At 38.1% G+C, this 50,199-nt stretch carries 50 protein-coding genes; 38 read left to right on the forward strand and 12 right to left on the reverse strand.

Annotation, left to right across the window (positions count from 1 at the left end; genetic code table 11):
- The 3 genes from WYK_RS14225 to WYK_RS14235 all read left to right on the forward strand — a co-directional run.
- On the forward strand, nucleotides 1–1,013 hold a 1,013-nt coding region (locus tag WYK_RS14225; protein ID WP_040375140.1), incomplete at its 5' end, for a YhgE/Pip domain-containing protein.
- A 53-nt stretch (nucleotides 1,014–1,066) separates the two neighbouring features.
- The gene (locus tag WYK_RS14230; RefSeq protein ID WP_040375141.1) at nucleotides 1,067–1,600 is read left to right on the forward strand and encodes a PadR family transcriptional regulator; all 534 of its coding nucleotides are present in this window, start codon (nucleotides 1,067–1,069) and stop codon (nucleotides 1,598–1,600) included.
- Nucleotides 1,601–2,176: 576 nt separating this feature from the next.
- Nucleotides 2,177–3,562 carry an L-cystine transporter gene (locus WYK_RS14235; RefSeq protein ID WP_040375142.1) on the forward strand — a complete coding sequence of 462 codons (1,386 nt, stop codon included), beginning with the start codon at nucleotides 2,177–2,179 and terminating at the stop codon, nucleotides 3,560–3,562.
- A 77-nt stretch (nucleotides 3,563–3,639) separates the two neighbouring features.
- Here WYK_RS14235 and WYK_RS14240 read toward each other — a convergent pair whose 3' ends face one another.
- A complete protein-coding gene (locus tag WYK_RS14240; protein ID WP_040375143.1) occupies nucleotides 3,640–3,855 on the reverse strand; it encodes a hypothetical protein in 216 nt (71 codons plus the stop codon).
- Between the two features lie 169 nt (nucleotides 3,856–4,024).
- On the opposite strand from WYK_RS14240, the gene WYK_RS14245 reads away from it, so the two are divergent.
- The 10 genes from WYK_RS14245 (at nucleotide 4,025) to WYK_RS14295 (ending at nucleotide 15,757) form a co-directional block, all read left to right on the forward strand.
- Complete coding sequence (locus WYK_RS14245) at nucleotides 4,025–4,882, forward strand: N-acetylmuramoyl-L-alanine amidase (RefSeq protein ID WP_040375144.1); 858 nt, start codon at nucleotides 4,025–4,027, stop codon at nucleotides 4,880–4,882.
- Nucleotides 4,883–5,188: 306 nt separating this feature from the next.
- On the forward strand, nucleotides 5,189–6,547 hold the full coding sequence (locus tag WYK_RS14250) for an acyclic terpene utilization AtuA family protein (protein ID WP_040375145.1): 1,359 nt from the start codon (nucleotides 5,189–5,191) through the stop codon (nucleotides 6,545–6,547).
- Complete coding sequence (locus WYK_RS14255) at nucleotides 6,544–6,852, forward strand: DUF4387 domain-containing protein (protein WP_040375146.1); 309 nt, start codon at nucleotides 6,544–6,546, stop codon at nucleotides 6,850–6,852. Before WYK_RS14250 ends, WYK_RS14255 begins: the two co-directional genes overlap by 4 nt.
- A gap of 47 nt (nucleotides 6,853–6,899) precedes the next feature.
- Complete coding sequence (locus tag WYK_RS14260) at nucleotides 6,900–7,802, forward strand: ABC transporter permease (protein WP_040375147.1); 903 nt, start codon at nucleotides 6,900–6,902, stop codon at nucleotides 7,800–7,802.
- A gap of 11 nt (nucleotides 7,803–7,813) precedes the next feature.
- The gene (locus tag WYK_RS14265) at nucleotides 7,814–8,692 is read left to right on the forward strand and encodes a carbohydrate ABC transporter permease (RefSeq protein WP_040375181.1); all 879 of its coding nucleotides are present in this window, start codon (nucleotides 7,814–7,816) and stop codon (nucleotides 8,690–8,692) included.
- Nucleotides 8,693–8,736: 44 nt separating this feature from the next.
- A complete protein-coding gene (locus WYK_RS14270) occupies nucleotides 8,737–10,194 on the forward strand; it encodes an extracellular solute-binding protein (protein ID WP_040375148.1) in 1,458 nt (485 codons plus the stop codon).
- 13 nt (nucleotides 10,195–10,207) lie between these two features.
- A complete protein-coding gene (locus tag WYK_RS14275; RefSeq protein WP_040375149.1) occupies nucleotides 10,208–11,350 on the forward strand; it encodes an ADP-ribosylglycohydrolase family protein in 1,143 nt (380 codons plus the stop codon).
- Nucleotides 11,351–11,381: 31 nt separating this feature from the next.
- On the forward strand, nucleotides 11,382–13,478 hold the full coding sequence (locus WYK_RS14280; RefSeq protein WP_040375150.1) for an ADP-ribosylglycohydrolase family protein: 2,097 nt from the start codon (nucleotides 11,382–11,384) through the stop codon (nucleotides 13,476–13,478).
- A 70-nt stretch (nucleotides 13,479–13,548) separates the two neighbouring features.
- Entirely contained in the window at nucleotides 13,549–15,462 is a 1,914-nt protein-coding gene (locus WYK_RS23340) for an alpha/beta hydrolase (protein ID WP_051387531.1), read from the forward strand.
- A 64-nt stretch (nucleotides 15,463–15,526) separates the two neighbouring features.
- On the forward strand, nucleotides 15,527–15,757 hold the full coding sequence (locus WYK_RS14295) for a hypothetical protein (protein WP_040375151.1): 231 nt from the start codon (nucleotides 15,527–15,529) through the stop codon (nucleotides 15,755–15,757).
- A 436-nt stretch (nucleotides 15,758–16,193) separates the two neighbouring features.
- Here the strand turns inward: WYK_RS14295 and WYK_RS14300 are convergent, their stop codons facing one another.
- The 5 genes from WYK_RS14300 to lexA all read right to left on the reverse strand — a co-directional run bounded on the left by WYK_RS14300 (nucleotide 16,194) and on the right by lexA (nucleotide 20,410).
- Nucleotides 16,194–16,388, reverse strand: coding sequence for a YqaE/Pmp3 family membrane protein (locus WYK_RS14300; protein ID WP_051387532.1), 195 nt, complete (start codon nucleotides 16,386–16,388; stop codon nucleotides 16,194–16,196).
- A 725-nt stretch (nucleotides 16,389–17,113) separates the two neighbouring features.
- Nucleotides 17,114–17,854: an amino acid ABC transporter ATP-binding protein gene (locus WYK_RS14305; protein ID WP_040375185.1), complete on the reverse strand. Its 741-nt coding sequence runs from the start codon at nucleotides 17,852–17,854 to the stop codon at nucleotides 17,114–17,116.
- Nucleotides 17,855–17,883: 29 nt separating this feature from the next.
- Nucleotides 17,884–18,588 carry an amino acid ABC transporter permease gene (locus tag WYK_RS14310; protein WP_040375152.1) on the reverse strand — a complete coding sequence of 235 codons (705 nt, stop codon included), beginning with the start codon at nucleotides 18,586–18,588 and terminating at the stop codon, nucleotides 17,884–17,886.
- Nucleotides 18,572–19,396, reverse strand: coding sequence for an amino acid ABC transporter substrate-binding protein (locus tag WYK_RS14315; protein WP_040375153.1), 825 nt, complete (start codon nucleotides 19,394–19,396; stop codon nucleotides 18,572–18,574). Before WYK_RS14315 ends, WYK_RS14310 begins: the two co-directional genes overlap by 17 nt.
- A 390-nt stretch (nucleotides 19,397–19,786) precedes the next feature.
- A complete protein-coding gene (gene lexA, locus WYK_RS14320; RefSeq protein WP_040375154.1) occupies nucleotides 19,787–20,410 on the reverse strand; it encodes a transcriptional repressor LexA in 624 nt (207 codons plus the stop codon).
- Nucleotides 20,411–20,567: 157 nt separating this feature from the next.
- Here lexA and yneA point away from each other — a divergent pair, with 157 nt between their 5' ends.
- The 14 genes from yneA (at nucleotide 20,568) to WYK_RS14390 (ending at nucleotide 33,148) form a co-directional block, all read left to right on the forward strand.
- Nucleotides 20,568–20,879, forward strand: a complete 312-nt coding sequence (gene yneA, locus WYK_RS14325) for a cell division suppressor protein YneA (protein ID WP_040375155.1) — start codon at nucleotides 20,568–20,570, stop codon at nucleotides 20,877–20,879.
- Between the two features lie 36 nt (nucleotides 20,880–20,915).
- Entirely contained in the window at nucleotides 20,916–21,575 is a 660-nt protein-coding gene (locus tag WYK_RS14330) for a YneB family resolvase-like protein (RefSeq protein WP_040375156.1), read from the forward strand.
- A 66-nt stretch (nucleotides 21,576–21,641) separates the two neighbouring features.
- Nucleotides 21,642–21,878, forward strand: coding sequence for a DUF896 domain-containing protein (locus WYK_RS14335; RefSeq protein ID WP_040375157.1), 237 nt, complete (start codon nucleotides 21,642–21,644; stop codon nucleotides 21,876–21,878).
- Nucleotides 21,879–22,126: 248 nt separating this feature from the next.
- Entirely contained in the window at nucleotides 22,127–24,133 is a 2,007-nt protein-coding gene (gene tkt, locus WYK_RS14340) for a transketolase (protein WP_040375158.1), read from the forward strand.
- 150 nt (nucleotides 24,134–24,283) lie between these two features.
- Complete coding sequence (gene sirA / locus WYK_RS14345) at nucleotides 24,284–24,724, forward strand: sporulation inhibitor of replication protein SirA (protein WP_040375159.1); 441 nt, start codon at nucleotides 24,284–24,286, stop codon at nucleotides 24,722–24,724.
- 86 nt (nucleotides 24,725–24,810) lie between these two features.
- Nucleotides 24,811–25,026, forward strand: coding sequence for a YneF family protein (locus WYK_RS14350; RefSeq protein ID WP_040375160.1), 216 nt, complete (start codon nucleotides 24,811–24,813; stop codon nucleotides 25,024–25,026).
- Nucleotides 25,027–25,469: 443 nt separating this feature from the next.
- Nucleotides 25,470–25,838, forward strand: coding sequence for a hypothetical protein (locus WYK_RS14355; protein ID WP_040375161.1), 369 nt, complete (start codon nucleotides 25,470–25,472; stop codon nucleotides 25,836–25,838).
- Nucleotides 25,839–26,105: 267 nt separating this feature from the next.
- On the forward strand, nucleotides 26,106–27,584 hold the full coding sequence (locus WYK_RS14360; protein ID WP_040375162.1) for an alpha-N-arabinofuranosidase: 1,479 nt from the start codon (nucleotides 26,106–26,108) through the stop codon (nucleotides 27,582–27,584).
- Between the two features lie 151 nt (nucleotides 27,585–27,735).
- Nucleotides 27,736–28,626, forward strand: a complete 891-nt coding sequence (locus WYK_RS14365; RefSeq protein WP_161629138.1) for an MBL fold metallo-hydrolase — start codon at nucleotides 27,736–27,738, stop codon at nucleotides 28,624–28,626.
- 15 nt (nucleotides 28,627–28,641) lie between these two features.
- On the forward strand, nucleotides 28,642–29,811 hold the full coding sequence (locus WYK_RS14370; protein WP_040375163.1) for an acyl-CoA dehydrogenase family protein: 1,170 nt from the start codon (nucleotides 28,642–28,644) through the stop codon (nucleotides 29,809–29,811).
- A gap of 34 nt (nucleotides 29,812–29,845) precedes the next feature.
- Nucleotides 29,846–31,381: a class I adenylate-forming enzyme family protein gene (locus WYK_RS14375; RefSeq protein ID WP_040375164.1), complete on the forward strand. Its 1,536-nt coding sequence runs from the start codon at nucleotides 29,846–29,848 to the stop codon at nucleotides 31,379–31,381.
- Between the two features lie 91 nt (nucleotides 31,382–31,472).
- Nucleotides 31,473–32,234 (forward strand): SDR family NAD(P)-dependent oxidoreductase, encoded by a 762-nt coding sequence (locus WYK_RS14380; protein ID WP_040375165.1) that lies wholly within the window; start codon nucleotides 31,473–31,475, stop codon nucleotides 32,232–32,234.
- A 29-nt stretch (nucleotides 32,235–32,263) separates the two neighbouring features.
- Entirely contained in the window at nucleotides 32,264–32,713 is a 450-nt protein-coding gene (locus WYK_RS14385; RefSeq protein ID WP_040375166.1) for a MaoC family dehydratase N-terminal domain-containing protein, read from the forward strand.
- 15 nt (nucleotides 32,714–32,728) lie between these two features.
- Entirely contained in the window at nucleotides 32,729–33,148 is a 420-nt protein-coding gene (locus WYK_RS14390; protein WP_040375167.1) for a MaoC/PaaZ C-terminal domain-containing protein, read from the forward strand.
- A 130-nt stretch (nucleotides 33,149–33,278) separates the two neighbouring features.
- Here WYK_RS14390 and WYK_RS24000 read toward each other — a convergent pair whose 3' ends face one another.
- The gene (locus WYK_RS24000) at nucleotides 33,279–33,434 is read right to left on the reverse strand and encodes an aspartyl-phosphate phosphatase Spo0E family protein (protein WP_081704894.1); all 156 of its coding nucleotides are present in this window, start codon (nucleotides 33,432–33,434) and stop codon (nucleotides 33,279–33,281) included.
- Between the two features lie 253 nt (nucleotides 33,435–33,687).
- Between WYK_RS24000 and WYK_RS14395 the strand changes: the two genes are divergently transcribed.
- From WYK_RS14395 to WYK_RS14430, 8 genes are all read left to right on the forward strand, one after another.
- Entirely contained in the window at nucleotides 33,688–34,395 is a 708-nt protein-coding gene (locus WYK_RS14395; RefSeq protein ID WP_040375168.1) for a cytochrome c biogenesis CcdA family protein, read from the forward strand.
- Between the two features lie 200 nt (nucleotides 34,396–34,595).
- The gene (locus WYK_RS14400) at nucleotides 34,596–34,955 is read left to right on the forward strand and encodes a response regulator (protein ID WP_040375169.1); all 360 of its coding nucleotides are present in this window, start codon (nucleotides 34,596–34,598) and stop codon (nucleotides 34,953–34,955) included.
- A 118-nt stretch (nucleotides 34,956–35,073) separates the two neighbouring features.
- Nucleotides 35,074–35,556 (forward strand): CcdC family protein, encoded by a 483-nt coding sequence (locus WYK_RS14405; RefSeq protein ID WP_040375170.1) that lies wholly within the window; start codon nucleotides 35,074–35,076, stop codon nucleotides 35,554–35,556.
- Nucleotides 35,557–36,012: 456 nt separating this feature from the next.
- Nucleotides 36,013–36,525, forward strand: coding sequence for a GNAT family N-acetyltransferase (locus WYK_RS14410; RefSeq protein ID WP_040375171.1), 513 nt, complete (start codon nucleotides 36,013–36,015; stop codon nucleotides 36,523–36,525).
- Between the two features lie 536 nt (nucleotides 36,526–37,061).
- Nucleotides 37,062–37,490 carry a DUF2621 domain-containing protein gene (locus tag WYK_RS14415; protein WP_040375172.1) on the forward strand — a complete coding sequence of 143 codons (429 nt, stop codon included), beginning with the start codon at nucleotides 37,062–37,064 and terminating at the stop codon, nucleotides 37,488–37,490.
- 155 nt (nucleotides 37,491–37,645) lie between these two features.
- On the forward strand, nucleotides 37,646–38,791 hold the full coding sequence (locus WYK_RS14420; protein WP_040375173.1) for an exonuclease SbcCD subunit D: 1,146 nt from the start codon (nucleotides 37,646–37,648) through the stop codon (nucleotides 38,789–38,791).
- Nucleotides 38,788–41,919: an AAA family ATPase gene (locus tag WYK_RS14425; protein ID WP_040375174.1), complete on the forward strand. Its 3,132-nt coding sequence runs from the start codon at nucleotides 38,788–38,790 to the stop codon at nucleotides 41,917–41,919. Before WYK_RS14420 ends, WYK_RS14425 begins: the two co-directional genes overlap by 4 nt.
- Nucleotides 41,920–41,940: 21 nt before the next feature.
- Nucleotides 41,941–42,729, forward strand: coding sequence for an acetate and sugar kinases/Hsc70/actin family protein (locus WYK_RS14430; protein ID WP_040375175.1), 789 nt, complete (start codon nucleotides 41,941–41,943; stop codon nucleotides 42,727–42,729).
- A gap of 4 nt (nucleotides 42,730–42,733) precedes the next feature.
- Here the strand turns inward: WYK_RS14430 and WYK_RS23345 are convergent, their stop codons facing one another.
- Both WYK_RS23345 and WYK_RS24005 read right to left on the reverse strand, forming a co-directional pair.
- Entirely contained in the window at nucleotides 42,734–43,108 is a 375-nt protein-coding gene (locus tag WYK_RS23345) for a hypothetical protein (protein WP_051387535.1), read from the reverse strand.
- A 111-nt stretch (nucleotides 43,109–43,219) separates the two neighbouring features.
- A complete protein-coding gene (locus WYK_RS24005) occupies nucleotides 43,220–43,354 on the reverse strand; it encodes a small acid-soluble spore protein P (protein ID WP_081704895.1) in 135 nt (44 codons plus the stop codon).
- A gap of 136 nt (nucleotides 43,355–43,490) precedes the next feature.
- Between WYK_RS24005 and WYK_RS14440 the strand changes: the two genes are divergently transcribed.
- A complete protein-coding gene (locus WYK_RS14440; protein WP_040375176.1) occupies nucleotides 43,491–43,922 on the forward strand; it encodes an NUDIX hydrolase in 432 nt (143 codons plus the stop codon).
- Between the two features lie 87 nt (nucleotides 43,923–44,009).
- Here the strand turns inward: WYK_RS14440 and WYK_RS14445 are convergent, their stop codons facing one another.
- The 3 genes from WYK_RS14445 to WYK_RS14455 all read right to left on the reverse strand — a co-directional run bounded on the left by WYK_RS14445 (nucleotide 44,010) and on the right by WYK_RS14455 (nucleotide 46,745).
- On the reverse strand, nucleotides 44,010–44,342 hold the full coding sequence (locus WYK_RS14445; RefSeq protein ID WP_040375177.1) for a hypothetical protein: 333 nt from the start codon (nucleotides 44,340–44,342) through the stop codon (nucleotides 44,010–44,012).
- Nucleotides 44,343–44,397: 55 nt separating this feature from the next.
- Nucleotides 44,398–45,657, reverse strand: coding sequence for an MFS transporter (locus tag WYK_RS14450; RefSeq protein ID WP_040375178.1), 1,260 nt, complete (start codon nucleotides 45,655–45,657; stop codon nucleotides 44,398–44,400).
- A 329-nt stretch (nucleotides 45,658–45,986) separates the two neighbouring features.
- Nucleotides 45,987–46,745 carry a phosphorylase family protein gene (locus WYK_RS14455; RefSeq protein WP_040375179.1) on the reverse strand — a complete coding sequence of 253 codons (759 nt, stop codon included), beginning with the start codon at nucleotides 46,743–46,745 and terminating at the stop codon, nucleotides 45,987–45,989.
- Between the two features lie 157 nt (nucleotides 46,746–46,902).
- Here WYK_RS14455 and WYK_RS14460 point away from each other — a divergent pair, with 157 nt between their 5' ends.
- Nucleotides 46,903–47,418, forward strand: coding sequence for a GNAT family N-acetyltransferase (locus WYK_RS14460; RefSeq protein WP_051387536.1), 516 nt, complete (start codon nucleotides 46,903–46,905; stop codon nucleotides 47,416–47,418).
- Between the two features lie 482 nt (nucleotides 47,419–47,900).
- The coding region (acnA, locus tag WYK_RS14465; protein ID WP_040375180.1) for an aconitate hydratase AcnA at nucleotides 47,901–50,199 on the forward strand (2,299 nt) is incomplete at its 3' end.

The raw sequence follows: 50,199 nt of genomic DNA on the forward strand, positions 1-50,199 counted from the left end.
ATGATTCTGGAGAATACGGAGAGAAGATTGCCACCCAATTACAAGAAAACTTACCGTTTAAAGAAATACAGACGGATGTAACAAATAAACAAGCGTTAAAAGATTTAAATAAAAATGATTTAGCTTTAGTCGTACACATCCCGAAAACATTCTCTGCGGATATGCAAAACGGCGAAACGTCATCAAGTATCGACTTTACTATTAATGAAGCAGGGGCAACGGTTGTCTCTTCTTCAATGACCTCAATCGTTGCGGAAATTAACAATCAGTTGAGTGCCCAATTTTCTCAACAAACAGCTCAGGGCGTGTTGATGAATTTTAATTTACCAGAAGACAAAGCTGCTGACATGGCAAAACAAATCGAAACAGCTTATGCAGGAAATGTAGTGACTATCAATGAAGTACCAGATGGTATGCATAACAATATGCTGCCGATGTTCTTAACGATGGCAGGATATGTTGGGGCCATGATCGGCGCGATGCAATTAGTAGCCTCATTTAGACAAAGCCGTGGAAAAGCGAGCAAGGCACGTTTATTCATGTATGTGCAATTGACAGCGATATTGATTGCCGTCGTATCGTCATTCGTTGCGTTAGGCATAACTTATTTAGTGAATGATCCAAGCGGGGACCTATTCTTTAGTACGTTAGGTCAACAGATCCTCAATTATATGGTATGTTTCAATTTCACAGCTATTTTGATTTTCTTAGTTGGTGATGGCGGTATGGTTTTAAACATTCCCATTTTATTAACACAAACCATTGCAAATGGTGCCACGATTACACGTGATATGATGTATGCACCATATGAATGGATGAGCTACATCTCACCAATGTACTACTCAGTACAGGCATACTATGCAAATCTTTATAGCAGTATTAGCCCAAGCCCATATCTTTGGTCCATGGTTGCTGTCGGTCTAGGTGCGATGCTCATCAATATTCTCATCGTTGCATTTGTTCACAAAAAAGTGCCCTTAAAGATTCAAGCAACTGAAACGGAAGCTGCTTAAATGGTGGATATTTTGTTATAATAAGGGTAATTCTTCTTGAAGGAGCGTAAAGAATGTCCATACAAGTTTTTATATTGTGCAAACTGATAGAAGGTAACAATTATCCTTATAAAATAAAAAAACAGCTTTCAGAGCCGATTCCATTTGATAAATTGGGTGGATTAACAGAAAGTAAACTCTACTATCATTTTGATTCATTAGTGAAACAAGGGTTAATTGAGACAGTAGAAGTAATAAAAGAAGAACATCGACCAGATAAACAAGTGTTTGGGATTACGGCTAAAGGTCGTGAAGATTTACCTAAAAAGATCTACAAGTTGCTAGAAAATGCTGGTTCTATTAGTGATATGATTGTAGGCATAGCTTATATCAAGCATGTGGATCGTGATAAGGTCGTCGAAATACTAGAAAAAAATTTAAAAGAATTCATAACTCGCCGAGAACATATTATGGATTTTGAAATCCAGGTAGATAAAGATAAAGAAAAACTCATAAAATACTTGGATGGCTATTATTCAACTAGAGCAGAGCACACCATTTTTTGGCTTAAAGAGTTAATTAAACAGATTCAACAGAAGGAAATATAAAAATCCTATGTATTCAACCTTTTAATACAAGAAACCACCTCCTTTCAATTTAGACTGAAAGGAGGTGGTTTTTTGTCGTAGAGTTTTTAGGGTCGAATATTTTGCTTAAAAGGCCGAATGAATGGAAGAATGGGCAGAATAAAGGTTGGATAGGGCTGAAAGTTCTCTAGTTTGGTCCAAAAGATTGTTTAGTAAGCTCGTTTAAATGGTAGGTAGATGATTAATATGTTAATCTCCGCAGATTAAAGTAAACTAGATCAAAATATGCTTGTTTTACATCCGATTGAGGTTAATTATACTCAAATGTAATCATACTTAGGCTGATGATGGTTTTCTAAAGGAACGTTGGAATGAACAGGATGGCATAGTGGCAGAATAATGTGGAGTTATGGTGAAACTGAGGAGATTTATCGATTTATCAAGCATTATAAATTGCTGAAATCATATGAATTTTCAGGTGATTTTCGAATGCATCTGGGTCAGATTTTTTTGTGGTAAATAATTATCTTATGATGTATTATAGTTCTCAGGTATTTATTATTCCGATTTATTCAATCGGAATTAGGAGGATGAGAGATGGTTGGTTATGTGTTATTGAATATTGCTATTATGATTGTTCTTTTAGCGGTTTTGTTCTATATGAATACAAAACACGTTTCGTTTACGAAAAGAGTATTTACGGCATTAGGATTAGGGATTTTATTTGGTCTTCTCTTACAGTATTTTTATGAACCTAATTCAGATGCCATTGTTCAATCGGCTGATTGGTTTAACATAGTTGGATCAGGATACGTTAAGTTCCTGCAAATGATTGTTATGCCGCTTGTCTTTATTTCGATTTTGTCAGCATTTACTCGATTGAAATTAACGAGTAATATCGGTAAAATTAGCTTCCTGATTATCGGTATATTAATTGTTACAACTGGGATTGCAGCTGCTATAGGGATTACGGCTGCTACCGTATTTGACTTAGAAGCTGTTCAAATTGAACAGGGTGATGCAGAAGTAAGTCGTGGAGATGAAATTACGGAATCTTACGGCACGATCCAAGAAAAAACGATGCCGCAGCAAATTATAGAATTAATTCCTGCTAATCCATTCCTAGATTTAACAGGAGCGCGCCCGACCTCAACTATTTCTGTTGTTATTTTTGCAGCCTTCTTGGGAATCGCCTATTTAGGTGTTAAAAGAAAGCAACCAGAACAAGCTGAATTTTTCGCGAAGATTGTAGACACGTTACACAGTGTTATTATGCGAGTCGTTACATTAATTCTACGTTTGACACCATATGGAATCTTAGCCATTATGACGAAGACTGTTGCAACAAGTGATCTAGATGCCATTCTAAAATTAGGAAAATTTGTGGGTGCTTCTTATGTCGCCTTGCTGATTATGTTCGCCATTCATCTATTATTGCTGTTGGCAGCTGGATTAAATCCGTTGACATACGTCAGAAAAGCTTTTCCAGTCCTATCTTTCGCTTTCACCGCACGTACTAGTGCTGGAGCGTTGCCATTAAACATACAAACGCAGAAACAATTAGGGGTGTCTGAGGGGATTGCCAACTTTGCTGGTTCATTTGGACTTTCAATTGGTCAGAATGGCTGTGCAGGTATTTACCCAGCGATGCTTGCTGTGATGATTGCCCCAACGGTTGGAATCAATCCATTGACCCCATCTTTTATTGCAACATTAATTATCATTGTAGCGATCAGTTCATTTGGGGTTGCAGGAGTTGGCGGAGGAGCAACATTTGCAGCGATTTTAGTATTATCTGCAATGAACTTACCGGTCGCCTTAGCGGGTCTGCTAATCTCAGTTGAACCGTTGATTGATATGGGAAGAACAGCTTTAAATGTCAGCGGAAGTATGACTTCGGGAATCTTGACAAGTAAAGTAACAGGTGATTTAGATAAAGAGATGTACAGCGATGGTTCATTAAAAGCTGAAGCTGATATGTAAGAATCTAAATAAAACGCTGTCGAGAATATGTCTCGGCAGCGTTTTTTGTTTTAATTCCAACTTCATCCAGCGGAAACTTACTCCGTTTTCTTATCCTGTGCTGCCGCCTTATCTACACTTGCCTCAGCTAAAATATAAATGGCTACTGATGCGAAGTTGGTTATGATTGCCGTGATTTGAGCAATTTGATTATCCCCAAAGTTAAAGGCCATTAGAAGGGAACCAATAAAAGCGGCAATGAGTACCCAGAATTTTCGTGAAGTTAGTTTTTTTACGATTTGTTCTTTAGTCATTATTCATCACCTTCCATACTGATAATTTATGATGATGTTTCATAATGGCTTGTACATTTTAATTAGGAAACAAGATAAGTATATCGTCCACTTTCACTTAACATATTTTTTTCAGCAAGCGTACAAGCAATGGTATCTTGTCCTCATACTCTATATTGAGGTGATTATTTTGGTAAAAATATATATTGATTCAGGACACGGAGGCTCAGATCCAGGGGCAGTGGGAAATGGGTTGAAGGAAAAAAATCTGACTTTACAAATTTCAACGAGAATAAAAGAAATTCTCAGTAAAGAATATCAGGATGTTTCTATCAAAATGAGTAGAACGGGAGATACGTACCCATCTTTATCTGATAGAACCAACCAAGCCAATGCATGGGGTGCTGATTTTTTCCTTTCGATCCATATTAACTCAGGGGGCGGAACAGGTTTTGAAAGTTATATATATCCTAGTTCAGGAACGCCTGCGACTACGTATCAATCTGCAATCCACTCTGAAGTAATGAAGTTGGTTAACTTTACGGACCGTGGAAAGAAAACGGCCAATTTTCATGTGTTGAGAAAATCGACAATGCCGGCTCTTTTAACGGAAAATGGTTTCATCGATTCTAGCAGTGATGCATCTAAGTTAAAAACAACCTCATTCATTGAAGCCCTTGCCAGAGGACATGTTAATGGGTTAGTAAAGGCATTTGCTTTAAAAAAAGTACAAGAGCACGAGAACATTGAAGAAAAGACGTTTCATACGGTGGTTAAAGGAGATACTTTCTACTCCATTGCAAAAGATTACGATACAACTGTGGCTCGTCTAGAAGTATTGAATTCAACTATTGATCCAACAGCTCTTCCCATCGGTAAGAAACTAATCGTACATGTCATAGAAACAATTTATTATATAGTGAAAAAAGGAGATACGGTTTCCGCACTTGCTGAAGAGTATGGAAGCAGTATTAATCAGATAAAGGCTTGGAATAATCTTGACAGCAACTATACAATCCAAATTGGTAAAAGGTTACGAGTAAAATAAAGCGAAGAAATCTGAGAGAAAAAATATTATATTTTATATTTAATAAATAATCGACAAAAATCGACATCGAGGGTATAATGACTTGAAGGTAATTCTTGCAGGAGTTGCTTTCTTTTTACTCATGTGCAGTCAGACGCCCCTAAAACGTCTGGCTGTTTTTATACTCAACCATCGACACCGCTCATAAATGGAGCAGGTGTTTTTTTTTAGTTTATTTCTCCTGATTATTAACGGTTTTTATGATTTACATGAAAAAATAAGCATATATTCTTTGTACTACGAGAAACAAAGATATGGGGTGGAGAGATGGTTGAGGATATAAGGATATTATCTCCATGTGGAATGTTAGGCTATGGATTTCCAATTGAATCATTTATGAACGGGATAAAAGAAAATCCCCATGGGATTATTGTGGATGCAGGATCGACAGATGCAGGTCCTCATAAACTAGGAGCTGGAGTATCGATTGTAAGTAGACGGGCGGCTAAAAAGGATTTGGAAGTCATTATCACAAATGGGACAGTCAATAAAATCCCTATTATTATTGGATCTGCCGGCGGGGCAGGTGCGAAAAAGCATGTTGATTGGACGTTAGATATCATTGATCAAATATGTCAAGAACATACTATTTCGGCTAAAGTAGCGGTTATCTGGGGGGATATACCGAACGACAGGGTGATGATGGCTAATGATTTGGGAAAAGTTACTCCATTAAGTCCCAATATTAAGCCTTTGACAAATGAAACTATTAGGGAAACTAATGGTATCGTTGCTCAAATGGGGCATGAACCGATACTTGAAGCTTTAGAGAACGGTGCTGATCTCATTGTTTGTGGAAGAGCTTATGATCCTGCTCCTTTTGCTGCTTTAGGGATCTTTCACAAAAAGGATCCTGGTCTAGCCTATCATCTTGGGAAAATCTTAGAATGCGGCGCATTATGTGCGGAACCTGGCACTACCAAGGACTGTATTATGGGAACATTAAAGGATGATTGTTTTACTGTTAAGTCTCTAAATCCGAACAGAAAATGTACGTCAATTAGCGTTGCTGCTCATACGTTTTATGAGAAAGAGCATCCTTATATTCTTCATGGTCCTGGTTTTACCTTGAATTTAAAGAATTGTCGTTATAAAGAGTATGATGGAGTGGTTGAAGTGTCGAACAGTCAATACATTCCAACTAAACCCTATTTAATTAAGCTTGAGGGAGCAAGGCAAGCGGCATATCGGACGGTTGTTATTGCCGGGATAAGGGATCCTATTTTGATTAATCATATAGAAGGAATAGAAAAGGAAGTTAGAGCACAAGTTCAAAGATACTATGATGAAATCCCTATAGAAGACTACAGCATTCGATTTTATAATTATGGAATAAATGCAGTTCTTGGCGAAAAAGAAAAAGAAAGGTTTACGGGCCACGAAATTGGTGTTTTACTTGAAGTAACTGGTAATTCGCAAGAAACTGCAAACAGTATTTGTGCAACTGCGCGGTCAACTTTACTGCATTATGGATTGGAAAACAGAAAATCTACTGCAGGGAACCTTGCCTTTCCATTTGCTCCAAGTGATATTGAATTTGGACCTGTCTATGAATTTTCCGTTTATCATTTGATGGAAGTGGATGTAAGCCCTTTCAAGATTGAGTACAGACAGGTGAACAAATGAGAACTTTATATGAGCTTGCTAAAGTTTTAAGAAGCAAAAATTCAGGTCCGTTTGAACTCACTCTGGATATTTTATTTGACAGCATCGAGAATTATCAGTTGGTAAAGGATTCAGGAAAGATCTCAGTGAAAGCAATTTGTGATTTGTATAATCTATCAAAGGAGGAAGTCAGACATTTAGTTTTTTATGATCAGGCGTTAGGAGTGAAAATTACGATTTTACGAGATATCCCTTCCGGCTCCATTGGGGATCGAGATGTATACGGAGCACAGCAGCATGCACCATTGATGAATATTCGCTTTTGAAAAAAGTGAAAGATTAACGACCAGATAGATAAAGGGGAGCACTTCTTATGAGAGAAAAGCGGTTATGGTTTCAGATAAAAAGAGATTGGGTCTTATACGCTATGTTGCTGCCAGCGTTACTGTACTTTTCTATTTTCCATGTGATTCCTCTAATTGGTATGAAGCTGGCTTTTCAAGATTATCGGATAATCGGCGACAACGTATGGGTGGGACTGAAACATTTTAACGTGTTATTTAGTTCTCCAGCTTTTTTAGACGTTTTAAAAAATACGATTATTATTAGTTCCATGAAAGTGATTTTTTTCTTCCCAGTTCCAATTATTCTTTCACTTATTATTAACGAGGTGAGAAACGGTCCTTTTCGAAAATATGTTCAATCAGTCATCTATTTACCTCATTTTCTATCATGGGTGGTCATTACTGGTGTATGGATTAGTTTACTAAGCCCGGTGGATGGCGGAATTAATGTCATTCGGAATTTCTTTCAATTACCTTCTTTAGATTATATGACAAGTAAAGACCATATTCGATGGGTATTGGTAATCTCAGAAACTTGGCGTAGTGCCGGATGGGATTCCATCATCTATTTGGCGGCCATTATGAAAATAAGTCCTGGTTTATATGAAGCGGCTAAAATGGATGGGGCGACGAGTCTTCAGCAAATGCGATATATCACCATACCTGAACTATTAAGTACGGTGGTAACCGTGTTTATACTTAACCTAGGCTTTTTTATGAATGCAGGTTTTGACCAAGTTTTTAATATGATTAATGACTCAGTCATCAGTGTAATCGACATTCTTGATACGTACGTATACCGAATTGGAATCTTGAATGGTCAATATGCCTATGCAACAGCAGCTAGTTTGTTCAAAGGCGTTATTGGGGTTGTTTTAATTCTCAGTACTCATTTTATCTCGAAAAAAGTTAGCGGAAAAGGGGTGTGGTGATAATGAGAATGCTGAAAAAACTAACTTGGACGACAGCTATTATCTACGGAATTCTCTTTCTCATTTCACTATCTATCCTTATTCCAATCTTAAATCTACTAGCCATGTCATTTTCAGATCCTTTAAGAGTTCATGAGTTGAAGGGGCTGGATATATTTCCAAAAGGATTTTCATTAATCAATTACGAAGTGTTATTTTCAAATCCACTGATTGTCAGAAGTATTTTTAACAGTTTGTTCATCACTGCTGCTGGTACGGCGTTAAATCTATTTTTAACCGCGATGGCTGCCTATGTATTAGCAAGGACGAACTTTGTGGGGAAACGCTTAGTGATTATTTTTTTAATTGTCATCATGGTCTTTGAACCAGGCTTAATTCCCGAATATCTGCTAGTTAAGGATCTAGGATTATTGGATTCCTATTTATCACTTATTTTATACAAAGCAATCAATGTTTTTTACTTATTTATTTTAATGAGATTTTTTGAGGATGTCCCGGATAGTATTTTGGAAGCGGCAAGAATAGATGGTGCAGGTCATTTTAAAATTTTTACAAAAATTATGCTGCCACTGTCGAAGCCCGGTCTAGCTACCTTAGGATTATTTTATGCCATTTATCACTGGAACGAGTATTTTCGAGCAACCATTTATTTAACTGATCCTAATAAATGGCCGCTTCAAGTGGTCCTTAGGCAGTTTGTTGTCGAGCGGGATAATACATCATTACTTGGTGCACAAAATGTTCTCTCTTATGAACAAGTGGCAGCGTTAGACTTTGGTTCCCTTCAGGCTGGGACGATTATCATTTCAATGGTACCATTATTGATATTTTATCCAATCATTCTTAAATATTACGCTAAGGGTGCACTCGAGGGTGGAGTAAAGGATTAATTGTTATACATTACTTTTGCAAGATTAAAAGAGGGGGATTTATTTTGAAAAAATTAGCCTTATTCATGTTCACACTATTATTGATACTTTCGATGGCTGCATGTTCAGATAAAACAGCAAAAGAAAACGAACACGATTCAGGAGGAACTAAAACGATCAGGGTAGTGTACAAAGATGAAGGGCCCTCCAACCCAGTGGCTAAAACCTATTACGCTAACCTAGAAAAGGCTCTGAAAAAGGATGAAAAGTTAGATGTTAAATTTGAACTGGTAGAAATGCCGCAGGGAACCTATTCTGAAAAATTAAATTTGCTGCTTCTCAGCGGAGATATTCCTGATTTAATTTATTTTCAAGGCGGCGATCAGCAAATGGTTGAACAGCAATTATTAGAAGATCTAACACCATATATTGAGAAATCTACTTATATTAAAGAAATATTGGGGACACATAATCTGGAAAGAATGAAGAATTATCCTTATTTATTATGGATTAAGCCATTGGATTCTAAAACTCCCGTTATCCGGAAAGATTGGCTGGAGCAGACGGCAAGTTCAAAAGAATTAATGGAAAATCCAACAGTAGATAACTACTATACGTTCTTCAAGGAACTCGTGGCTCAATCGTCTGAAGGCAAGCCTAAATATGCCATTACCACTGCAGGGGATATTGGGGAGCTTGATTATCTATTTGAAATGGCCTTTGGGATTAACCAAACCTGGTTAAAAAATGGCACAGAATATGAATATTCCAAAGTATCAACAAAAGAAAAAGAGAAACTTGCTTTTTACAATAAGTTATATAAGGAAGGTCTGCTTGATCCGCAATATTTAACGAAGCAATGGGATACCAAAGAAAAAGCGTTTTATGATGGTGAAACAGCGGTGATCGTAGGAACGAATGGTAAAGTGGTTGATATTTATAATGGGAAAATGAAACAGGTAAATGGCGATAATGCTGAAGTTTCCGTTCTACCCCCAGCAAAAGGTGAATTTCAAGGATATGCCCCGACTGATATTACCAAAGAATCACGCGGGTTAGCTATTTCATCTCAGTCCAAAAACAAGGATACGGTGTTCAAAATTCTAGATTACCTTGCAAGTCCTAAAGGTCAAATGTTTGATCGAATTGGCTTCGAAGGGGAGCACTACCAAGTAACTGATTCAGGCATCGAACTAAACGAGAAATATTATAATGAGTGGTATGCACGATACTGGGAGCCGGAAGAGTTCACAACTGAAAAGCCGCTGAAAACCCCATTATTAAGTGAACCTGCTGAAAAATCTAGAGAACTTGCGAACGAATTTTACAGTGAGGATAATCTTTTTCTTATTCCAGAGGAACTCGTGTCTAAATGGGACGCGATGGAAAATCTCTACAAAGAATATGCCACGGATATTATTACAGGTAAACAGCCGATTGGGAATTTCGATAAGTTTGTCAGTGAGTGGAAGAAGGCAGGCGGCGATGAAGTAACTGAGTATGCGAATAAAAATATAAAATAAAGGAGTTCTATGGATGCCCTCATTTCAGGAAAAAGTCAGCGGGGTGATTTATTCAACCGCGCTTGGCGATGCATTAGGTGCTCCTATTGAAAAGTTAAGTTACCAGGAGATTAAAGACCGATATGGCCGTGTGGAATCACTTAAGACAGAGTGGTATAAAACAAATACCCAGGAGACAATGGGGAAGAAGCGCGGAAATGGAATTACAACAGATGATACCCTATTGACAATCGTTTTAATAAACCTTTTTATAAAGGAAAAAAGGCACCTAGATGCATATGATATGGGGAATGGTTTTGTTAAGAGGATAGCCTTTGAACCGACCTATATTCCTGAGTTCGATAAAAAAGCGATGATTATCGATCGGTTGTTTTATCCTGAAAAATATATCTTTATCCGTCATGTCCTGGCTAATTGTGAACCAAGAGAAGGCGGACTTGGCAATATGGTTAATTGCGGTGCCGCTATGTATATTGCCCCATTCGGTATTGTGAATGCAGGAAATCCGAAAGCCGCCTATGATGAAGCAATATTATTTGCGATGGGACATCAAAACAGCTATGGATTAGAAGCAGCCGGTGTGTTAGCGGCATGCGTAGCTAAGGCATTTGAGCCTGATGTGACAGTCGATGATATTATTGAAACCGCTCTTATGCTGGCGAAGGATGGTACCAGGAAGGCCGTTGAAGAGCTGACGGGTGCAGCAAGAGAACTCAAAGCTCGTGCAGCTGGCATGGATGAAGTAATGGAAGTGTTCAAAGGTATTCTTGCTGTCTATTCGCCTATGAAGGATGATGTTAAACGTACCAGTGAGAAGCTGGGTATCCCTGCGAACCACTATACACCCAGCAGATTATTTTCTATTGAAGAACTGCCAATTGCACTTGCCTTTATTGTATTAAATAACGGGGAGTACTACCAATCCATCTACGATGGGGTGAATTCAGGAAGAGATACTGATTCAATCGGTGTCATGATTGGGGTTATCCTTGGGGCAATGTACGGAGATTCAGTAATAAAGAAAACTGATAAACAGCTGCTTGAAACGATAAACAAAACGAATTACAAAGAGGTAGCTGAGCAATTTGCTTCTGTCGCTGAAAGCATAATTAAGAAAGACATTTTAATGAATGAAAAAAGAAGAAAACTGTTTTAAGGCTGCTGCAGATGTGCACAGGAGGGATTTTATGATTCCTGAGAGATATTTAGAAAAGTTATATGCGGGTGTACTGGGTATGAACAGCGGAATTAGACTAGGTGCCCCTCTTGAACCATTAGAGTGGACGGCAGAAAGAATCCAACAGGTGCACGGCGATATAAAAGGCTATGTAAAAGACTATAAGACGTTTTCAGCAGATGATGATGCAAATGGTCCGATTTTTTTTATCAGATCATTATATGACGAAGCGAAGGGTAGGGAGATCGAGGCGGAGGATGTAGGGAAGACCTGGATGAATTATTGCCGTGAAGGAATCGGAATGATTTGGTGGGGCGGAGAAGATATAAGTACAGAGCATCGAGCGTTCACAAACCTTCAGAAAGGGATTAAAGCTCCGCAGTCTGGTTCGGCCAAGGTGAATGGTGTGGTCATGGCTGAACAAATTGGCGGACAAATTTTTATTGACAGCTGGGGGTTAATCTTTCCTACTGCTATAGAAAAAGCGGCACATTATGCTGAAGTTGCCGCAAGTGTTTCACATGATTTGAATGGTCTATATGGAGCGAGATTTATGGCAGCCTGTATTTCCAACGCTTTCTCCGCCCAGTCTATAAAAGAAGTTCTTCAAACCGGATTAAGTATGATTCCAAGTGATTCGACTTATGCGAAAATGGTTAGAGCAGTGATCAGCTTTCACCACAAAAACCCGGCTAATTTCCGGCTATGCCGTCAATATTTAGAAGAGTTCTGGGGGTATGATAAATACCCTGGAATATGTCATATTATCCCGAATGCGGCGGTATGTGTGTTAGCGCTCCTATATGGAGAAGGAGATTTTTCAAAGACGATAGAAATAGCAGTAATGTGCGGGTGGGATACGGATTGTAATGCGGGAACGGTTGGAACGATAACAGGGGTCCTAACCGGTCTTGAAGGAATCCCGGAGCATTATCGAAAACCTATTAATGATTCTATTGTTGCTTCAAGTGTTTCTGGCTATTTAAATATTGTTGACCTGCCGACATTTACACAGGAATTGGCGTTGCTGGGTTACCAAATGGCAGGCATAGAACCACCAGAAGAAGTGAAAGAATCGATTAAGCAGGGTGATGTCTTTTTTAATTTTCACTTACCAGGTTCGACGCATGGGTTTAAAACAGATAATCCCTTTAAAGCGTTTCTTCGTCATAATAAACAAGTCGGCGAAGGATCCTTAGAAGTGATTTTCGATAGAATGGTTGAAGGTGATGTGAGTAAGGTATTTTATAAACCTTTTTATCGCAGACAGGACTTCAATGATGAAAAATATAAACCAACATTTGCACCTAAAGCCTATTCAGGTCAAACGGTTTCCGTAGACTTTTTCTTAGATCAATGGCAAGGTGCAGGACTTGTTGTTACCCCGTATGTACGGATCACGGATAATCAAGAATGTTTGTACCTAACCAAATGTGAACTGAATAATCAAACTTGGAATCATGTTGATTTTCGTATTCCAGATACAGACGGCTCGTTAATTGATGAAGTGGGGTATAGAATTGAAAGTTCTTCAACTCTTACCTGTCGAGCGATAGGGGCCCTATATGTGGATAACTTTCATATAACAGGTCAGGTAGATTATTCGATTGCTTTTTCGAAGCAATTCGAGGAATTTGGTTCCTTGACTCCATTTGCACATAACAAGGGGAAATGGAAATTGGATGGACAGACGATGAAGTACTCTGCTTCTGAAGACTGCTCCAGTTATACAGGTAACTACTATACGAAAGATGCAGTTATTGAAGCAGTAATTACGCCTATAGTGGGTATAAGTCATAAACTGATTTTTAGAGCTGAGGGCATCCAGCGTCAATATTTAATTGGATTTGATGGCAGTAACCAGGTTTCATTTATAAAAAAGGATTTTGGGTATGAACGGTTAATTACTGTCCCCTTTGAATGGAAGCATCATCAAGCCTATGTATATAAGGTTGAATACCATGAAAATAAAATCTGCTTTTATATCGATGAAGAGAAACTAATTGAACACAATGATTCAAGGTTTTCGAAAGGAATGTTCGGATTTGGCTGTCTCGAAAAAGGAGAAGCAGTGATTTCTTCATTCAAAATTAAAGAAGTGGGGTAAGGTTGGATATGGAAATGAGGCAGAGATAACTCTGTCTTATTTCTTAGAAACGATAAAGGAGTTGCCAAATTTGAGTAAAAAAATTGGGTTTGCTTTTTTGATTGTCATGATCATCATTTCTGCCATCTTTACTTCTGATTTTACCGTTTACGCAAAAGACCACGGAAAAAGCATGACTGTGGTAAATAAACTAACTTCGTCTCAACTTAGGCATGATTCTACTCAAAATAATGATCAGCTTACTTATAAAGTCTATCTTCCGAAAGGATACGACACGAACCGTAAAAAAGCCTACCCGGTTATCTATTTACTACATGGAAGCAATGGCAATGAAAACAGTTATGATGATTTTTGGAAAACGCTTGATAAGATGATTCAAAAAAAGACAATAGAACCAGTGATTGCAATCGTTCCTTCAACGGGTAACAGCTATTGGGTGGACTCAGAGAAATATGGTCACTATGAATCTGCTGTCATTAAAGACCTCATTCCAACTATAGATAAAAAATACCATACAATCGCAAACCGTTCAGGAAGATTTCTTACGGGATATTCTATGGGCGGGTATGGGGCGCTCAGGTATTCCTTGGTTTATCCAGAACTCTTTTCAGGTACCGTTTTATTAAGCCCTGCTATTCAACAACAAGAACCTCCAGAAACATCAGGAGCAGTACAAAGAGGGAGCTTTGGAGACCCATTTGACTTGAACCTATGGAATGCCAAAAATTATCCAACTGCGATTGATTCATATATTTTACAGTCATATAGGGTCTCTATCTATATTGCAACTGGTGATGATGATTGGAATCATCTGAGTGAAAAAGAAGAATTACCATCCGATGCAGCTAAATATAATTTAGAAGTTCAAGCCATCCAACTTTATCAGGAGCTACATCGGAAAAATCTCTTTCAAGTAGATTTTCCGAAATGGGGAGATGTCCCATCAAACCCAGCGGAACTTCGAATCATGAATGGCGGACATGGAAAAGAGGTATGGCTTCAAGGTTTTGAAGAAGGAGTAAAGTATTTATTCGACAAAAAAGAAAGAAAGTCTTATTCTCCAGCTTACGATCTAAAACAATATCAGTCTAAAAAGAAAGGGAAGGTTACGACAGAAACATTTACAGCATCAAGTCTTGTTAACGACTCTACTCCAGGGCTGGACCAATTAACGTATAACAGGTACCTGCCTCCAGGATATAATAAGAAAAATAAGTATCCAGTGGTTTACTTGCTGCACGGAAGCACTGGAAATGAAGAAAGCTGGAATTCATTTTGGCCAATCATTGATAAAATGATAGAACAGAAGAAGACGCGTCCATTTATTGCGATTGCGCCGATAACTGGGAATAGCTATTGGGTCAATTCACGTAAATATGGAGCAGTTGAGTCAGCCATTATCAACGACCTAATCCCTAAAATTGACAAGGAACATAGTACGATAGCATCTAGGGGAGGTAGAGGTTTAATCGGTTTTTCTATGGGCGGGTATGGAGCCTTACGTTATTCGCTCAATTACCCTGACTTGTTTGCTGGTACGACTTTACTTAGCCCTGCCATTCAAGATAAGGATGCCCCAGCTACTTCGGGTGCTGTAGAAAGAGGATCATTTGGAGAGCCCTTTGATTCGAAAATCTGGGACGAACTAAATTACCCAGCAGCACTAAAAAAATATAGTAAACAACCCAATCAGGTTCCCATGTATATCGTAACTGGAGATGATGATTGGAACCATTTAAGCGAGCAAGAAGATTTACCGAAGGATGCAAACAAATATAATATGGAAGTGCAGGCAGTCAATCTATATCAAGCTCTTCACCGCTCAAACCTTTACAATAAAGACTTTGAAAAGTGGGCAGATGTTCCGGGGAGTCCAGCAGAATTACGAATTTTAAATGGAGGACATGGGATGTCAGTTTGGGCAGAGGGGTTTGAGAAGGGGTTACAATATATGTTTACTAATGGCTTAGGAAAAACCAATTAAGAAAAATAACAGCCTTGACTTCCTCTCTTAAACCGTTTTTGATTAACTAAAGGGGGAAAGAGATGTGCATAGCCTAACCATCATAGACAGCATTAAAACAGAATACAATACTTTATTTGTGAAAATAAAGGGATATGATTCGAACGGCAACCGACCCTTCGAAGGAGAAGTGAAATTTATCGGAGGAAGACCATACGGGGATTTACTTCATCACAAGAGATCAAGCTTATCACCAGAGTGCCGGGAATATGTGATCGAAAAATTAATGAGTAAATATTTACGAGAAGAATTTTAAAAAGAGTAGGCATTAGAAAAGGTTAGAACTTCTTATGTCTACTCTTTTTAATTTATAGAGAAATACCTTTTTTAAAATTTTTTAGAACTACTCTCAAATGGGAGAATAAAGAAACCATTATTTACAGATTGTAATGATTATTTAGTAGCAAAAAATAAATAGAGTATATAAGGTATATATGGATAAATAGACCTGTTTTCTACTGATGGAAGGAATAATTAAAGATAGTAAAATAAGAAAAAATAACTAAATTATATTTTCAGAATAATTGTAGTCGACATTAACCGACAGGATATGTTATTATATGTTTGAAAGATCGTAATTCTATTGCTGGAATTGCTTTCTTTTTGTTCATGTGCAGCCTAACTCGCTCAAACGGGTTTGGCTGCATTTTTTTTGGAAAAAAATAAACCCTTTTTAAGGGTTTATTGAAAACTTAGTCTTGTCGTGACCTTGCATACATTTTTGCTGCCCTTTTATCTGCTTTTTTTTCATTAACTACGAGTATCGCGTGGATCACACCAGGTATCCAGAAAAAGATACACAGAATAAAATTGAGTACGGCTTGTACAGGCTTACCTGACAATAAAACAGCAACAGGCGGTAAAAGAATGGCAAGTAAATACATCATTAAATTTTTCCTCCTATCCAATGTAACTAGATCTATCGGGATTGTGTATGCGTCAATTGTATCATAAAGAACTTTGGAAATTAGAGTTTATAAAAATTACCGTAAATAGGAACGTAGCCTCATTTTTTATTTCTTTCATACGTCTAATAACTTAGGTATTTGGAAATAAATAATTGTAAACGCTTTAAAAATAATGAAGCAAGGGAAATGGTAGACATGAATAATAATAAAAGACAATCTAAAGTTGGTGAAGGAAGTAAAAACCATTCATGTGTTAATTGTAAAAAATCCACAATTACAGCACGATCATTGTATTGTATAGATCACTTTGAAGCATTTTTAGAAACGGACAAAGTAACGGCGGGAAACTAGTTATCCCCATAAAGAAAGCAGCCAGAATGGATGCTGGCTGCTTTTTCTAGATGAATGGAAAAGAAAACCTCAATTTCTTACTGAAATTGGGTTTTTTCTTGTGGGAATTTCTTGGTCATTGGATGCGAATCGCGTTAAAATCACTTATTCAGAAATGACATTTACAATTAATGTATATTTCCATTTCAATTGGCTTGCCATTTTTATCGGGCACGGTCCTTTCCATTTTTGCATTGATTCTTTTTCAGAATTATCATGCCCGGGCTAATCGAATCGAAGCTCCCCATAATTGTTGAAGCGCAAAAAATCCCCCATCTATAGAATGGGGGATTTTTTGCGAAAAATGCACAAGATCATCCTTGAATCAGATTGAGAAATTTACGTGTGCGCGCTTCTTTCGGACTGGTGAAAATTTGGTCGGGTGTTCCCCGTTCCATTATTTTTCCTTCATCCATGAAGATGACCTCGTCGGCGACCTCGCGAGCGAAACGCATTTCATGAGTAACAACGATCATTGTCATGCCTTCTTCTTTTGCCAAGTCTTTCATTACCTTCAGCACGTCTCCAACTAATTCAGGATCCAGGGCAGAGGTGGGTTCGTCGAACAGCATGACCTTCGGCTCCATGGCCAGGGCCCTTGCAATGCCGACACGCTGCTGCTGTCCGCCGGACAATTGAAAAGGGTAAAAATCGATTTTTTCACCTAATCCAACCTTTGTCAGCAGAGCTGTCGCCGTTTCTTTCGCTTGATGTTTCGCTATATTCTTCACAATGATAGGACCTTCCATTACATTTTCCAGGGCCGTTTTGTGAGGGAAGAGATTATAGCTTTGGAATACCATCCCTGTCAAACTGCGGAAAGAGGTAATCGATTTTTTCTTGACCGGCTTATTGAAGTCCATCACCGTTTGATCGATCTCGATCGTCCCGTCCGTAGGCACCTCAAGGAGATTCAAACACCGAAGAAAGGTTGTTTTACCTGAACCAGAAGGCCCGATCAGTACGATGACTTTCCCTTGCTCCACTTCCAAATCGATGCCCCTTAATACATCAAGGTCACCAAACGATTTATGAAGATTCTTAATGTTGATCATGTTAAAATCCCCTTTAACTGCTGTGGTTCTCATTTTGCTACATAGCGATTAAGCTTGTTCTCGATACTTCCTTGAATGAAAGATAAAATCGTACACAAAATCCAATATAGGGCAGCGGCTTCGATGTAGAGTAATAGAAATTCATAGTTTTTTGCAGCGATCTCTTGTGCTTTGCGGAATAATTCCGTTACAAGGATCAGTGATGCAAGCGATGTATCCTTTAAAAGGCTGATGAACGTATTTGAAAGCGGGGGAATGGATACACGAGCCGCTTGCGGCAAGATGATACGTTTCAAAGCTTGGGTATATGTCATTCCAATTGAATAGCCCGCCTCCCATTGCCCTTTTGGTATCGATAAAATAGATGCACGGATAATTTCCGAAGCGTATGCTCCAACGCTTAGTGAGAATCCGATGATAGCCGATATAAAAGGACTGATGGTGACGCCTAGGTTCGGCAGCCCATAAAAGATAATGAATAATTGCACAAGTAATGGTGTCCCACGGATGATTGACACATATACTCGTGCAATTATTTGAAATATTTTAATGGAAGATAATCGAGCCAACGCTGTAAGAACTGCGAGAATAAGACCAAGAACGAATGTAATCAAAGTTAGTGGAATTGTATTTTTAATAGCTCCCTCTATCATTGGATAGAGGGAGGTTTGCGCGATGGAAACAAGGTGGTTCATACGCTCAGGGTCGTTGAAAATATTACTTAGGAGAAACATCTTCACCGAACCATTTATCTGAAATCTTAGCGTACGTGCCGTCGTCTTTCATCGCTTTTAATGCTTTGTTTACTTCATCCACTAATTTGCCGCTGTCTTTTCTGAACATTAAACCACTTGCAGCTCCGTTTTCTTCCTCATCGGCCACTTTAATTGGCGCATCTGGATGCTGCTTTTTATAATCAAGGAACGACAATTTGTCATTGATCGTGGCATCCACCCGTTTGGAACCAATAAGCTGAACACTTTGGGAGAACCCTTCGATGCCGGTAACTTTAGCTCCATGGGATTCGGCCAGGTCATTGTAGTTGCTCGTTAAGGATTGTGCCGAAGTTTTACCTTTTAGGTCATGGAATGATTTAATATCATTATTATCCTTGTGTACAAGCAGTACGGCACCTGATTGAATATAGGCATCCGAGAAATCATATTTCTTTTGACGGTCTTCATTAATGCCCACTTGGTTTGCGATCATATCAAAACGTTTCGCATCCAACCCTGCAAACATGCCGTCCCATTGCGTTTCCTTGAATTCAGCTTTCACTCCAAGGCGTTTTGCCACTTCTTTAGCAATTTCAACGTCGAAGCCCGTTAATTTGTCCGAATCATCGTGAAATGTGAAAGGCGGATATGTACCTTCAGTTCCGACTGTTAATACGCCATCTTTTTTGACTTTATCGTATAGATTTTCTTGTGAAGAAGATTTATTGTCGGTATTGTTTGCCTCGTTTTTTGTATTTGAACCACAAGCGCTAAGTACAACCGTGAAAGCTAACAATAGGGATAAAAGTGCAACTATTTTTTTCATTTCGGTAGACCTCCTAGTAATCTGATAGGGATTGATACTTTGTGATCCTATACAAGAAAAGGAAAAAAGTCAATGAAAATAACTTATATCATTAGTGTGAATGAATCTTGATGAATTATACGGATTTTCACGCATTGAACCGAATACGATTGGGGAAGAAATGTTGCGTCGGCTACTAACATCATTTAATCATTTTATATTGCAGCTGCGATGCAGGTGCCTTTTTTTGTATTTCAGAAAGGTTGTCGACACATAGGGAAGTATTGGATGTGGGATATTATAAGAATCTAGTTTATGTAATTGGATGATTTACATAAACTAGATTCTTCCTGTATAGAAGTAGATGGAAATTCTGAAAAATCTCCATAAAAAAAGAGCGTATAAGCTCTTTTAATGAATGGTTCTATATAAGCCGATTACTTTACCGAGCAGAGTGACATTGCGAAGAATAATCGGTTCCATACTCGAGTTTTCCGGCTGTAAGCGAATATAGTCTTTTTCTTTGAAGAATCGTTTAACAGTTGCCTCATTTTCTTCGGTCATAGCAACGACAATATCTCCATTGTTTGCAGAACTTTGTTGTCTAACGATGACATAATCACCATCATGAATACCAGCTTCAATCATACTTTCCCCCATGATTTCTAGCATAAACACTTGATCATCATGCGCTACCATTGATTCTGGCAATGGAAAATATTCTTCAATGTTTTCAATGGCTGTAATAGGCATACCCGCAGTTACTTTACCAAGTAAAGGAACATTAATAACGTTGCTTTTAGGTATATTATTCATTTCTTCTTGACCGAGTATTTCTATGGCACGGGGCTTAGTTGGATCTCTTCGGATTAAGCCTTTACTTTCAAGACGGGAAAGATGACCATGAACCGTGGAGCTGGATGCTAAGCCGACAGCTTCTCCGATTTCTCTGACAGACGGCGGATATCCCTTGGAACGGACTTCATCTTTAATGAAATTTAAGATGTCTTGTTGGCGCTTTGATAGTTTAGTCATTTTGGCACCTCATTTGCTAATTTTTCTTACTATGATTATATCATGGCAAAATTAAAGATACAAACATAAGTTCTAATATTGCTTGACTAGAAACAAATGTTCGGTTTATAATCAAAGTAGATTAAACGAACAAACATTCGCTTTTGGAGGGATTCTCATGAAATCTTTATTTAAAAATTACACTTACACATTAATGCTGGCAGGAATGGTAGCAATTATTTCATTATTATTTTCCTTTAATATAAATCCGGAAAAATTGGATGGATATCTTTCTGTGACGTTAAAAGAAAACGATAACGTGACGACAATTGTTGATCAATACAATACTGGGGAATTGACAAAGCTGCAATTCATTGATTGGATAGAAGAGAATAATAGCGTTTATGCAAATACACTGGAACCGGGAGATACGATTGTGATTCCCGTATTGCAAAATCACAAGGTCATAAATGTGGCAAGCCGTGATTAAAATGAAATTTTTATATAAAAGAGGTTGGATGTCAGCATGAAAGCAGTTATTTATTGTCGGGTGAGCACAGAGAAAGAAAGCCAAGAAACCTCCCTGGCAAGGCAAGAAGAAGAGTTAGTCAAGATGGCTTCAAAATGGAATTTTGAAATAGCGGCCATTATTAAAGAACAGGCAAGCGGCTATGACTTAGATCGGGATGGGATTTTTGAAATGCTCGATCTATTTAAAGCTAAAGAAGCCGATACGCTGTTAATCCAGGATGAGACTCGGTTAGGCCGTGGAAATGCGAAAATAGCGCTGTTTCATGTTATAAATAAAGAATCAGTCAAAATTTTTTCGATGGCTCATGATGGGGAAATGGAATTGTCCGACTCGGATGCTATGGTCATTAAAATTGTAGGAATTGTTGAAGAATATCAAAGGAAGTTACATAATTTAAAAATTAAGCGCGGGATGCTGAGGGCGGTTGAAAAGGGGTATCGTCCACAGAAAAACCTTAGTAATAGAGGGAATATCGGCGGCCGAGAACGTAAAGAAGTACCAGTCGAAGAAATTGCCAAGCTTCGTGCAAATGGTCTGACTTTTGAAGAAATAGCGGCGACACTGCGTGGATTTGGACATAAGGTTTCTAAGGCAACGGTACATCGACGATTTTTAGAATTTGAAAAGCAGAAAGTAACCGAATCGGAATCGTAGAACTTGTATTTTTATGTTTCTTTATATAACATGGCAGTATCATTTATATAATAAAGGAGTACAATCATGTTATCAAAAGATAAAATGGCAAGGATTAATGAACTTTCAAGAAAGTCTAAAGATGCTGGTCTAACACAAGAAGAAGCAAAAGAGCAGACACAACTTAGAGGGGAATACCTTCAGACGTTTAGAAAGTCAATGGCAGATACCTTGGAGAATGTCACTGTTGTTGATCCTGAAGGTAATGACGTTACCCCAGAAAAATTAAAAATGATAAAAGAAAATAAAAATAAACTTCATTAATCTACTGATTTTACCTGTTACTAAATTTAAGGGATAGAATTAAATCAGCTGTAAAGGGATTACATTTTGAATGTAATTCTTTTTTTAGTTCATTCTATACTAGAATAAGTTTTTGAGAAGACGTACCGGAAGATATAATTCTTCATCAATTATTCACAATCCCCTTTTAGATCAAGGTAATATAGTTGTTTTTATTTAGTTTGCACTATAATATAAAGAGGAATATGAGAAAGAAAGGATGTTTACTTATGTCTAATTCTATAAATACACTTTCAATTAACACAATCCGTACACTTTCTATTGATGCTATTGAAAAAGCTAATTCTGGTCATCCAGGGATGCCGATGGGCGCCGCACCAATGGCATATACACTATGGACCCAATTTATGAACCATAATCCGAAAAACCCAAAGTGGTTTAACCGCGATCGCTTTGTATTGTCTGCTGGTCATGGTTCTATGCTTTTATACAGTCTATTACACCTAGCTGGATATGGTTTAACAATTGATGATTTAAAAAGTTTCCGCCAATGGGACAGCTTAACACCTGGACATCCTGAATTTGGTCACACAGCTGGTGTTGATGCAACAACAGGACCACTTGGTCAAGGGATTGCAATGGCAGTTGGTATGGCAATGGCAGAACGTCATTTGGCTGCTACTTATAATCGTGACTCATACAATGTTGTTGATCACTATACATATGGTATTTGTGGAGATGGCGATTTAATGGAAGGTGTTTCTGCTGAAGCAGCTTCACTCGCTGCTCACTTGAAATTAGGCCGTCTGGTAGTTCTATATGATTCAAATGATATTTCGTTAGATGGAGATCTGAATAAGTCTTTCAGTGAATCAGTTGAAGACCGGTTTAAAGCTTATGGCTGGCAATACCTGCGTGTTGAGGATGGCAATGATCTAACTGCGATTGCTGAAGCGCTAGAAGCCTCTAAAACAGATGAAACGCGTCCAACTCTTATTGAAGTGAAGACTGTAATTGGTTATGGTTCGCCAAACCGTTCTGGTAAATCAGCAGTTCATGGCGCACCGCTTGGTTCTGATGAATTGAAACTAACAAAAGATGCTTACAAATGGACATTTGAAAAAGATTTCCATGTACCAGAAGAAGTTTATGAACACTTCCAAAAGGCTTGTGTTGAAGCTGGAAGTAATAAAGAAACAGAGTGGAATACACTTTTCAGTGAATACAAAACGGCTTATCCAGAACTTGCTCAGCAATTAGAGGGAGCCATTAACAACGAACTTCCTGAAGGTTGGGATAAAGATATTCCAGTTTATGAAGAAGGAAAAAGTCTTGCATCTCGTGCTTCAAGCGGAGAAGTGTTAAATGGCATTTCAAAAAATCTTCCTAGTTTGTTCGGGGGGTCAGCTGACTTAGCTGGTTCAAATAATACGATGATCAAAGGTGCGGAAGACTTTACTCCTGCTGACTATTCTGGCCGTAATATCTGGTTTGGTGTTCGGGAATTTGCCATGGGTGCAGCTCTAAACGGAATGATGCTTCACGGAGGCGTGCATGCTTTTGGCGGAACGTTCTTCGTATTCTCAGACTACCTGCGTCCAGCTATTCGTCTTGCAGCCATTATGAAATTACCTGTAACGTATGTATTTACTCATGACAGTGTTGCAGTTGGTGAAGATGGTCCTACCCATGAGCCAGTTGAACAATTAGCAGCATTACGTGCTATGCCGGATTTAGGTGTTATTCGTCCAGCAGATGGTAATGAAGTAGCAGCAGCATGGAGAACAGCTATTGAGTCATCTGATCGTCCTACAGCGCTTATCCTTACTCGTCAAAACCTTCCAACACTTAAAAATACGGCTGAATTGGCGTATGAGGGTGTAAGAAAAGGTGGTTACATCGTATCTGCTTCTAAAAAAGAACAAGCTGATGTACTTTTAATCGCTACTGGTTCTGAAGTTAATCTTGCTGTTTCCGCACAAGCAAAATTAGCAGAAGAAAATATTGATGCAGCTGTTATCAGTATGCCGTCTTGGGATCGTTTTGAAGATCAGTCTAAAGAATACAAACAAAGTGTTATAAACCCAGCTGTTAAAAAACGTCTAGGTATTGAAATGGCTTCACCATTCGGATGGGATCGTTATACAGGAGATGAAGGTGAAATTCTTGCCATTAACCGTTTTGGTGCTTCTGCTCCAGGGAATAAAATTATGGAAGAATTTGGTTTCACTGTTGATAATGTAGTCTCACGCGTGAAAGCACTCGTTCAAGAATAAGTAAAAATATGGCTGACACCTTTATGGTGTCAGCTTTTATAATATAAAATGATTATTCGACAAAAATAGTAAGGGTTTCCTCCATGATTCAACATACCTTTTCATGACATGCTTATATAATAGTAAAAAGGAATGCAGGGAGGCAATTTTATGAGAAATTATCAGATCTATCTGATTGAAGATGAATTCGCCATGCATTATTACGGCAGAGAAAAATTGTTTTTCAATTTGTTTTTGGAATATATTAAATCAAATGGTTACCATAAAAGTATCTTGCAAAAACAAATCGAATACGTGACGAGAGACATACCATTTAGTAAATTGTCTAAGGCACTTTCTGAGAGAAGGAATCCGACGCATGATCATGTATCTGAAAATGAGGTGTATTATACCGAAACTAAAAATGGGACAAGTAAAGCAGCACTAGTAATCGGTAAAGATTATCTGCATTTAAAATCTGAAGGAACCTACGAAGCGGAAACTGAATTTTTTGAAAGTATTCGAAAATGTGAATCTGGGTTTTTAGCGTTAGATTTTGAAAACAAGCATTTTGGGTGGCTAAAACCCGTCAAAGAAAGAAAATTTGTCTAAAGATAGGGCATATTGGCTTGAAGTATTGTATAATAATCTTTGGTCTAGTACACTGTTTATAGACAACATGAAGGAGGAAAGATAGTATGTGGGTATACATTCTAGTTGGTGTCCTGGCATTACTTGCTGGGTTAGCACTCGGATTTTTCATAGCTCGTAAATACATGATGGACTATTTGAAAAAAAATCCGCCGATTAACGAACAAATGTTAAAAATGATGATGATGCAAATGGGAATGAAACCGTCCCAGAAGAAAATTAACCAAATGATGAGCGCTATGAGCAAACAGCAAACGAAATAAAACCTTACATAATAAGGTTTTGTTGAGATATGCCAGTTACTTTTAGTAAATATGAGATAATTAGAAACAGATAAAACCTTGAAGAGTGATTTTTTATCAAGTATTTATCCTATCTTAATCTTTCATCTTTTCAATCCGGAACCTCTTTCTCTGAAGTGGAAACTAAACCAGAGAAGGGGGTTCTTTTGTTGTTTGAAGATGTATTAGAGGCTTGGTGCCATTGCCGAGAAAAAGGTTTTACTTCTAAAAACATGATAAACAAGTGGAATAAATATAAGCAGTTAAAGATCAGGTAAAAACGGATACAGTATAGCCAAAATGAATCTTTTGGTGAAGCTATACTTATTTTGGTTCTCAAAACGTGGTCACTGCTAGACATTTCATACGAAAAAATAAACGCTATCCAAAACGGATAGCGTTTATTAGTTATTGGAGTCTTCTCTATGAAATGTAATTTTGTCACCGTCAACAAGCAAAACGAGTGTTTTACCATCTTCAGCGATATCGATAAACTTCATTCTAATAAATACCTTTATCTGCTTCTAATTATCTCATGTATGCTAAAAGCACTGGCACTATTTCTATTCCTAGATGCTATACAAAAGAATATAACAAAAAGAAGAGCACATGAAAAGATGGATGTGGTTGATGTTATCTTTCAGCCTTTTAGCGGATGTGGAGAAAAGGAAATACATGAACAAATTACATTACCAGAGGGCGTTGCAGGTGTAGAATGGCTACAAGATGATGGACGCGATTATAAATTTTATTTAGGCAAAGATGGTACGGTTTCTTATTATAGTCCATCTTGAGGACTAGCAAATAAGAATGGTAAATTATTTCGTATAAAACTTCTTTTGCTAAAACAAAGATTCCAGCTACTAAAATAGGCAGTCTCTTGTTCAGAAAGAAATTCAATTACATAGATAACTTGGCTAAATGATTTATTAGACAAGAAAAAAATGTAAAATAGATGAATGTGCGATTATCTTTAGATATAATAGTGTGTGTGTTGTAGTTTTTTGAGAGTATATATTGATTATTATTTTCTGAAATTTCCAACATTAGGAGGAAGGGAAATGTCGGAGCAGTTATTTACCATTCATTTAGACCAAGAACTTGGAACAATTAATCGGAACATTTATGGTCACTTTGCCGAACATTTAGGCAGAGGAATATATGAAGGTATTTGGGTAGGAGAAGATTCCTCTATTCCAAACAAACAGGGAATTCGATTAGATGTTGTTGAAGCTTTAAAGCAAATCAAGATTCCAGTACTTCGCTGGCCGGGTGGATGCTTTGCGGATGAGTATCATTGGAAGGATGGTATTGGACCTCGTAGTGAAAGAAAGAGAATGGTAAATACGCATTGGGGTGGTACAGTTGAAAATAACCATTTCGGTACACATGAATTTATGATGTTGTGCGAAATGCTTGATTGTGAACCTTATATTTGTGGAAATGTGGGAAGTGGAACTATTCAAGAAATGTCAGAATGGGTGGAATATATGACATTTGAAGGCGAATCCTCTATGGCTGATTGGAGAAGGGAAAATGGACGGGATTTACCATGGAACTTAACCTATTTTGGTGTTGGTAATGAGAGCTGGGGATGTGGAGGAAATATGACTCCAGAGTATTATGCTGATTTATACAGGCGTTATCAAACATACGTAAGGAATTATGGTGAAAATAAACTCTATAAGATCGCTGGCGGTGCAAATACATCTGATTATCACTGGACCGAAGTTTTAATGAAAAATGCAGGTGACTTACTTGATGGTCTTAGTCTTCATTATTACACGATCACGGGTGAATCTTGGCATGAGAAAGGTTCTGCAACTAATTTTACTGAAGATGAATGGCAAAATACAATGAAAAAAGCGTTTTTTATGAAAGAGTTAATCTCAAAACACGGGGAAATCATGGATAAATACGATCCTGAGAAGCGAGTAGGCTTAATTATTGATGAATGGGGAACTTGGTTTGATGTAGAAGAGGGGACTAATCCGGGGTTTTTATATCAGCAAAACACAATACGTGACGCCTTAATAACAGCATTACATTTTCATATTTTCCAAGAACAGTGTGAGCGTATACAAATGGCTAATATTGCTCAAACAGTTAATGTACTGCAAGCAATGATTCTTACAGAAGAAGAGAAATTAGTCTTAACACCTACCTACCATGTATTTGAAATGTTTAAAGGGCATCAGGATGGAAAATTGCTTTCCATTGAAAAGAAAGAGGAAGACACTAATGAGATTCCCCAAATCAGTATTTCTGCATCCAAAGGTGAAGCAGGTGAAATAACCATAAGTTTATGTAATTTAGATCTACATGAAGAAACGGTTTGTGGACTGAAGATACCATCATTTGATATACATACTAGTGACATTAAGACTAAAATTTTAAATGCTGATAAAATGAATGCTCATAATACATTTGAAGACCCTAACGTAGTAGTTCCTAGTGAATTAAAAAGCATAAAAATGATTGATAATGCCATAGAAGTCAAATTACCACCTATGTCAGTAGTTGTTCTAACTATCATATAATTTGTTTTTATATATATATCGAAGTTGCCGAATTTTCTTTAGTCCAAAAGGATCAGTAAGTGAGACCAACATCGGGATTACCGGAAGCAGAGGAGGGATTTTCATTCAGATTATACCATTAACCTTAGAATCTAGTTTTGCTGAAGGATCAGTGAATGCGTTCCTTGTGGTCGGAGAAACCGTCACATTGGTCGATACAGGCAATCTGGATGGTTCTTCGTTTGAGCAATTAAAACGTTTGATTGCCCTTGAAGGATATGGCCTCTCAGATTTAGATCACATTATATTAACGCATATGCATATCGACCATTCAGGAGGTGTAGCTCGTATTCAAAACGAGGTATCTATTCCTGTATATGTTCATGAAAAGGCGAGACATGTGATTGAAGGAGGGGAAGAAGAGTTTACTAGAGAGCAAGCTTTTTATCAGGAATTTCTCCATCGAAGCGGGGCTGCCATTACCGAACGCAAAACCCAATCCTATCGGGAATTAAATTGGCAGGAGATTCGGTATGTGAAAGAGAATGAGTATATAAAGATGGGCGGTTCTGATTTTATCGTAGAGTATTTACCAGGGCACAGTCAGACGGATCTTTTATTTTATAATCAGGAAGGGTTGGCACTTGCCGGAGATCTTTTACTTCCAGATATATCTGTAAACGCTTTCATTGAACCTCCAGATCCAGGAACGGCAGAGAAGCCCAAAACCTTGCTTCAATATCGTAAATCACTTAAAAAAATGCATAAGTTGCCGCTAAAAGCAGTCTATCCTGGTCATGGGCATGTAATTACTAATCACAAAGCTTTAGTTGAAAAAAGATTGGCTGAACACGATAAGCGGTGTTCGCGCATATTAGCTGTCCTTGAAGAGGGCGATGCAACAGTATATCAACTTTGTCAGAAAATCTACCCTAAATTAAAAGGCTCTGCGGTGTATTTGGGGTTATCACAAATACAAGGGCATTTAGAATTGCTTGAAGTAAGAGGGAAAACCATTTGTCAGCAAAGAAATGCCATAGATATTTATTCAATACGTACGTAAATTGGAGGGGAAACCATGGATTTTTCATTAACTGATGAACAGAAAATGATTCAGAAAACCGTAAGAAGTTTTGTTAAAAAAGAACTGTTCCCGCTAGAAGCAGAAGTACTGCGTAACGAAAGGGATGGAAAGCCGGGAATTTCTGAGGAGAAAATTGCTGAATTAAGAAGTAAGGCAAAGGATATGGGATTTTGGGGAATTAATACGCCGGAAGAATTTGGCGGAGCTGATTTGGGACCGACAATGACCGCATTAATTATGATGGAGCTGGGGAGAACATTTGTCCCATTTAGTTTTGGCGGTTCTGCCGACAATATTCTTTATTATTGTAATGAACAACAAAAGGAAAACTATCTGCTACCGGTCATAAATGGTGAGAAAAAGTCATGCTTTGCACTTACGGAACCAACAGCTGGTTCTGATGCTGCAAATATTACTATGCGAGCAGTTAAGGATGGAAACGACTGGGTTCTGAATGGTGAAAAGGTGTTTATCACCAATGGAAATGAAGCCGATTTTGCCATGGTGTTTGCGATTACAGATAGTGAAAAGGGCCCTCAAGGCGGGGTAACCTGCTTTTTAGTTGATCGAGAAATGGGCTGGCATTCGGAATATATTCATACGATGGGTGAGTGGGGCCCGGCGTCACTCGTTTTTGATAATGTACGTGTACCAGAAGAAAATATTCTGGGGGAACTAGGCAAAGGCTTTGCACTGGGGATGAAATGGATTGGGCAAGGGCGCTGGATTATTCCGGCAAGAGGATTGGGTGCTGCGGAAAGACTCCTGCAGATGGCCATCGACTATTCACACCAACGGTTCACATTTGGTAAGCCAATTTCAGAACGTCAGGCTATTCAGTGGATGATTGCAGATTCTGCTGTAGAGATTGAAGCCACTCGTTGGCTGGTTCTCCATGCTGCATGGCTTGCTGAAGAGGGGCGTGATAACCGTCATTATTCTTCTATCGCAAAACTATATGGAACAAATATGGCAAATCGTGTAGTCGATCGTGTGCTGCAAATCCACGGAGGTATGGGGTATACGAAAGAATTGCCAATTGAGCGCTGGTACAGAGAAATGCGTGTTTGGCGAATTTTTGAAGGAACAGATGAAATTCAACGTCATATCATTTCCCGGAATTTATTAAAAGGAAATGTCAAAGTAGGGGAATTGATGGCCTAGAGCGTTTCTACTATTCTTAAGGAGGAGATTTTTAATGAATCTAACACAACTTCTTGAAGAAAATATCAAAACCTATGGGGAATATCCGCTGCTTTATGACCGGGACAAACACTATACAAATATTGAGGTTAAAGAACAGGCTATGAAGATTGCAGCGGGGCTTAAAGCTCTAGGTTTAGCTGCAGGTGACCGAGTAATTGTCTGTATGCCTAATTGCCCTGAAGTGCTTTTTTGTTATCAAGGTATTACTCGGGCAGGTGCCATAATCGTTCCGGTTATGTTCACTCTTCACTCGCGGGAAATTCATTTTATTGCTGCTAATTGTGGAGCGAAGGCTGTAATTACTTCCTCCCTAGTTCGGAATAAAATTGAAGAAGGAATGATAGGGTTAAAGGAAAGTCCTATTCTCATTTCAATCGACGAAATGGAAAATGATAAAATCCTGAACTTATTCAAATTAATGAACAAGTCTCATCAGACAACCCTAATGGAATGTGAGCCAAATGAAGAAGAAACGGCCGTAATTCTTTATACGTCAGGAACGACTGGGCAGCCAAAAGGTGTACGCCAGACTCATAAGAATTTGTATTCAAATGCACTTAGTTCGTATAAACATAGTGAATCAGAGCGGGGGACAACCCTTGGAATATTGCCGCTTGCTCATGCATATGGCTTAACACTTTCTAATATAGCCTTTATTGCGGGAAGTTCAATCGTGATTTTCGCTAAATTTGATACTAAAGGGATTTTTGAAGCGATTGAAAAATACAAAGTGCGTTCATTTTCAGCTGTACCTGCAATGATTCATGCGCTTTTAGGTTCACCAGACTCAGAGAATTATAATCTATCTAGTTTTCAATACATTGGTTCCGGATCCGCACCGCTGCCAATCAGCGTAATCCATGCCTTTCAACAGAAATTCAAAGCAGACATTCATGAAGGTTACGGTTTATCGGAAGCCTCAGCTATTGTTACTGCACAGCGCAAGGGAATGGAATACAAACCTGGATCTGTTGGTATACCCATTCCTGGAGTAGAGCTCAAAATTATAGCTGCAAATGGGGCAGAACTTCCGGTTGGCCACGTAGGTGAAGTGGTGGTCCGCGGAGATAATGTTACACCTGGATATTACAACAACCGGGAGGAATCGGAAAAGGCCATTAAGGATGGCTGGCTCCATACAGGAGATCTCGGGAAAATAGATGAAGATGGCTATCTATTCATTGTTGACCGTCAAAAAGATTTAATAATTAGGGGAGGATTTAATATTTATCCCAGGGATCTGGAAGAAATATTAAATCATCATAAAGGGGTTTCCGAAGCAGCGATTATTGGCTTACCTGATGAAAAAATGGGAGAGCAGGTAGTAGCTTGTGTGGTGAAAAATTCAGAAAGTGAATTAACTGAACAAGAATTAATAGCATACTGTCAAGAACACCTTGCTAAAAATAAAACACCTACGAAAATTGTATTTCTAGATGCACTTCCTCGGAATGGCGTTGGTAAAATTTTAAAAAATCACCTGCGTTCATCCCTTAGCGGTAAACAGAGTGTTCCAAATGAAATGTAATCGATTACAAGGATTCAGCAGGATTAAGAATCCTTGTTATCGAATTAGGTAGGATGAATAAATAACATCCATGATGAAGGAGAGAGAAACTATGAATCGTTTTACAGGAAAGTCAGCCATCGTAACTGGAGGAGCTAGAGGGATCGGAGCAGCTATATCTCGGAAGTTTGCCCACGAAGGTGCAGCAGTAGCGGTTTTGGATGTAGATTATGATGGTGCAAGTATGCTGGCACAGGAAATCAAGGATGAGGGTGGAAAGGCGATTGCTTTGAAAGTAAATATTGCAAACGCTGAGGAAGTGGAGACAGCATTTAACAAAGTTGTGGAAGAGTTCGGTAAGCTCGATATACTCGTGAATAATGCTGGGGTTATTCGTGATAATATGCTGTTTAAAATGGAAGAGTCCGATTGGGACACCGTTATGGATGTCCATCTAAAGGGGAGTTTCTTATGCTCGCGTGAAGCTCAAAAACATATGGTAGCCCAAAAGTACGGAAAAATCGTTAATTTATCATCAACTTCTGCACTCGGCAATCGCGGTCAGGCAAACTATTCTGCCGCTAAAGCTGGGCTGCAAGGATTAACTCGGACGATGTCTTTGGAACTCGGGCCATTTGGTATTAATGTAAATGCTATTGCACCTGGTTTTATTAAAACAGAAATGACGAAGGCTACAGCTGAGAGAATGGGAATTACCTTGGAACAAATGATTCAAGGGTCATTGTCACAGTTGGCCATTAAGCGGGCTGGAGAACCGGAAGATATTGCAAATGCAGCGGCATTTTTATGTTCAGAAGAAGCATCATACGTGACCGGACAGACATTATACGTAGCAGGGAGACCGACCATATAAGCAATTGTTTGATGAAAGGAGAATGATAAATGGCGATTGATCAGAGCTTGATAGGCAAAAAAACTGAGATATATCAATATGAGGTTGAGAAAGGACATATCCGGCGGTTTGTGGAAGCAGTTGGAGATGATTCTCCTTTATACGTAGATGAAGATTTTGCTGTTGAAACAGCGTTTAATGGACTTATTGCCCCTCCGACGTTTGCAACTACGTTGACGATGGGAAAGGAAAGCCCGTTTGACGGCATAGAAGGCTTTGAGATGCGTCGAGTCCTTCATGGGGAACAGGAATATGAATTTCACCGCCCTATTAGACCAGGTGCACAGTATTGGGTTCAAAGTGAGATTACCAATGTTTTTGATCGGAAAGGGAATTCAGGGGCCATGACCTTTATTGTTGTTGAAACAAGAGCAAATGATATTGACAAGCAGCCAGTCGTTACCTGCAAATCAACAATTGTTTACCGCCAAAGTTTATAAGGGGGAGGGAATGGAATGGCACAACAGCTTTTATTTTCGCGTTTAAAAGAAGGGCAGGAGCTTCCTGAACTAGTAAATCCGCCTATCACAAGAGTGCAGCTTGTTAAATATGCAGGGGCATCGGGTGACTTTAATCCCCTGCATACTGTGGATAGCTTCGCTGAAAAGGCAGGTCTTGATGGGGTGATTGCTCATGGAATGTTAAGTATGGGCTTTATCGGGAAGTATGTTAGAGAGATTCTTGCAGAACATGGTGATATAAAAAAGATTTCAGTTCGCTTCAGCCGAATGGCTAAGCCTGGAGATACACTTACATGCAGTGGAAAAGTAAGTTCAGTATCGGATGATAGTCAGCAAACAGAATTCGAGGTAATTGTTCGTAACCAACATGGTGAGAAGGTTACGTCTGGAGTATGCCTCGTTCATTATTTTTAAGTAGTAGGATTGGTCAAACGATACGACTATAAAAAACCCACGAAAACTAATTTATTTAGTTCGTGGGTTTTTACATGTTGAGGCCGTGTGCCTTGCTATTATTTTTTATTTCCAGAGAGTTAAAGATTGTTTATCGTAAAAAAGAATGGTCATACTGATTAAGCAGCTGATCCAATTCTTGACTGTACAGGATGGTTATGTGAGAATCTAAACCGTTTTTTAACACAATATTTTGCAGTTCAGTTCGCTTATTTTCGATATGTTCAAGTAATTCATTTTTTGTCACAGCTGCTTATCCTTTCTGGAACTGTTCCTGCAGAATGTTAACCGCAGGGCAGTGAATACTTACCTTTAATGGGGCTAGTACAAGTATAATATCATTTGGAAATATATTCAATTTATTTAAACTACATCTTATTATTTTAACACGACATATAAATAATAAGAATGCTAGATTGAGATTGTTCACAAAACGTTAAATATCTTTTTTTCTTTGCTTTGTTAGAATGATGATAGATATTAAATAGGAGTTGACGATCTTGAATGATGTAAACGTATTTTTAGCATTTGGAGCGGGATTTTTAAGCTTTATTTCTCCTTGCTGCTTGCCGCTTTATCCAGCCTTTTTATCATACATAACCGGAATGAGTGTTGGTCAGCTTAAATCTGAGAATGCTATGCTTCAAAAACGCAGTTTGCTGCATACTTTATTTTTTCTAATTGGCTTTTCATTAGTATTCGTTGCTTTAGGAGCAACATCAACGATTTTTGGAGAGTTCTTCTCTAAATATCAAGATTTAATCCGTCAAATTGGTGCTATTTTGATTGTTTTCTTTGGTTTAGTGATTATAGGGGCATTAAATTTTGAATTTTTAATGAAAGAGCGCCGCGTTGATTTTAAAAATCGGCCGTCAGGTTATTTTGGATCGGTATTGATTGGTCTTGCGTTTGCAGCGGGATGGACACCTTGTATGGGTCCTATTTTGATGGCGGTAATTGGATTGGCAGCAAGCAACCCCGGTTCCTCAATGGTCTATATGCTAGCTTATATTCTCGGATTTGCCATTCCGTTTTTCGTTCTTTCCTTTTTTATTGGAAAGCTGAAATGGATTAAGAAATATAATCATTACATCATGCAAATCGGTGGTTACCTTATGATTGTAATGGGAATTATTTTATTCTTCGATTGGATGACTAAAATTACCTCTTTATTTGTTAACGTAATGGGTGGTTTTCAAGGGTTTTAATGAAGACAAATGACATTAAATTTTAACTTTTATGCATAAATGCATTGAAATTAGTTCTTTAGTCCGATATATTTAAAGGTAAGTAGTGCTTTATTATCTCTTAAATTACATATTTTACATAATTATCCTGCGGTAACTGTTTTTGTTTAGTCTACTCATGTCGTTTTAGTTTGTTATTAAAAGAAGGGGAGGATTCAATTATGTCTAGAATACTAATCGTTGATGATGCAAAGTTTATGAGAATGACCCTTTCTAATATACTGATAAAAGCCGGACATGAAGTAATTGGTGAAGGAGAAAATGGAGAGCAAGGCATTCGCTTGTTCCGTGAATTAAAGCCAGATATTGTCACAATGGATATTACCATGCCAGTATTGAGTGGACTCGAAGCGGTGAAACAAATAACGACCGAATTTTCTGATGCGCTTGTCATTATGTGCTCTGCAATGGGACAACAGAAAATGGTAGTAGAAGCGATCGAAGCAGGAGCAAAGGATTTTATTGTTAAACCTTTTGATGAAAACAGGGTAATTGAAGCCGTTAGCCGAGTCCTAGATTAACCGTTTAGACGAGTCTAAACGGTTTTTTTATTTTTTTTATGATTTTTTTTGCTAATTGCAAAGGGTAGTATATAATAATAAAAGAACATATCTTATTAAGATAAAAGGATGATTGCACGTGATATGGATTTCAACTGCCCTAGCCTTGATCATGGGAATATCGGTAATGTTTGTGAGAATGAAGGCAGCAAATCGGCCCACATCCATAAAAAAGATTATCTTACCACCCTTTTTCATGAGTACAGGGGCTCTAATGTTTTTCATTCCAATGTTCCGGCTGACCGGAAGTGAAATTATAGAAGCTGTTTTTGTAGGCATGCTCTTTTCCATCTTATTAATAAAAACGTCTAATTTTGAAGTGCGCGATGACCAAATATACCTTAAGAGATCAAAGGCATTTGCCCTAATTTTAATCACGCTTTTAGTCATTAGAACAGCAGCGAAATTTTTCCTTAGCGCAACAATAGATGTAGGCCCATTGGGCGGCATGTTTTTCTTGTTAGCTTTTTCCATGATTGTTCCATGGCGGCTGGCGATGGTTTACCAGTTCAAGAAAGTACAACGAGAATTTCTCACAAATTCACCTATAGGGAAAGCCTGAGTGAATCAAAAAGCTATTATCGAAACATGATAATAGCTTTTTTTCTATGTTAAAGAAAAATAATATCTATCTAAACTGTATGTCGTTGCAGTTACATAAAGAAAATTGATTAGAGATGAAAAATGCCGCTCTCCCATCAAAGGAGAGTGGCATTTTCATCAATTAAGACGAGGGTTTCTTTTGTTTCGTCAATAGCTTCTAATCACAATTTTCCCAATGCAATCCGTAACGGTTACTATTTTTTGGTCTAATATTGTTTTGGATTAGTGTCCTTTTTGTTGAAGAAGGTTTTTGGTCAGCGTTATAGAATAACATTAAAGAGCTTAAATTTATAGGTAGGACCAATATGACGACACCAATTGTTAATCTTAGTGTTTATAACCTTGATTGGGAAAAACAATTTGAATATGAACGCAAAAGAATTGTATTTAAAGAAAGCAATGAGGAGGCTGGCATATGGTTGAACTTAAAGTGTTTGAGAAAGCTGATTTCCAGCTGCTTATTGATTGGGTGGATTCACCTGAATTTCTCCTGCAATGGGGAGGTCCGGCCTTTGAATTCCCTTTAACGGAAAAACAGTTAGAAAAATATATCGAAAATGTTGATACCTTGGTTTTTAAAGTAGTTGAACGTGACACTGGAGTTGCTATTGGACATATTTCTTTAGGGAGAATCGATAGAAAAAACAAATCTGCTAGAATAGGAAAGGTCTTAGTCGGTGATATGAAGGTTAGAGGTAAGGGAATCGGTCAACAAATGTTAAATGAAATCCTTAAAATTGCATTTGACGAACTTCATTTACATCGAGTTAGTCTTGGTGTATTTGATTTTAATAGTAGTGCGATTGCTTGTTATGAAAAAGCAGGGTTTATCAAAGAGGGGTTACATAGAGATTCTAGTAAAATTGGTGATGAGTATTGGAGTTTATGGGAAATGAGTATCTTAGAAGATGAATATCGTACACATTAAAAAGCCCAATGAAGAAAAAGTATTTCTAATTTAACTAAAATAAGATTTATTATTGGTTAAATATGGTAAAATCAATGCATGGGAGTTCGATTAAAAGAACTGCTCTACGCAATATGAGGGATCTACAAACAATATAATGATTGGATAGAAGATTGCGACAGGTATGAATTATATCAGGATAATGCCTTCTTCAACTACGAGGTATTAGAGAAGGGACTAATATGTACTAAAAAGGAGCGGGTTGAGGATGGACGAGGATAAAAGCCTTTTAATGATGCAATAGATCATATGAATAAGATTGAAGGAAATGTTTCAAATCTTGGCAATACAGACTTGGAAGTACCAAGACCATTAAAATATATTGGTTACTTTATCGTTGGTTTCTTTTTAATCACTATTCTACTGTTACCCATTTTAAGTTTTATATTATGATTTTACGTTATTTAACAGAGGCTTTGTTGTATTTGATTGCTTGTAATGCCAAGGGAAGATGACTATAATGGAATTACTTACTAACTAAATCTGGGGTGAAAAGCGTGCTTGAGGGCTGGTTTTTATGGTTTATTTTATTCTGGGTTGTTATTCTCATAACTTCGATGTTTATCGGCGGATTTTTCATGTTTCGTAAATTTCTTAAAAGATTTCCCAAGGAAGACGGTAAATCTGATATGGATTGGGAAGAATATTATGTGAATCAAACAATTCATCTGTGGACAGCTGAACAAAAGGAATTACTTTCTGATTTGGTTTCACCTGTTCCTGAACTATTCAGGGATGTGGCTAAACAAAAGATTGCGGGTAAGATTGGGGAACTTGCTGTCAGGGAAAGGGCTTCGGCCATCACTGAGGATTTGGTGATTCGTGGATATATTATTGCGACTCCTAAACGTGATCATAAATTTTTACGAAAAAAATTACTCGAACGTCAAGTGAATATGAATCCATATGAACATCTTTTTGGTTAAATGGAACGGAAAATAAGACAGGTCCTCTGGGGGAACCTGTCTTTTTTGTTGTTGGATAGTATAGGAACTTCCAAAAGTTTGTTAGGAACGAATGTACGGAAAATCCTCTTATTTTTGCTATAATACTAACATAGCTAACGATCGGAGTGAAATAGATGAAATTTATACACACAGCAGATTGGCATCTAGGGAAGATTGTTCACGGGGTGCATATGACAGAAGACCAACGTCACGTGTTGTGGCAGCTGATAGATGTGATAGAGGAAGAGAAGCCGGATGCACTCGTCATTGCCGGTGATTTATATGATCGATCCGTTCCGCCTACAGAAGCGGTCGAGTTATTGGATGAAATTCTATTAACCATAAATGTCAAAATGAAAACACCGATTGTCGCTATTTCGGGAAATCATGATAGCGCAGAACGTTTATCATTTGGATCTTCCTGGTATCGTCATAGTCAGCTTTATATTGAAGGGAAACTATCAGAAGACTTAGCGCCAGTTAATGTAGGCGGCGTCAATTTTTATTGTGTGCCTTATGCAGAACCTGGTATCGTCCGTCAAGTGTTGGGAGACGACGGGATTCACTCTCATCAAGATGCTATGCGTGAGATTACAAGCCGAATTGAGCAAAATTTAAACCCAAATGAACCAAATGTTTTTGTTGGACATGCATTCGTACTTGGCGGGCAAACGTCCGATTCTGAACGAGTGCTGTCAGTTGGAGGCTCTGGCTGTGTTCAGGCAAACTTGTTTGATGCATTTGATTATACTGCTTTAGGTCACTTGCATAGTCCTGATGCGTTGAAACATCCTAAGGTTCATTATTCAGGTTCTTTGCTTAAATATTCTTTTTCCGAGGCCAAGCAAAACAAATCACTTTCAATTGTTGAAATGAATAGTGACGGTAGTTTCGACTTACGCTACCACCCACTTAAACCTCTGTATGACCTGCGTGAACTTGAAGGATATATGGACGAGCTTCTTGATCCTCATTTCTATCAAGCACAACAAGTGGAAGACTATTTAAAGGTGACGTTGTTAGATGATGGAGCAGTTTTAGATCCTATGAATCGACTCAGACAAATTTATCCTAATATCCTTCATTTAGAAAGGAAATGGGATTTATCTGATAATCGGCGGAAACAATCTTTTTCTTCAATTAGAGATGAAAAAAAGTCAGAACTTGATTTATTTGAAACCTTTTATGCGGAAATGACAGAACGTGATTTTGATGGTTCCAAACGAGCTGTAATGACATCTGTTATTGAAAAAGTTAAGAAAGAGGAGGAAGTGAAGTGAAACCTCTTGTACTGACAATGCAGGCTTTCGGGCCATATGCAGGCAGGGAAGTAATCGATTTTAAACAACTGGAAAATCGGACAATGTTTGTGATTTCTGGTAAAACAGGTGCAGGTAAAACAACGATTTTCGACGGAATCAGCTTTGCCATATACGGAAAAGCAAGCGGTGAAGACAGAAATGGCCAGGAATTACGAAGCCAGTTCGCTGAGGATGACCTTGGGACAGAGATATCACTTGAGTTTGAGCTTCGGGGAAAAACGTATTTTATCGTAAGAGCACCTCAACAGGAGCGTAAGAAAAAGTCAGGAGAAGGCCATACTGTGGTCGGAGCCAAAGCTGAATTATATAAGCTGACTGATAGCGGGAAAGTCCTGCTCGGTGCAAATATTCGGGAAGTAGATGAACAAATCAAACACATTATGGGGATTGATGCCAATCAATTTAGACAAATCATTATGATCCCACAAGGTGAGTTCCGAAAACTTTTGACATCGGATAGTAAGGACAAGGAATTAATTCTGCAGAAACTTTTTCATACGGAGTTATACAAGCGAATTGAAGAGAAATTAAAAGAAGATGCAGCCGAACTGCGAAAGCTGAGTGAGCGTAGCAGGCAGACGAGAATTCATCTTATTAAAGAAATTCAGTCTCTAGAAGATTCGATTCTGACTGAAGAGATTATGGCTGAGGAACCGAATGAACAAAGGATATTGCCGCTTCTTATCGAAGAAATTAACAAAGCCAATGAAAGCCTTGACGTTTATACGGCAAAAATTAAGAAGGAACAGATAGCTCGTGACAAAATTCAGGGCGAAATTTATCAGGCTCAAGAACTACTTAAAAGGTTTGAAGAGCTTGAGAAGCTCCGTTTAGAAAAGGACGAGCTGGTCAAACGTAAACCAGAAATGGAAACCAAAGCGGCTGTCATTAAAATGGCGCAAAGAGCAGGAGCTCTTGAAAAGCAAGAACAGTTTTATCTACGAATGGGCAGACAGGCAAAAGATCTTCAAACTCAGTTGGATCAGCAAAATGAAACAGCAAAGAAGCTGTTTGAAAACACAGTTCTTTTGCAAAAACGATATGATGCTGAGATGGACAGGACATCTGATCGAGAACAACTATCGGCGAAAGTGCATCATTTGCAGCAGCTTAAGCTAATGGTGGATACGTTTTCGGAACAAAAACAGACAGCTGATGATTTAAATGGTGTTTGGAAACAGACTCAGACTGAACAAGTGAGACTGGAAAAACAGCTGTCTCAAATGGAAATAGATGAGGAAAAGATTGCCCTATTAAAAACAGAGGCTGAGCAGGCGGTCGTCTTATTTGCAGAATTAGAGCGGCAGGCAGACAAAAATGATGACCTCTTGACCAAACTAGTAAAGCTTGAGGAATCCGACCAATTTGTTAAACAAGCACATGAGGAATTTTATGAAAAAAAAGAAGTGGCCAAACAGGCAGTGGAACGTGCCCATCAGCAAAAAACAGCCTTAGAACTACTTGAAAGTAAATGGAGAGAGAGTCAAGCAGGTATTTTAGCGGCTGCTCTTACGCATGGTGAAATGTGTCCAGTATGCGGATCCTACGAGCACCCTGCAAAAGCAGTTCAATCGGCTGAACAACCTGATGAAGATGAACTGAAACAACAAAAAGCAGAAGTAAATAAGGCTGAACAACAAAAAACAAGTGCAGAAACCGCATTTTATAAAGCAGAATCCCGTTATCAATCTCTTCATGAAACCTTTCAAGAACGATTTTCTGCTGTGAGGGCTTTAGTCGATGATTTCGAACTAACTCGATTGGAAGAATATAAAAACAACTGTCAACTGAAAAAACACGAAGATGAGAAGCAGTTACAGGTTCTTCTGAAGAAAAAACAAACGATTTCAAGTGTTTCTGAAAAAATTTCAAGCATAAAAACAGAGAAGCGAACGATAAAGAGTGAGATTGAAACCATGAAACTAAAAGAAGAAAAGGCAAGGACTCAACTTCTTGAGGCCAATGCTAAACTCGCAGCTACGGTGGCTTCCATTCCAGAAGAAATTCGGGAACCAAAAGCCTTTAATCAGGCTTTAAAACAAGCTGTTACAGAACAAAAGCGTCTTGAAGAAGCACTTGAAGCGGCAAGGACTTCCTTAATGAAGGGAAAAGAACAAGAAACCGCAATTAAAGCAAATATCACTTCCAGCGAGGACCAACTGAAAAAAGTAACCATCGAGTTAAACGAGGAACGAAGTAGATTTAAAGTAGAAATGACAGCACTAGGGTTTGAGTCTTACGGAAGCTATGTAGCTGCAAAAAAAACTGAAGCGGAATTAAAGACATTAGAAAGTGATTTACAACAATATGAACAGCGTTATCAGACTGTTACCAATGTTTTTCATGATTTAGAATTAAAATTGAAAGGTGCAGTAAAACCAGATATTGAAGCCTTGCAGCAACAATTTAGGAATGCGGACCATGTCTTAGAAGAGCTTCGACAGTTATTTGCTAAACTGACATCTGCCAAACAGAAAAATGAGCAGATTCATGAAAAACTCGATAGAATGATCTTGGAACAAAAGGAAATAGAAGATCGATACCGGGTAATTGGCCATCTCCATGAAGTGTCTAAAGGGCAGAATCCATTCCGTATTACCTTCGAACGCTTTGTTCTCGCTTCTTTTTTAGACGAAATTTTAAATGAAGCTAATATACGTTTAAATAAAATGACGAGTGGACGATTCCAACTCATGCGTAAAATTGATCCCACCCGCAGAAATATTCAAAGTGGATTGGAACTAACTGTTTACGATCAGTACACAGGACAGGAACGTCATGTTAAAACCCTTTCAGGCGGTGAAAGCTTTAAGGCTTCCCTTGCACTGGCACTTGGTCTTGCAGATGTTGTCCAGCAGCATGCAGGAGGGATATCGTTGGAAACGATGTTCGTAGATGAAGGATTTGGAACGCTTGACCCTGAGTCACTTGATCAGGCATTAGAAGCACTAATGGATATTCAGAACAGCGGTCGACTTGTGGGGATTATTTCGCATGTACCGGAACTGAAGGAAAGAATCGAAGCGCGTCTTGAAGTTATTGCTACTCAGCTAGGAAGCCGAACTGAATTTCAATTTATCAGCTAGTACGATCTGGAGGGGATTTATGTGGATAAGAAGGTTGGAATTGATGCAGGGAGTACACTGATTAAACTTGCCTACAGTGAAAACGGTACGTACCATTTTAAGAAGTACTCCTATCAACAGATGGATTCTCTTCTGCAATGGCTCCAAATATCAGCTCCTGATGCTCGTTGGAACGTAACGGGCGGGAAAGGACATCATTTCCTGTCAATTTCGGATAATAGCAGAGAGGTTGCTGAGTTTTCAGCTATTACGGATGGGGCCATGTATATGACAGCAGCGCAAAAGTTGAACGTAAAAAACTATATCTTAGTAAATATAGGAACAGGCACATCATTTTTTTCAATCAAAGATAATTCAGCGGAACATCTTTATGGGAGCGGGACTGGCGGAGGGATGTTAATGGGGTTATCAAGGATGCTAGTTGGGGAACGGCCATTTTCTGATCTTGCGGCTCTGGCTGAAAGTGGAAATCGCGCTAAACTAGATTTGCAGGTACGTGATATTTATGCAAGTGAACCGCCAATTTCAGGTGATTATACCGCAAGTAATTTTGGCAAAGCCACGACCGCTGATGTTAAAAAAGAGGATGTCACAGCTTCTTTATTCGGATTAATTGCTGAAACGACGATGCTTCTTGGTGTTCAATCAGCTAAGGCAGGGGGTGAAGTAGATATTGTTTACACCGGTGGAATGACAGCACATCCATACATGGAAAAAAGCCTCAAAGCAGCGACAGAGGCATTTGGCTGTAAGGCTCATTTTCTTGCAAACGGACAATTCTGCGGTGCCATGGGTGCCCTTATCTATTGAAGGCTTACGGAACGTCAAGTATACGTGTACTTGGGGTTCCTTTTTTAATGGTTCCTTTACTGATTTTAACTAGCAATGCATCAGTGGAAAGCTCAGTTGAAATAGTCCGATCTTCTAAAGAAAATGGAAAGGTAAAACTACGTTTTAGTAAACCATCAGGAATGCCTGCTGCAAAGATTGTCAGGTTGTTCTTATCAATAGAAACGGTAATGGTTTTTATGGGTTTACTTTCGAATAAAGCTTCTAGAAGATAATGAGTCGGATACTCAAAGGCATCTAGGCGAAATGTTTGAAAATCGAGAAAACTCGTATTCGGGTCGGCAAAAAAATTCCTTAACCATTGTTCAAATAGTATTTGGTCTTCTTTATCCATAATCATGTGATTACCCCTTACTTTGCCCATTTCATCTATCTTATGTTCTGGACTGTAAAGGGGAAAAGAAACAGCAATTTTTTCTCTAAATATAAAGAAAAAATTGCTGTTTTTTATTCACATATCATGATGGCTATTGTGCTTTTGACGGGAATGATTTTTATTTTTAACTTTATGAGAACCGCTTAAGGGAGCAGGCTGTCCCTCTTTAGGAGCATTTTTTCGACTATCTTTGTCATTGTTTTTCTCCATAATGCATCCCTCCTTATTAGTAAGATGGACTATTTGGCTTCATTTTATTCCTGCTGCAATACCGTTCTTGCTTATTATAATTTTAAAAATATTTACCAAAATCTGTTATAATGAACTAGAAATGGGGGAGTCTTTTTTGGAAAAACGTATACTAGACATCTTTACACCGCCTAAACATATCGTCTCAGCAGCGACCATTGTACTTAATAAAGAAAGAGAAATACTTTTAATTAAAGGACCGCGTAGAGGATGGGAAATGCCCGGTGGACAAGTTGAAGAAGGCGAGTCTTTAAAGGAGGCTGCGATTAGGGAAACAAAAGAAGAAACGGGAATCGATATTGAAGTACTGAAATTTTGTGGGGTTTTTCAAAACGTAAACCAATCCATTTGTAATACCTTGTTCTTAGCAAAACCAACAGGGGGCGAATTAACGACTTCATCGGAAAGCTTAGTGGTAGGGTTTTATCCAATTGAACAAGCTTTAGAAATGGTCACGTATACTAATTTCAGAGAAAGAATTGAATCTTGTTTGGATGGAAGTAAGCATCCATTTTATGTAGAATTTTAAACGATAAAAATAAAGGAACTCCAGTTATGAACCAACCCCCGAAAGTTATTGTCCAACTTTCGGGGGTCGGTTCATTCCTTTACATATTTACTCTTTTTTCTTTTCTTTCTTTTCACTCATAGTCCGGTAAAATTGAGTATTCATGCTGCCTTGTTTAATGTTTTCTAAGAAGAATTCACCAATTAGCTTTTTATAATCTTCATCATCAAACATTTTTTTGTTCTGCAGTTCCATTTCAGCAAGACCCTCGTATGTTGAAAAAAGTGCGAATACATGATCTGCTCCGGTAATGGGTGTTAAAATGTCTACTTTGTGACTATAGTTTTCAATTCGATACTTTTTAATTTCTTGCAAATTTTCAATGCATTCCTTAAATTTATCTTGTTTAATTTCAAATGTTTGATAAACAAATACAGACATTTATTTTTCCTCCAAGAAATTCAATTTTTCAATTAAATCAATAGTCTTATTTCTTTTAGTCGTTTTCAGGCTTAATGGCAAAGAACGTAATAATAACTGCCAGTAGACTTAATCCACTTAGTATATAAAATAGAGAGTTTTCAGCATATTTCATCATAATGGTCATGAGTGGTGGCCCGGCAGCAACTCCAATGAACCGCATGGAGCTATATATTGATGAAATACTGCCTCGTTCTTGTTTTTCGATACCAGAGGTAATGAATGCATCGAGACAGGGCAGTGCTACACCAATTCCAATTCCAGCTAACAAAAATAAGGTAATAATTATCCACATCACTTTTGAAAAGCTTAAGATGGCGATTGAGACTGTTAATAGGACTGTTCCGCCTACAATAATCCATTTCATAAGGACTTTATTTTCTTTAATCAGCTTGCCGGTAAAGTAAGAAGCAATGCAAAGACCACCTAAGGGTATGGCGAGATAAAGGCCTTTTTTAAGGTCTTTTATCTCGTAGACTTTTTCTAACGTATCTGATAAATAATATAAAACGGAAAATAGCACAAACATTAGAATAATTCCAATAATAAAAATAGCATAAAGCCATTTCCAATTATTCTTAAAAGTGGCTTTAATCGTATTCCAAAATTCTTTAAAGGGTAGAGGCTTTTGTCGTTTTGCAGGTGTTTTCACCAAAAATAACACCAATAAAACTGAGATTAAACAAAAAACAGGGATAGAAAAGAAAGGGAGATACCAAACAAATCCTGCTAAAAAAGCTCCTAATACAGGGCTTAAAACTTTGCCGAGCGTATTCGATGTTTCAATCAGACCTAAGGAACTACTGACTTCTTCCTCGGTCTTGAACATATCTCCTACGAGAGGCAGGACTATGGGGAATGCTCCTGATGCGCCAATTCCTTGCAGGGCTCGACCAATTAAAATCATGGTATAGGGGTCATCCATTTTCCAACTGGCCCAAGCAGAAATGAGTCCCCCGATAGCTGCTAATATTAAGCTTGGAATAATAACCTTTTTTCTACCTATATGATCCGATAAAAATCCTGCAAACGGGATAAAAATGATGGCTAAGATAGAATAGATTGTAATGATCATACTTGTTTGAAAAGCTGAAATATCAAGTTTTTTCTCCATTACCGGAAGAACTGGGATCAACATTGAATTTCCTAAGGTCATAACAAGTGGAATGGATGAGATAGACAAGACAGCCCATTTTTGATTACTTGGTTTATTTTTGGTATCCTTTTTTTTCTTTTTTGAGTCCTTTATGGGTTGAATAGTTTCTATATGTTCCAATGCTAACACGCCTTTGTTTTGGGATAAGTACTAAAATACACTGCCTCTGACTGACAATTGACATCCTCCAGTATTATTTTTGAGATTCTTCAACATACTTCTATCGTGCTCTTTAATATTAAAATCATACTGAAAAATCTTTGCAATAATTTCAGATTATATTGATGGAATCACTCTTTTGTAAGGACGGAAAGATTTGATGGCTCAACGTACATGGAGAGAGGAAAACGAATTATTATAGGAGGAGATAATAAATGTAGAAACAAGTGAAAGCTAAGAGATAAAATTCAAGAAAAATATCTCTTAGAATCAGCTTCTTTTTGAGGTTCTTAATTAGTGAATTTATTTGTATTAGCAGCCAAGTAAAGGGCTACATCTCTTATTTTCTCGTCAGTTTCAGCCTCAATTGTTTCACGTTCACTGGTATAAGCGTATAGGGTATCACCCTTTAGTATGTGTTCGGACAAGTTAAGGAGCCCAATCGCTTTTCTATTAAACCTTTTTGCTGCTGCTAAGGTACTAGCGGTCTCCATATCAATGCCTAAATGACCCTTCATTACCGAAGCAGCTATCTGTTCATTTGTTTCATGTAATAATGTATTGGTCGTAACAATACTTCCAGCAATGTATGGATATTTTTTCTTCTCACAATAGTCAATCGCTGCATTTATAATTCTTTCATCTGATTTTATGGTTTTTGCATCAGGAAAGTACCAATTGGATACTCCATCTTGCATCTCAGCCTCAGTGACTATTAATAGGTCCCCATAGTTCACTTCCAGTGAAAGTCCGCCGAAATAACCAGTCTGAACGAACAAATCTGTACCAACAGCTGCAAAAGGGTGGGTGCTATTAATTGCTGCAGGACTGCCATATGCATTAGCATATCCGATAGTAGATCCTTTATAGAGTCCAATTAAGGTGTTCCATTTTGGGGATTTAGTTTCGCTTAAAATAGTTCGCCAATTCTTTAAATTCTCTTCATGTTCCCATTCACCATGAATGATAAAGGCAGAAGGAATGTTTGTTTCATTAATATTTAATGTTTTCAGCCACTCTTCTTTCGAAAAATTACCGTATAAGTTCATAATAAAACGCCTTTCTGTGTGTTTTTATTTAATCATCTTCAAAAGTACAGCATCTGTATAATTTCGGTAAAAAACCACTAGTCCCTTTCACTTCAAAAATAAATTTCTTAGATTTTACCGAAGAATGTTATGATCGTTTAATAATATTGGGGGGATTATGATAGGTACTAAAAAGCAGGAGTTTCAGCTTGAAATACGTCCTTTACTCATTACTGATTATGAAAGTGTCTTGAATTGGAGTAAAGATGAGTCTTTTTGTTCAGCCAATGGTTGGGAGATCAACAGAAGTCCAGAAGAACTGTATACATGGTGGCTCCATTGTGTAAATAACTCAGCTGTGGATTTTATTCGAATGGGAATAGAGTATAAAGAGAAATTAATTGGTTACATTGATTTAGCATGTATAAAAGAAACTACTGCAGAATTAGGGATAGCAATTGGTGAAAGCAGGTTGTGGGGAAAAGGACTCGGAGTTACCTCTGCTCTATGGATGATTGATTATGCCTCTATAACCTTAGGGATTACAACGTTTCGTGCAGAAACACATAAAGGAAATATTCGTGCGAGAAAAATGCTTGAGAAAATAGGGTTTAAAGAAATCAGTAGAGTGGGTTGTGAGGAGTACTTAGGAAGAATCGAGCAGCTGATACAATACCAAAAGAAGCTGAAATAGAACTCTTTTTATATTATTTCTATTATATAAAGTGTAAATCGATGTAGGAAAAATAGAACGTTGTTGGTCAAGGAATTTAACGGATTATAGTTTTTTTGTTTGTTAAATGTCCTAATAAGCGACACATTTCTTAAATTATGTGAAAATAATCTGAATTATTTTTAGGAATTGTTCTAGCAGCATAATAAAAGTTCGATTTACATTCTTTTTTTTCTCCATAATTATGTAATTATGAGCTAATATCGTAATAGTATAAGAAAAACTTATCAGGAACGATAACCTTCTCGTATTTTACTTATCAACGATTCTATATTACTATTGAAATGTAAGAAAAGTGAGATTGGGAGAAAGTTCAAACTTTTCGACAAAACAGGGGAATTTTTATATAGTTAGAAGGAAGCATGGTTTGGCGTTTAATCTCAAACCACGTTTTCGTTTTATGTTCAGATGTAGTCTGACAGTCACACAGGGGGTAATATATGATGTCAAAAAACGATGTATATCAATCGCGTTCTTTTTTCGAAATCGAAGGAAAGCGCTACAACTACTTTAACTTAAACGCTATTGAAAAAGCAGGAGACGGTAACGTTTCTAAATTACCGTACTCGATCAAAGTTCTTCTAGAAGCTGTTCTTCGTCAAGTTGATGGAAGGGTTATCACAAAAGAACATGTCCAGAATCTCGCTCAGTGGGGGACTAGCGAGCAGAAGGATATCGATGTTCCATTTAAGCCTTCACGTGTTATCCTGCAGGATTTCACTGGGGTTCCAGCAGTCGTAGATTTAGCTTCATTACGTAATGCTATGGCTTCATTAGGCGAAGATCCAGACAAAATTAATCCGGAAATTCCGGTAGATTTAGTCATTGATCACTCTGTTCAAGTTGATAAAGCTGGAACACTTGATTCGTTAGAAGTGAATATGGATCTTGAATTTGCACGAAATACTGAGCGTTACCAATTCTTAAGCTGGGCTCAAAAATCGTTTGATAATTATCGTGCGGTTCCGCCGGCAACAGGAATCGTTCACCAAGTTAACCTTGAGTATCTTGCAAATGTTGTTCAAGCAGTTCCAACTGCCACTGATGAATTTGAAGTATACCCTGACTCTGTATTTGGTACAGATTCACATACAACAATGATCAATGGTATTGGTGTTCTTGGATGGGGTGTTGGTGGTATCGAAGCAGAAGCAGGTATGCTTGGACAGCCTTCATATTTCCCAGTTCCTAAAGTAGTAGGCGTGAAGCTTACTGGCCAACTTCCAAATGGAACAACAGCAACTGACCTTGCATTAAAAGTGACACAAGTACTCCGTAAACATGGTGTAGTTGGTAAGTTTGTTGAATTCTTTGGACCAGGTGTTGCCTATCTTCCGCTTGCAGACCGTGCGACCATTGCGAATATGGCTCCAGAGTATGGTGCTACTTGTGGATTCTTCCCGGTTGATTCAGAAGCAATTGATTATCTGCGCCTAACTGGCCGTGATGAAACACTGATTAAAGTTGTTGAAACATATACGAAAGCTAATGGTTTATACTACACACCGGATAATGAAGATCCATCTTACACGGATGTAGTCGAAATCGATCTTTCTAAAATTGAACCAAACCTTTCTGGTCCTAAACGTCCACAAGATTTGATTCCACTTTCAGAAATGAAAAAATCATTCCATGAAGCAATTAATGCTCCAATGGGCAACCAAGGTTTCGGTCTAACAGAAGCTGAATTAGATAAAGAAGTTGTTGTTAAGTTCACTGATGGCCACGAAACAACCATGAAAACAGGTGCGATTGCGATTGCGGCTATTACAAGCTGTACGAACACTTCCAATCCATATGTTATGCTTGGAGCAGGTCTAATCGCTAAAAAAGCAATTGAGAAAGGTCTGTCAGTACCGGATTATGTTAAAACTTCATTAGCTCCAGGCTCAAAGGTTGTAACAGGTTATCTTCGTGATGCTGGTCTGCAACCATACTTGGATCAATTAGGATTTAACATTGTTGGTTACGGCTGTACGACTTGTATCGGTAACTCAGGTCCATTAGCAGAAGAAATCGAAGCAGCTGTATCTGAAGCAGATTTATTAGTGACTTCTGTACTTTCTGGTAACCGTAACTTTGAGGGACGTATTCACCCATTAGTTAAAGCTAACTATCTTGCTTCACCAACGCTTGTCGTAGCTTATGCGCTGGCTGGAACAGTTGACTTTGACCTGCAAAACGATTCGCTTGGAAAAGATAAAGATGGTAATGACGTATTCTTGGCGGATATCTGGCCTTCACAAGAGGAAGTAAATGCAGCTGTTAAAGCAACAGTTACACCTGAACTATTCCGTAAAGAATATGAAACTGTATTCAGTGATAACAAGCGCTGGAATGAAATTCAAACAAGTAATGAAGCACTCTATTCATTTGATAATACTTCTACGTATATTCAAAACCCGCCTTTCTTTGAGGGGCTGTCAACAGAACCAGGAACAGTTGATGCTTTAAATGGTCTCCGTATTGTTGGTAAATTCGGTGATTCAGTAACAACTGACCATATTTCTCCTGCTGGAGCAATTGGTAAAGACACACCTGCGGGTATTTATCTACGCGAAAATGGTGTTACACCACGTGACTTTAACTCATATGGTTCTCGTCGTGGTAACCATGAAGTCATGATGCGTGGAACATTTGCAAATATCCGTATTCGTAACCAAGTGGCTCCAGGTACAGAGGGCGGTTATACAACATACTGGCCAACTGGCGATGTAATGGCTATCTATGACTGCTTGTATG

The organism is Peribacillus psychrosaccharolyticus ATCC 23296, from assembly GCF_000305495.1.
In the GTDB taxonomy this organism is placed as follows: Bacteria; Bacillota; Bacilli; order Bacillales; family DSM-1321; genus Peribacillus; species Peribacillus psychrosaccharolyticus.

Coding starts and splice junctions, on each gene's coding strand:
- WYK_RS14300 (WP_051387532.1), bottom strand. CDS start 16,388: ATGATGTATTTACTTGCCATTCTTTTACCGCCTGTTGCTGTTTTATTG.
- sirA (WP_040375159.1), top strand. CDS start 24,284: ATGAGAAATTATCAGATCTATCTGATTGAAGATGAATTCGCCATGCAT.
- WYK_RS14410 (WP_040375171.1), top strand. CDS start 36,013: ATGGTTGAACTTAAAGTGTTTGAGAAAGCTGATTTCCAGCTGCTTATT.
- WYK_RS14335 (WP_040375157.1), top strand. CDS start 21,642: ATGTTATCAAAAGATAAAATGGCAAGGATTAATGAACTTTCAAGAAAG.
- tkt (WP_040375158.1), top strand. CDS start 22,127: ATGTCTAATTCTATAAATACACTTTCAATTAACACAATCCGTACACTT.
- WYK_RS14445 (WP_040375177.1), bottom strand. CDS start 44,342: ATGTCTGTATTTGTTTATCAAACATTTGAAATTAAACAAGATAAATTT.
- WYK_RS14420 (WP_040375173.1), top strand. CDS start 37,646: ATGAAATTTATACACACAGCAGATTGGCATCTAGGGAAGATTGTTCAC.
- WYK_RS14230 (WP_040375141.1), top strand. CDS start 1,067: ATGTCCATACAAGTTTTTATATTGTGCAAACTGATAGAAGGTAACAAT.
- WYK_RS14350 (WP_040375160.1), top strand. CDS start 24,811: ATGTGGGTATACATTCTAGTTGGTGTCCTGGCATTACTTGCTGGGTTA.
- WYK_RS14375 (WP_040375164.1), top strand. CDS start 29,846: ATGAATCTAACACAACTTCTTGAAGAAAATATCAAAACCTATGGGGAA.
- WYK_RS14400 (WP_040375169.1), top strand. CDS start 34,596: ATGTCTAGAATACTAATCGTTGATGATGCAAAGTTTATGAGAATGACC.
- WYK_RS14250 (WP_040375145.1), top strand. CDS start 5,189: ATGGTTGAGGATATAAGGATATTATCTCCATGTGGAATGTTAGGCTAT.
- WYK_RS14255 (WP_040375146.1), top strand. CDS start 6,544: ATGAGAACTTTATATGAGCTTGCTAAAGTTTTAAGAAGCAAAAATTCA.
- WYK_RS14330 (WP_040375156.1), top strand. CDS start 20,916: ATGAAAGCAGTTATTTATTGTCGGGTGAGCACAGAGAAAGAAAGCCAA.
- WYK_RS14385 (WP_040375166.1), top strand. CDS start 32,264: ATGGCGATTGATCAGAGCTTGATAGGCAAAAAAACTGAGATATATCAA.
- WYK_RS14305 (WP_040375185.1), bottom strand. CDS start 17,854: ATGATCAACATTAAGAATCTTCATAAATCGTTTGGTGACCTTGATGTA.
- WYK_RS14355 (WP_040375161.1), top strand. CDS start 25,470: ATGAAATGTAATTTTGTCACCGTCAACAAGCAAAACGAGTGTTTTACC.
- WYK_RS14240 (WP_040375143.1), bottom strand. CDS start 3,855: ATGACTAAAGAACAAATCGTAAAAAAACTAACTTCACGAAAATTCTGG.
- WYK_RS14310 (WP_040375152.1), bottom strand. CDS start 18,588: ATGTTTCTCCTAAGTAATATTTTCAACGACCCTGAGCGTATGAACCAC.
- WYK_RS23345 (WP_051387535.1), bottom strand. CDS start 43,108: ATGATTATGGATAAAGAAGACCAAATACTATTTGAACAATGGTTAAGG.
- WYK_RS14275 (WP_040375149.1), top strand. CDS start 10,208: ATGCCCTCATTTCAGGAAAAAGTCAGCGGGGTGATTTATTCAACCGCG.
- WYK_RS14380 (WP_040375165.1), top strand. CDS start 31,473: ATGAATCGTTTTACAGGAAAGTCAGCCATCGTAACTGGAGGAGCTAGA.
- WYK_RS14370 (WP_040375163.1), top strand. CDS start 28,642: ATGGATTTTTCATTAACTGATGAACAGAAAATGATTCAGAAAACCGTA.
- yneA (WP_040375155.1), top strand. CDS start 20,568: ATGAAATCTTTATTTAAAAATTACACTTACACATTAATGCTGGCAGGA.
- lexA (WP_040375154.1), bottom strand. CDS start 20,410: ATGACTAAACTATCAAAGCGCCAACAAGACATCTTAAATTTCATTAAA.
- WYK_RS14260 (WP_040375147.1), top strand. CDS start 6,900: ATGAGAGAAAAGCGGTTATGGTTTCAGATAAAAAGAGATTGGGTCTTA.
- WYK_RS14235 (WP_040375142.1), top strand. CDS start 2,177: ATGGTTGGTTATGTGTTATTGAATATTGCTATTATGATTGTTCTTTTA.
- WYK_RS14460 (WP_051387536.1), top strand. CDS start 46,903: ATGATAGGTACTAAAAAGCAGGAGTTTCAGCTTGAAATACGTCCTTTA.
- WYK_RS14280 (WP_040375150.1), top strand. CDS start 11,382: ATGATTCCTGAGAGATATTTAGAAAAGTTATATGCGGGTGTACTGGGT.
- WYK_RS14315 (WP_040375153.1), bottom strand. CDS start 19,396: ATGAAAAAAATAGTTGCACTTTTATCCCTATTGTTAGCTTTCACGGTT.
- WYK_RS24005 (WP_081704895.1), bottom strand. CDS start 43,354: ATGGAGAAAAACAATGACAAAGATAGTCGAAAAAATGCTCCTAAAGAG.
- WYK_RS14360 (WP_040375162.1), top strand. CDS start 26,106: ATGTCGGAGCAGTTATTTACCATTCATTTAGACCAAGAACTTGGAACA.
- WYK_RS14390 (WP_040375167.1), top strand. CDS start 32,729: ATGGCACAACAGCTTTTATTTTCGCGTTTAAAAGAAGGGCAGGAGCTT.
- WYK_RS14455 (WP_040375179.1), bottom strand. CDS start 46,745: ATGAACTTATACGGTAATTTTTCGAAAGAAGAGTGGCTGAAAACATTA.